Here is a 57671-nt window from a genome sequence, read left to right as displayed (position 1 = left end):
TCATATCCGTTTCCGGGTATATTGAAACACAGAACAGTGTATTGATCAGTATCAACAACCTGATTATCTCCTACCAATTGTTTCCACCAGCCTTTTTCTCCGGATACATTTGAGTTTCCGGTAAGAGCATGGTTGATTAAAATGATAGGGGCTGTAAACAGATCTTTCCCAAAAAGCTGATAGCTTAATGAGATATTGTATTCCTTTTGAGAATAAGTTTGATACGAAAGATTAATATAGTTTAGTTCTGTTTTCAATTCTATTAAATTTTAATACAATTGAAAATGCCACAGGAAATGGCTGAAAAGAACTTCAGTAAGTTATCTGTCCAAAATAATTTTGGTAGAACGTAGCACCTTCTTTGCTTGCACAAAGGGTTGCTAAGGTTTCATAGGGTCTAATCCCTCAACCTTTCTTGATAACATTTTCAATATTTGAATGAACGAATGATGCAAAGGTAGTTCTTTTCTTTTAATTTCAAAAAAAAATTATTTTAATATTTTTAAAAGCCCTTAAACACAAGTATTTCAAGACTATATTAATAATTATTCAGATGAAAAAAATTGGAATTACTTCTCAAAAAAACTAACTTCGTATGGAAAAATGATGAGATATGACCGCTGAAAAAGAAAGATTACAAGATACCAAATGGAAAAACTGGGGACCTTATGTAAGCAACCGGCAGTGGGGAAATGTACGGGAAGATTATAGCCCAAACGGAAACGCCTGGAATTTTACCAATCATAATAATGCTGAAAGCTACACTTACCGCTGGGGAGAGGAAGGCATCGCCGGAATTTCTGATGTAAAGCAGCTGTTCTGTTTTGCTTTTTCGTTTTGGAATAAGAAAGATAAAATGGTAAAAGAACGATTCTTCGGATTGAGTAACCCTCAGGGGAATCATGGAGAAGACATCAAAGAAATCTTTTATTATCTGGATAATACACCTACTCATAGCTATATGAAGATGGTATATAAATATCCTATCAATGCGTTTCCTTATGATGAGCTTGTTGCAGAAAACGGAAAACGCAGTAAGAAAGAACCGGAGTATGAAATTTTCGATACCGGAATTTTCGATAATGATGAATATTTTGATATTTTCATCGAATATTGTAAAGCTGATCACAATGATATTCTGGCCAGAGTAACAGTCTGCAACCGAAGTCAGCATGCTGCTCCTATTCTTGTGGCTCCTACTCTATGGTTTAGAAACAACTGGAAATGGGGATATAATACTTATAAAGGAGAACTCAATACTTCTCATGACGGAAGTATCAATATTGGACACGACAGTATTTCAATCAGGAAACTGTATTCCCGAAATTCAAATGCCCAAAGTGTATTTTGTGACAATGAAACCAATACTCCAAAGCTTTATGGAGCTCCCCCATCTGAAAATACCTATTTTAAGGATGGAATTAATGATTTTATTATTCATCAGGGAAACACTGTAAATCCTGAAAAAAGAGGAAGCAAAGCTGCTTTTCTTATTGATGAGAGTATTGATGCCGGGGAATCGAAAGTTTTTGAGTTCAGGCTATGTCCTGATGAGGCAGACAAGCCTTTTGAAAACTTTGACTCTATTTTTGAAACCCGTCAAGCTGAAGCCGAAGAGTTTTATAAAGGAATTCAGAATGATACTGTTAATGAAGATGAAAGAAATGTTCAGCGACAGGCTTTTGCAGGACTTCTCTGGAATAAGCAGTTCTATCATTACAATATCGGAAAATGGCTGAAAGGAGATCCTAATTTTGAAGCTCCAAGAAATTTCAATGAATATGTAAGAAATACTGAATGGAATCATCTTCATAATAAAGATATTATTTCCATGCCTGATAAATGGGAATATCCGTGGTATGCTACATGGGATCTGGCATTTCACTGTGTACCTTTCTCCATTATAGATGCGGAGTTTGCCAAGGGACAGCTTTTGCTCCTTACCAAAGAATGGTATATGCATCCTAACGGACAGCTTCCTGCTTATGAATGGAATATGAGTGACGTAAACCCGCCTGTACATGCGTGGTCGTGCTTCCGTGTTTTTAAAATTGATGAAAAAAATAATGGAAAACCAGATTTACTATTCTTAGAAAAAGTATTCCAGAAACTGCTTCTTAATTTCACCTGGTGGGTAAACCGAAAGGATAAGAACGGTAAAAATATCTTTGGTGGAGGATTCCTTGGTCTTGATAATATCGGTGCCTTTGACCGTAATATGGAATTAAAGGATGGCCAGCATCTTGAACAGGCAGACGGCACAAGCTGGATGGCGATGTATGCATTGAATATGATGCGTATTGCCATGGAACTGGCCCAGTATTATCAGGTATATGAAGATATGGCAATTAAATTTTTTGAGCATTATCTTTATATCGCTGAAGCCATGGAAAATCTGGGTGAAAGCACGAAAGGCCTGTGGAATGAAGAAGACGGATTTTTCTATGATGTGCTGCAGCTGGGAAATGGAGAAAGCGTTTCTTTAAGATTAAGAAGTATTGTAGGTTTGATTCCTATGTTTGCTGTTGAAATTGTAGATCATCATTTGTTGGAAAAGATGCCGAATTTCAAAACCAGAATGGAATGGATTCTAAAAAATAAACCGGAACTCACCAAACTGGTTTCTCATTGGGATGAGGAAGGACATGGAAGAAAACACCTGATGAGTATTCTTCGAAAAAACAGACTGACAAAGGTATTGACCAGAATGCTGGATGAAAATGAGTTTCTAAGTTCTTACGGAATTCGGGCAATGTCTAAAGTATATGAAGAAAATCCTTTTGTATTCTCTGTACACGGATCAGAAAATATGGTGTACTATACTCCTGCAGAAAGTGACAGCCGGATGTTTGGCGGAAACAGTAACTGGCGAGGGCCTATCTGGTTTCCGATCAACTTCCTGATTGTAGAAAGTCTGCAACGCTTCCATTTTTATTATGGAAATAGTTTAAAAGTAGAATTTCCAACCGGAAGTGGTGATAAAAGAAATCTTGATGAAGTGGCCCAAAACATCAGCAAAAGGCTCTGCTCCATATTTTTAAAGGATGAATACGGCCAAAGGGCTTTCAATGGAGGTAATCCAAAGTTCAATTATGATGAACATTTCAGAGATTATATCACCTTCTTTGAATATTTCCATGGAGACAACGGCCGCGGTGTAGGAGCTTCTCATCAAACAGGCTGGACTGCCACTGTGGCGAAATTGATAAAACCAAGACTTACCTTTTAATGAGTAATAGGTAATGAGTAATAAAAAAGCCGGATGAATCATCCGGCTTTTTCTATTTTTAAATAAGAGATTATATTTTTTCTCCGTTTACATAGACTTCGTAACCGATTTCTACATTGGGTTCTAACGTTTTTGATACAGAACAGTATTTCTCAAAAGAAAGTTCTGCTGCCTTTAATGCTTTTTTAGGATCAATTTCTCCTTCTAACAGGAACTTCACTTTAATAGATTTAAAAGGTTTCGCATCATCTACCTGCACTCTTTCTCCTTCTACTTCTGCCTGAAAACTTTTGATATCCTGACGCTGTTTCTTTAAAATAGAAACCACATCAATTCCGCTGCAGCCTGCTACTGCCATCAGTACACTTTCCATTGGAGAAACTCCTTTTGCTCCCGGCTGAGAAGTATTATCCAAAAGAATGGAATTCCCTTGTGCATTTGTACATTCAAATAAAAAGTCGTCGTTTATTCTGTTAAGTGTAATTTTCATTGCTTATTGCTTATTGCTTATTGCTTCTACAAAGTTATAAAATTCCTCTCGCTTTTATCTCCAGATATTTATTGATAACATCAATATTCAAATTTTCCGGAAGAGTATAAACGGTATAGATTCCGTATTTGCGGAGTTCCTGAATGATCAGTTTCTTTTCAAATTCGAATTTTTCAGCAATGATCTCATCATAAATTTCCTGCATATTTTCAGGATTTTTGTTGATCAGTGTCTGCAGCTCTGAGTTTTTGAAAAATACAACGACCAGCAAATGGTTTTTAGCAATTCCCCGAAGATATTTCAATTGTCGGTTCAGTCCGTCCAATGTTTCAAAATTGGTAAAAAGCAGAATTAAACTTCTTTGATTGATAGAATATTTTACATCCTGATACAAACGGTTGAAATCACTTTCAAAGAAATCTGTTTTAATATTATAAAGAGCTTCGGAGATTTTTTTCAGTTGTCCGGATTTATTATCAGCAGCAATTTTATTTTCGGCTTTTTTAGAAAAAGTCATCATACCGGCTCTGTCTCCTTTTCTCAAAATAATATGAGATAAGGCCATCGTTGCATTGATCGAATAATCCAGTAAGCTTAATCCGTTGAAAGGCATTTTCATGGTTCGTCCTTTATCAATCAACATAAAAATACGCTGTGATTTTTCATCCTGAAACTGGTTGACCATTAGACGATTTGTTTTGGAGGTCGCTTTCCAGTTGATCGTTCTGATATCATCTCCGGGTACATATTCTTTGATCTGCTCAAATTCCATAGTGTGTCCAAGCTTTCTGACTCTTTTGATTCCACCTAACAAAAATTCACTTTGAATGGCCATAAGTTCATATTTTCTGAGATGGATAAACGATGGATAAGATGGCAACATCGCATCCTTCTGAAAAATAAATCTTTTTGAGATCAGTCCTAATGGGGAAGATGCATAGATATTCAAGCCTCCAAAATTATATTCTCCCCTTTCCTTGGGCTCCAGTGAGTATTGAAAGAATGTATTTGCTCCGGAAGCAATCTGCTTTTCAATCAAAAAATCTCTTTTCTGAAACTGGAAAGGAATTTCATCAATAATCTTGGTGCTTATGGTAAAGCTGTAGTTATTTTTAATATCAATTTTTACAAAATTCTCATCTCCGTTGGACAGCTTTTCCGGCAGAATCCTTTGAGCCTGCAATGCATTCTTTTGATTAAAAAGTAACAGAAAATCTACCATTGCAGCCAGAAAACAGATCAATAGTACGATATGGGCTGCCCACATCAGCACCGGAAAGAAAAATGCCAGAACATACAGTATCCCCACTCCGATGAGTGTAAAAAAGAAATGTGTATTGATGTATAAGTTTTTCATTGGTTAGGTTGCAGGTTGCAGATAAAAGGTTTTAGGTGGACGTTTATTAGCTCTATCTCTTTCATTATTATTGTTGGAGAGCGTTTGTTAAGCCATTCAACATTTTAGATATTTCTATAATCCTTTCATTTAATTTTAAATACTCATTTTCATTTAAAAATTTGAGATTTTTTGAAATAATTAATTGTGTTTCTACTTCTGCACAACTGCCTCTTGATATTTTTAAAAATTGTAGATAATCAGGTTTGCTTCTTCTTGAGTTTCCTTCAGCGATATTGGATGGTATAGAAACTGAAGCCTTTCTGATTTGTGATATCAATCCGTAGATCTCATCTTTAAGAAAAGCCTCTGTAGTTTTATAAATTTCAGTAACAAAATCTATAGACTTCTGCCAGACTAAAAGTTCTTTAAAGTTTGCCATATATAATAATTTTGTAACTATTTAATCATTCACCCGCTATCACCTATTACCTGCGACCTAATATCTATTACCTACCTAGGAATTTCTATTCCTTCCAAAATCTGGCGGATAATTTCATCGGCAGTAAGCCCTTCCATTTCTCTTTCCGGAGATACAATGACTCTGTGTCTTAAAACAGCGTAGCTTGCTTCTTTAATATCTTCAGGCGTTACAAAGTCTCTTCCTTTTATAGCAGCAAAGGCTTTCGATGCCGTAAGAAGTGCCAGTGAAGCTCTCGGAGAAGCACCCAGATATAAGAATTGATTTTCTCTGGTATTGATAATTATTTTAGCAATATATTCCATCAGCTGATTTTCCACAATGATTTCTTTTACCAGATTCTGGTAATTTTTCAACTGTTCAGCGGTGATAACACGGTTGATTCCTTCTGTCTTATCTTCTTTTTTACTTTCGTGCTGATTTTTAATGATGGCAATTTCCTGCTCAAGATTAGGATATCCTACATTGATTTTGAATAAAAAACGGTCTAACTGAGCTTCCGGAAGTCTGTATGTTCCTTCATGCTCAATAGGGTTTTGAGTCGCTATAACCAGGAAAGGTTCTTCCAGAATATAGCGTGTACCATCCATCGTGATCTGCCTTTCTTCCATTACTTCAAATAATGCTGACTGTGTTTTTGCAGGCGATCTGTTGATCTCATCAATCAGGATGAAGTTGGAAAAAATAGGTCCTTTCTTAAATTCAAACTCTGAGTTTTTCACATTAAATACAGATGTTCCCAGAATATCGGAAGGCATCAGATCCGGTGTAAACTGAATTCTGCTGAAACCTACATCAATTGTTTTGGCCAGTAATTTTGCGGTGATCGTTTTGGCGACTCCCGGAACACCTTCAATAAGGACGTGCCCGTTTGAAAGCAATGCCGCTAAAAGATGCTCAATCATCTTCTCCTGTCCTACAATTACTTTCCCGATCTCAGATTTTACTTTCTCCAGACTTGCACGAAGTTCAATCATATCAATTCTCGACTGAAACTGCTCTTCCTTTTTATCAAGATTGATAGAGCTTTGGTTTTCTATATTGGGGTTATCAAAGTTTTCCATAATAAAATTTATTTACCGATCTAACGATTATCAATGCAATAATTACAATCCCTTCCTGGGAATACTCATGATTGTCATTATCATTTACTGCATCGTTATATTATTATCTAATTATTATATTATTTAAGTATTTCATCAAGGAGTTTATTAATCCTTGTAAGGTCTTCTTTCATTACACTGGCGTAAGGATCTTGCGCTTTTTTGATAAGCACTATAGCTTCATTGATCATCTCCATGGTTTTTCCGGTTTTCAGATGCAGCTTTTTGGCAAATTCTTCATCTATATTCTGGGTGTCTATCAACAAATCCATTCTCACTTTGTTCAGAAAATACTGAGCTTTCTTCGCCATCATATCATGAAAATCACCTTCCTGAAGATACAGATTTCCAATACTTTTCACAAAATCCAGGGAAGTATTTCTTAATGGCTCTGTGACAGGTACTATTCTCTGTTTTCTTTTGGCATTAAAGAAAATAAACAAGACAAGTCCTCCTAAAAGCACCCACCAGGCATATTTTAAAGCCGGATTTGACAATACAAATCTCATAAAGAAACGTGATGTTGAACTTTTGTTGGATACAAACCAAAGGGTTTCTCTATCCTGAAGATAGGAAAATACATCCTGTGCATATTTCGTATTCCCAGGTTTCAGAAGATAATAATTGGTCAGAAAAAGAGGTTCAGTGTGAGCATAAATAGTTCCTTTTCCAAACTTTACTTTAATAAAGTTGGCCTGATCTGTATTCTTTTTCTCCACTGTTTTTCCCAAAACTTCCACTTTAGGTTTTATAAATGAAAATCCTCTACCCGATGGAAATTTGTCCAGCTTAATAAAATCATTCTGAAATTTTTTATCAGTCAGTTTCAATACATTTTCTTCTTCAAAAGAGATCTCAGAATCGTAATATCCGATACTGTCTGAAATTTCTTTAGGCATACGGGTTACCATCAAAAAAGCATCTGAACCTTCAGACACCTGAGTCAGTATCTTTTTCCATGATTCTCCATCGAGGTTGTTTTCAATAACAACAATATTGTGGGCTTGTTTTTTATGCTGGTTGTAGTATTCGTAAGGAACCTGCTCAATTTTCTTCAGGTTATTTTTAAAAAGAGCTTTCGCTTCATTATTAAAAACAAACAGCCCGAACGGAGATTTTTCATTGATATCAAAATTCTTGCGCCAGTCTGTCGTTTCTTTTTTGTTAACTTCAAGCAATGCCAGAATAACCATCACAATGATGAAAATTGCAGCATATGTTTTGAAAGTTTTATTCATGGTTGTTATTGTTATGGTTTAAATGCCTGATACTGATTTTTAAATTTCTGATAGCTCTGTTCTTCAATACTGAATTCTCCATACCATACATAATCAAAAATATAAGACAGATTAGAGAAATCGTTTTTCAGATGGGGAGCCTTTATCTCTGTGGCATAATCCTTATTGGTTTTTTCCGGATTCCAGTTGATCAGTTTTTTGTCACTCAGTTTTTTAAGAATAAACAGAAACTGATAACGGACTGCTGAACGGTAATCTCCTGCATGTTCAAATTTTGCAATACTTTCAGGGAAATTGATTTCATGGATGTTCTCATGGAGTTCCTGAACGTTAAGATCCAGTTTTTTATTCTTTTTACCAAAAATAAAATTTCCATCTCTTCCCATAATGTATTTAATAATGAAGTAAAGCAGAAAACCTACAAGAATAATGGCAAACAGACGAATAAGAACCGTTGTAAATTCTGCAGACTTAGTCAATGTGGTTTCACCAAAAATTCCCTGTATAATCTGATTAAGCTTTCGCATCAACTTTTGAAAGAAAGATTCTCTAGGTTTTGATACTGAATAATCAAACTCCTTTCCTTTATATCTTGATGGAATATTTTCTTTGAATGTTTTCGGATACACCTCATTCTCTGATACCGGATATTTCATCAGTACAGAATCTGCACGCAGCATGTTTCTATAATGCCCGGTTGTATATAATGAATCTACCAGATCATCAGCAGTAGGATTATCGTCCTGAGCGCGAACCAACCCAAGAGAGAAAAAAAACAGTAATAAAAAAAGAATTTTATTCATTGATTCCAATCGTGTCTATTTCTGCAAGTTCTACTTTCTGATGAAGATCTGTTCTACTGTCGTAATACATTAATCCTGCATTCACATACATCAGGTTTGAAAGGAAAAATGAAAGCAGCATTGAAATTCCGTAGAAAACAAAAAACAAAATTCCGACAGTCCCGGTAAAAGGATTTTGTTCAAAGTTTCCATCCGGTGTTGTTGTAAGAAGCGATCCGTAAAAGAATATCATCGGAATAAATGTGAATATAGAGGTTACAATGTAAATAATAATAAACATTACAAATGCAGCACCCCAATATTTCCAGTATGGTGATTTTTCACTGCCATTCGGGTAAGAAAACTGTGATCTTAAAGCATAGCTCAGGCTTTCCCAGAAACCTCTGTCCGAATTAAAATAATCATACATCAGAAATGTAGTGAAATTAAATATGGTCGGATAAAGAAGCAATATCAGAAAGAATCCGATAATAATAAAAATAAGGATGTAAGAAAACCCTACGACAAACAATATGATCGGAGTAACGATAAAGATCATTCCCAGACACAGCTTCGCAATTCTTCCTGCATTATTCTTAAAGTCACCCAGAATTTCATCAGCTTTTATCTTTTCTGCACCTTGTGCAATTCTTTTTAAGTAAAAGACCGGATACAGATAATTGACGATCATCAGAACCATGAAAAGCAGGAAGGTAAGCAGCCCTACGGTAATCAGCATACCGGAGTTTTCTGAAAAATATTGTTCAAAATAATAGCTCTCACCGCCTAGATTGGATCCGAATATCTGAGAAAAGAATTCTTTATACCCAAATACTACAACGGTTACCATTAAAATCAAAAGTAAGCCATTGATCAGGATATAATTTTTAAAGTAATTCTTTCCGTATAATTTGAAAAAATTGAAACTGTCACTGATAAAAGTTCCAAAATCTCTTTTTTTATAAAATTGTATCATTGATGTGCTTATTAGTTTTTTTATAGACAACAGACGGATATACAAAATAGTAGAATCCTATTATTGCCAGTGAACCAAAAATAATGATTATGTTCAGAAACAAAGGCATTTTCAGTGCATGTCTTGTGACATAACCTTCTATGATCCCCGCACAAATAGTGAAAGGAACTGTACTTAAAAATATTTTAAATGAATCTTTAAATCCTTTTTTAAAAGAGTTGAATCTTGAAAACGTTCTCGGAAATAAAATAGAGGCTCCCAGAATCAATCCGCACATCGCTTCTACCACCATGGCAAAAATCTCAAAAACTCCGTGAAGCCATATTCCTCTGGCACTGTCTTTCAATGCTCCATAATCATAGAAAAAATATTGAAAAGCACCTAGCATCACACTGTTGGAAAGCAGGGCAAACAATGTTCCCACTCCTCCTGCAATTCCGTAAATATATAATTTTGCTCCTACCTGAATATTATTGAAAATAATCCCGATCGTACTTCCCCAGGTGCTTCCACTCTGATAAACTCCTACAGCATTATTATTTTTAATATTTTCAATGGTTTCGTTCACATATCCTTCCCCTAAAATAATATTCACAAAGTCTTTATCATAAATAGCAGAAAGTACTCCGATTGAAGTAAATAATATGAAAAAAAGAAACGCATACATCAGATATCTCCGGTACTGATACATCAGCAATGGGACCTCAGTTTTGAAAAAATAAATGAATCTGTTCTCCTCTACCCTTTTTGTTTTATAGATCTTCTGGAAAATCTGGGCAGATAAATGATTCAGATAAACTGTAGTATTGCTTTTAGGATAATAAGTCTGGGCAAAAGAAAGATCATTGATCAGGTTTATATACAATGAAGACAGGTCATCAGGATTTTTTTTAATTTTCCCTTGAATAACCTGTTCTATTCCCAACCATTTTTCTTTATTTTGTTTAATGAAATAAACTTCTCTCATAATTGTTAAGGCTAAAATAATAAAAAATATGTCTCAAATTGCGATAAATACCTCACAAAATGTAAATATTAATTTTAATATTGCAGGCGTAGGAGAAAGGATGCTTGCCTTCATTATTGATCTTCTGATCAGGATTGCTTATGTGGTGATTATCCTGTATTTATTCTTCAATATTTTCGATTTGGGATATTTGTTAGATGGCCTTGATGACTGGTCCATACGAGCGGTATATCTCATTCTTACCTTCCCTATTTATATTTATCCGCTTGTACTGGAAAGCCTTATGGAAGGGCAGACTCCTGGTAAAAAACTCATGAAAATCAAAGTGGTAAAGATTGACGGTTACCAGGCCAGTTTCGCAGATTATATGATCCGCTGGGTTTTCAGGATTGTAGATGTTTCATTTGCCGGAGTGGTAGGACTTATTTCTATGATTGTTTCTAAAAACAACCAGCGTTTGGGTGACATTGCTTCCGGAACAGCTGTTATTTCTCTAAAAAACAATATCAATATCTCCCATACCATCCTAGAGAATATCCATGAAAATTATATTCCTTCATTCCCACAGGTAATTGCTTTGAGTGATAATGATATGAGGATCATCAAAGATAACTATACAAAAGCCTTAAAAGTTGATGACCGCCAGATCATCAGTAAACTGTCTGATAAAATCAAAAGCATTTTGAAACTGGAAATAGATGCCACTAAAATGACGGAAAGACAGTTTATTAATGTTATTATTAAGGATTATAACTACTATACGGGGAAAGACAATTAGTGCAGTCAATGGTCAATTTTGCTTTGCAAGTGAATTGTTAATCTAGAATTCATTCCCTATTGCTTGTTGCTTGTTGCTTGTTGCTTGTTGCTTGTTGCTTGTTGCTTGTTGCTTATGCAAAGGTCGGTTCAATTTTTGTATCTTTATCATTAAAGTCCTGAATCATGAAATTTGAAAACAATAAATCCGGAAACGGCGGAGTTCTTACTTTAAACAACGAAATAAAAGAAGTTGGAAGGCTTACCTATACCATTTTCCCTGAAGACCATAAATTCATTATTTCTTTTGTACTGGTACACCCGGAATTTGAAGGGAGAGGAATGGGAAAATTTTTAGTAGAAGAAGCCATCAGATTTGCCAGAGAAAACAACTGGAAAGTATATCCACACTGTTCCTATGCAAGATCCGTAATGATGAGAATGAGTGATGTAGACGATATATTTTTAAAGAATTAAAACTTCATTGAGCAGGATATCTTCAATATCATCCGGATAATCCACCTTTAGATGATGGTCAGAAGCTACCCACTCCATAATTTCCTGAAGATTTAAAACCTTGGAATTGGGAATTCCCATTTTGTCCAGAGCGCATGCATTGCATTCCTGTTCATATTGATTGTGGATAGGAATCACAAATAGTTTTTTATCCATAAACAGTGCTTCTGCCGGAGTTTCAAAACCTGCGTTACATAATATTCCCTCACATCCTTCGAAATATTTCAGATACTGGCTTTCATCTATAGGAAATACTTCTACATTTTTTACTTTTACCTGTACTTTGCTGTATTTTGAAAATACTTTCCATTCCACAGGAATTTTTCTTAAAACCTTAATGATATTTTCATCTGCAAAACTGGGAAGGTAAACAAGATAATATCCCTGTTTATAAGGATTAAGATTTCTTATTTTTCTTCTGATTACAGGTTTTTTAATCTGTGGATGATAGTTTTCAAAATGAAACCCGATTTTCCTTTCACTGGGAACGTAGTATTTTAAGATCATTTCACCCAGAAAATCCTTTTTCTTTGGCTTGGGTGTTTCCGCAAAACTCATAGAAGCCTGATGACTAAGCTCTATCATCGGGAGCTTTTTCAACTTGGAAGCCCAGCCTGTCAAAGGCTCATAATCATTAATTATTAAATCATATTGGGAGAGTTCCAGTTCTCTGATTGTTTTGGCAGCTTCAAGGAATTTATTTTCCGTGAACGTTTTTCGATAGGATAAACCGCCTGTTTTGTTATAAAGAAGGGAAATACCCCTGTATTGGTAATTAATGTCGAAATCAGCTTTTAATTGCGACTGGTGTCCGCTGATCAGGGTATCAACAGATGCATATTTTTTGAGAAGAGGAATAATTTCCTGTGCTCTGGCAACATGTCCGTTTCCAGTACCCTGGAATGCATACAAAATCTTCATTTAGGAAAAGTTGGTTACAATTTTTAAAAGCGCAGAATTATCCATTTCAGGAATGTCTTCTACTTCATCATCTTTCAGTAAATGTTTATGCTCATCATAATAAAAAATCTTCCATTCTTTATCATGGTATTCTAAAGCGGAGAGATTTTCAATCCAGTCACCTGAATTCAGATAAGTGCAGGATCCTTTTTTATTAACAACCTCACGAATCTGTGGCTGGTGGATATGGCCACAAACAACATAATCATAATGGTTGTCAATTGCCAGCTCAGAAGCGGTCAGTTCAAAATCACCTATATATTTTACAGCTTTTTTCACATTGTTTTTGATCTTTTTCGAAAACGAGTATTTCTCTTTACCCATTTTTTCTAAGAACCAATTTACAACATTATTGATAACAATTAAAAGGTCATACCCTTTTCCGCCAAGTTTGGCGATCCATTTTGAATGCTGGACGGATGCATCGAAAACATCTCCATGAAATATCCAGGTCTTTTTCTGATCAATATTCAGACAGATCTTATTACAGACTTTCAGCTTTCCCAATTCAAAATCTGTGAACTTACGGAACATTTCATCGTGATTGCCTGTAATGTAATAGACATCTGTGTTCTTGGTAGCCAATGAAAGAATCTTTCTGATTACTTTCAAATGAGGTTTAGGGAAGTAAGACTTTTTAAACTGCCAGATATCAATAATATCACCGTTTAAAACTAAAGTTTTAGGCTGGATAGAATTGAGATATCTCAACAATTCTTTAGCCTTACATCCATAAGTTCCCAAATGAACATCCGATATAACAACTAATTCAACGTTTCTTTTCATAGTTTTGTACAAAGAAACTAATTGAAAATTAACTGTATATGAATGCTATATTATTTTTTATAAAGAGTTCATCAGCTCTTCTGTGATTTCCATGTTGTGGTAAACGTTTTGTACGTCGTCATCCTCTTCGAAACGCTCAAGCATTTTCATATTAGCTTTGAACTGTTCTGCATTTACTTCTTTTGTATTGTTTGGAATTCTTTGAAGTTCTGCACTTTTTGCTTCAATTCCCAGATCATCTAACTTGTGAGATAGCAAACCGAAATCTTCAAAAGCAGTTGTAATCATTACTTCCTCTTCATCTTTTTCTACATCTTCAGCACCGCCATCAATCATTTCCATTTCAAAATCATCCCAATCCATTTTGATCTGAGCCAAATCAATGGTAAAAATCCCCTTTCTGTCGAAGATAAATGCTAATTCACCATTTTTCCCAAGGTTACCATCAAACTTGTTGAAAACAGCTCTTACGTTGGCAACCGTTCTTGTTGTATTGTTTGTAGTACATTCTACAAAAAAAGCAACACCACCTTGTCCGTAACCTTCATATGTAATTTCTTCATAGTTCTCAGCATCAGCACCGCTAGCTTTCTTAATTGCACGTTCTACATTATCCTTAGGCATGTTTGCCCCTTTCGCATTCTGGATACATCTTCTCAACGCAGGATTAGATTCCGGATCTGTTCCACCCGCTTTTACAGCCAATGCAATATCCTTTCCTATTTTAGAGAATGTTTTGGCCATTTTATCCCATCTGGCCATTTTAGACGCTTTTCTATATTCAAATGCTCTTCCCATTTTAATTTTTAAATTTCCAACAAAATTACTCAAAAGTCAACAAAAAAAAAATACCTCCAATCAAATTGGAGGTATTCATTATTTAGAAAAATTAATTATTTTTTCTTTTTAGCTGGAGCTTTTTTAGCCGGAGCTTTTTTAGCACCTTTCTTAACAGCTTTTTTAGCTGGTTTAGCTACAGTTAAGTCATTTTTCTTGTAAGTATCCCACTCAGCACCTGAGATCGCTCTTACGATAACTTTTCTGTCTTGTTGTCTTTCAGCATCACTTGCAGTTGCAGGAACAGTAGCTTCCTGAGAACCGATACCGATAGATTTCAATGTTGCAGGGTTTACACCTCTAGCTTCTAAAGCACCTACTACAGCAGCAGCTCTTTGTTTAGAAAGTTTCAAGTTGTAAGCAGCAGCACCTTTAGCATCTGTCATACCTACTACTACGAAGTTTTCAGCTGGAGCATCTTTGATGATCTTAGCAGCACTGTCTAATTTATCGTTAGACTGAGGTCTGATTGTAGCTTTGTTGAAATCAAATAAGATATCTTTAAGAGCTTCAGTAGCTACAACAGCAGTTGGCTTCTTAGGAGCTGGACATCCGTTGTATTCAGGAAGACCTGGAACAGTAGGACAAGCATCATCTTTATCTAGGATACCGTCGCCGTCTGTATCTGGCCAAGGACAACCGTTGTTTTCAGCAGGACCTGCTACTGTAGGACAAGCGTCATCTTTGTCGATTACACCATCACCGTCAGTATCTGGCCAAGGGCATCCGTTGTTTTCAACTGGACCTGCCACTTCTGGACATTGATCGTCTTTATCTGGAACTCCGTCACCGTCAGTATCAGGACATCCTTGGAATTCTGGTAAACCTGGAGTATCTGGACAAAGGTCATCTTTATCTAGGATACCATCCTTATCTCTGTCTCTGTTTCCAAATCTGAATAAGATAGAAGCAGAAGCTTGCCAAAAGTTAGCAACTGTAGATTTGTCACCTGGAGTGGATACGTAATCTCCCTGAACACCAAGACCGAAGTTTTTAGTTACCCAGAAGTTAGCACCAGCACCTGTAGCTACAGTAAAGTGGTTAGCTTTACCGTTTTCATTACCATCCTTACCGTTTGAAACATTTTCGATTGCGTTACCGTTAGCATCAACAGATGTTCTAGGGAAAGTAAGAGCTGTATAGTCATGTCTTAAGTAGTTAGCACCAACTCTTAAATATGGATCAAACCAAGATTCTTCGTTCCATAAAAGACCTGCAGCGTGAGCCTGGAAACCAAGACCTGTCATTAGGAAAAATTCTTTCCCCATGTTGAATCTTTTGTTTTCAACATTTCCAACAGAAGTTTGCCAGTCAATTACTAAACCTTTACCAACGTTTCTAGCAACTGTTAACTTAGATAGTGGAGGTGTAATAGAAAAGTTGTTCACATTGAACATACTTTTTGTCAAATTGTTAGCAGAGAACGTATTACTGAAGTTACCTCTTGCTGCTACATGGTTTTCAGCATGAGCACCAACTCCGATTAACCACGGATTGTTGGTAGTCTGTGCGAAAACAGTAGAGGCAACAGTAAGCGCCAATGCTGAAATTCCTAATTTTAGATTTTTCATAGAATTAAATGATTAAATAATTGATAATGCAAAATAAATATAATTTTTCTTTATATACAAAGTTTTTCAAATGATTTTTAACTTTTCTTTAATATTCTGTCGAGGTTCCGTTTATTTTCTCTATCTTTTATCGCCTCCCTTTTATCGAAAAGCTTTTTCCCTCTACCAAGTGCTATCAGCACCTTCGCTTTCCCTCTTTCAGTGATATATAATTTTAAAGGTACTATGGTGTTCCCAGCATCCTTTAACTTTTTTTCAAGTTTTTGCAATTCTTTTTTGTGCAAGAGCAATTTCCGTTCCCTTTTTGTTTTATGATTGTAAAAAGTTCCTAATTTATACTCATCAATCATCATGTTGATGATATATAACTCCCCATCAATAAACTGACAGAACGATTCTGTGATAGATGCTTTGGATGAACGTAAAGATTTTATTTCTGTACCCGTCAAAACCATTCCTGCTTCGTATTCTTCAAGAATTTCATACTCAAAGCGGGCTCTTTTGTTTAATATGTTAACTGTTTTCTCAATCTTCATCATTTTAAAATTTCGTTAATGAAATATATAAAAAATACCATACATTTAAAAACTTGACTATTATAATATTACAAAATACCCAAATTCTTTTCGTATTTTTGCGCCAAATTTACAAAACTATATGTTAACAGTATCTAACTTATCTTTACAATTCGGGAAAAGAATTCTTTTTGACGAGGTAAATATTATGTTTACCAAAGGAAACTGCTACGGAATCATCGGAGCAAACGGTGCGGGAAAGTCTACATTCCTGAAAATATTAACAGGAAAGCAGGATCCTACAACAGGACATGTATCTCTGGAACCAGGGAAAAGAATGTCAGTTTTGGAGCAGGATCACTTTGCTTATGATCAGTTTACTGTTCTTGAAGCGGTCTTAAGAGGTAATAAGAAATTATTTGAGATAAAAGAGGAAATGGATGCGTTATACGCAAAAGAAGATTTCTCTGACGAAGACGGTATTAAAGCCGGTGAACTAGGTGTAGTTTATGATGAAATGGGAGGATGGACAGCAGAATCTGATGCTCAGACGATGCTTTCTAACGTTGGAATCACTGATGATATGCACTGGCAGCTGATGGGTGAACTTGAGAACAAAGACAAAGTAAAGGTTCTTTTGGCTCAGGCACTTTTCGGAAATCCTGATGTATTGATTCTGGATGAGCCTACCAATGACCTTGACATTGATACCATCTCATGGCTGGAGGATTTCCTTGCAGACTATGAAAATACTGTCATTGTTGTATCTCACGACCGTCACTTCTTAGATACGGTTTGTACACACATTGGTGACCTTGATTATTCTAAGCTTAACCTTTATACAGGAAACTACTCTTTCTGGTATCAGGCATCTCAGCTGGCAACAAGACAAAGAGCTCAGGCAAACAAGAAAGCTGAAGAGAAGAAAAAAGAACTTCAGGATTTCATCGCCAGATTCAGTTCTAACGTTGCTAAGGCAAAACAGGCTACTGCAAGAAAGAAAATGATCGACAAATTAAATATTGACGATATCAAACCATCTTCAAGAAGATATCCTGCCATTATTTTCGAAATGGAAAGAGAGGCCGGAGATCAGATTTTAGATGTAAAAGGTCTTGAGAAAACAAAAGACGGAGAATTACTATTCTCTAATATTGATTTAAATCTTAAAAAAGGAGATAAAGTAGCTGTACTTTCTAAAAACTCTTTAGCCATTACAGAATTTTTTGAGATTCTAGCTGGAAATGTTCAGGCTGACAAAGGAACTGTTGCTTGGGGAGTTACTACCAATCAGTCTCACATGCCTTTGGACAACACCAACTTCTTCCAGGAAGACCTAAGTTTAGTGGACTGGTTAAGACAGTTTACAAAAAATGACGAAGAGCGTCACGAAGAATTCGTAAGAGGATTTTTGGGAAGAATGCTTTTCTCAGGTGATGAGGCTTTAAAATCATGTAAAGTACTTTCAGGAGGTGAAAAAATGAGATGTATGTTCAGTAGAATGATGCTTCAGAAAGCTAACGTTCTTTTACTGGATGAACCAACCAACCACTTAGACCTTGAAAGTATCACCACTTTGAACAACTCTTTATCCAACTTCAAAGGAAATCTTTTACTGGCATCTCATGACCACGAAATGCTTTCAACAGTCTGTAACAGAATCATTGAACTGACTCCTACCGGAATCATCGACAGAGAAATGACGTATGACGAATACCTTGCTGATAAAAAGGTAAAAGAATTAAGAGAAAAAATGTATTCTTAATCCGAACAACATTAAAATCTATATAAAAATACCTCAAAGCGTGCTTTGAGGTATTTTTGTTTAAACAATAAATAAAATAATTATTTCGTCAATTTTGCTGTTGGTAAAGAAACCGTTCCCGGATCTTTCCATAACCCTTCTTTTTCAGCTTTCTTTTTAACAGCCTCTGCCCTTTTATTACTATCCGGGTGAGAATTGAACATTTTCTCAAAATTCGTTTGTGTACTTCCTTCTGAAAGTAAAGCTAGCTTTTTGAAGGCCGTATAAGCTCCTACTACATCATATTTATTCGCTTTCATAAAATCATAGGAGTAAGTATCTGCTTCCGACTCCTGTTTTTTACTGTGGGAAGCATCTAAAAATGCATTCGCCATCTTTCCTACCTGAGTTTCATTAAGAGTAGCTACAGCAGAAGAAGCTGATGATGCGGCATCTAATGCAGCAGCCTTCAGGTAAGCCGATTTCATCGCATCTTTAGTATCCTGATTTTTTACATGCCCGATTTCGTGTCCGATTACGGCAAGCAATTCATTGTCAGTCATGATATCCATTAATGAAGAGAATACGCGTACACTTCCGTCTGCACAGGCAAACGCATTGATATCTTTCACTTTATAGACTTTATAGTTTAAGTTCAGACCGTCCTGAGATTTGTGTTTTCCAAACAATTTGTTCAGTCTCACAGTATATGGATCTTTTGGTCCTGCTACAGGGTTATTTTTATCCATCCAATCTACAGATTCTTTGGATAATTTGATAGCATCTTCGTTGGTAAATGTTAAGGATTTTGCACTATTTGAAACCATTCCGGCAGCTTTTCCGAGGTTAATTTTCTGTGCGTTGATCGAATACGCAGCCCCCAGCAAAAGAAGGCTTAGAGTAATTTTTTTCATGGTCATTTAAAATTTGGAGCACGAAGGTAGCTTTTTTTTAACAATTATTAAGTCAAAACTTCGTTTCAGTTCTTCACAGAATGCTATTTTTTTTCCTTATTTTTGTGAAATGAGTCAAAAATGGATTTACAAGCCTGAACCCGATGAGGAAGTTGTGGACAGACTAAGTTCGTCACTTGGTTTTGGTACTTTTGAATCTAAAGTCCTCGTTCTTAGGGGAATTGACAATTATCAAAAGGCCAGAGAATTCTTCAAACCTAATCTTAACGATATACACAATCCGTTTTTAATGGCAGACATGCAAAAAGCTGTAGAGCGTATTGCCACTGCAATTGAAAATGGTGAAAAAATATTGGTATATGGTGACTATGATGTGGACGGAACCACAGCAGTTGCCTTGATGTACCTTTATCTCAGCAAAATTGTTGAGAAAAAATATCTGGACTATTATATTCCGGACAGAAATTCTGAAGGATATGGAATTTCCACGGAAGGAATTGATTTCGCCAAAGAAAATGGTTTTTCATTAATCATTGCTCTCGACTGTGGAATTAAGGCAATTGATATGATCAACTATGCCAGTAATCTGGATATTGATTTTATTATTTGTGACCATCACCTTCCGGGTGAAGAAATTCCCAATGCAGCCGCTGTACTTGACCCTAAAAGAAGTGACTGCCGATATCCTTTCAAGGAACTTTCAGGATGTGGTGTTGGTTTTAAACTTTGCCAGGGACTTAATACAATCTATAAATTACCGGAGGCAGAGTTATTTGAACTAACAGACCTGTTGGCCATCTCAATTGCCGCAGATATTGTTTCCATGACAGGAGAAAACAGAGTCTTGGCTAAAATGGGATTAAAAACCCTCAGAAAAACCAGAAATCTTGGTTTAAGATTATTGATCCCTGAGGATAAGCTTTCTCATTTTGAAATTTCCAATATTGTTTTTGAAATAGCTCCTAAAATAAATGCTGCAGGACGAATTTCTCATGGTAAAGCAGCCGTAGAACTTATGGTTTCCGACAATCTGAAACATGCGAATCAGATTGTAAATGATATCATGAACCTTAACGATGAAAGGCGTGAACTGGATATGAATTCCACACTTTCGGCCCTAAATCAGATTATAGAATCCCAGCAAGAGACCAAACATACCACCATCGTTTATCATCCTGAATGGAATAAGGGAGTAATTGGTATTGTAGCCTCTAGACTTATTGAAACGTATTACAAACCAACCCTTGTATTTACCGATGGTAATAATGGGGAAATGGTAGCTTCCGCAAGATCTGTTTCTGATTTTGATGTACATGAAGCGCTGGATATGTGTTCTGAATATTTTCTTAAATTCGGAGGTCATCATGCTGCCGCTGGACTTTCGATGGAGAAAGATAAGTTTGATGCTTTCAAGGAAAAATTTGAAAGAATTGTTTCTGAAAAAATCAAAGAGCATCAGAAAGAACCATCTATAACTATTGATACGGAAATTAAAGTTGATGAGATCAACAGAGAGTTTATCAATTTCCACAGAAAGCTGGCTCCCTTTGGTCCTCATAATATGAAACCTATTTTTACATTAACGGATCAGAGGCTTTCCGGGTATGTAAAAACAATGGGAAAAGATAATAATCACCTGAAGTTTTATATCAGACAGGAATCTACGGGACGAAATATTGAATGTGTAGGATTCAAACTGGGACAGTTTGTTGAGGATTTTAAAAATAAAAATTTCGATCTTGCTTTTACCCTGGAAGAAAATCACTGGAAAGGCAATGTGACCCATTATCTCAATATCAAAGATGTAAAATTCAGAGAGTAACTGAGGTTGCAGGATTTAGGTTGCAGGTAAAATCAGAATCAACAGGAAATTCTGTCAACCTAAAAACTTGATTTCCTTGTTTATATTTTAAAGCACTATCACCTATTATCAGCTACCTACTCCCTAACAAAAAATGAAAAAAATCGGTTTATTTTTCGGATCATTCAATCCTATTCATATCGGGCATCTTATTCTGGCCAATTATATTCTGGAAAATTCTGATATGGATGAGCTTTGGTTTGTGGTAAGTCCGCAAAATCCGTTTAAAGACAAAAAATCTTTACTGAATGACCATAACAGACTTGATATGGTACAGCTTGCCGTAAAGAATTATCCCAATATGAGAGCTTCGAATGTTGAGTTCTCCCTTCCCAAGCCAAGTTATACTATTGATACCCTTACTTATCTTCATGAAAAATATCCTGATTATTCTTTCAGTCTGATTATGGGAGAAGATAATCTGAAAGGCCTTCACAAATGGAAAAATTCTGATACGCTGATCAAAAATCATCATATCATTGTTTATCCAAGAGTATTTGAAGGAGAGAAAAAAGATTCTGAATATTTACAGCATGAAAATATCTCTCTCATCAAGGCACCTGTCATAGAACTTTCAGCTACAGAAATCCGTAATATGGTCAGGGATGGTAAAAATGTAAGACCTATGCTTCCACCTGAAGTTTTTGAATATTTGGATGGTAGCAGTTTTTATAAGTAATTTTGCAAATCAGAAATGAGAGGCTAAAAACTAAAAGCCGGAGAAAGACTCTTACCTTTTAACTCTCACCTCATAACTCAAGAAATGGACTTCATCGAAAAACTTTTTTCAAAATATTCTCAGGAAAAAATTATCAAATGGTTTAAACAGATTTGCCTTGCAGAAGCCATTTCATGTCTTTTACTGTACGGTGTTGCGATGATCTGGATCCGATATGATGAAAATTTATATTCTATTATATTCATCAGCGTTATTGGCAGTTTACACGGATTATTTTTCACCCTTTATCTTTTGCTCTGCCTTCCGGCAAGAAAAATTTATAATTGGGATGATGAAGATTTTGTTTTTGCTTTATTATCTGCATTCTTCCCTTTTGCAACGGTTTGGGTAGATAAAAAGCTAGCCCGATTCGACAGAGAATAAATAATGATATATTACATAAAAAAAGGACCTTTTCGGTCCTTTTTATTTTTACTGCGGTGATTACAAATCACGTTTCACATGTCCTGTTGCTGTGAAGGTATGATTTCCTGAATTATCGGTGTATGTACCATTAACGGTAAAATCAATGTAGTCTCCTAAAGCTCCAAAAGAAGTTATATCGACAACCAGATTTCCATTATTTGATGTAATAGAACCTCCAGAAAATTCAAACCCATAATATGAAGTAAAACTTGCAGCAACTCCCAACATATTGTTCTGATTCATAAAGAAAAAGGGACCTGCGGAATTCATTGAGTTTATTCTCAATTGCTTGGCCGATATAATTGGTGATGTGGTTGTAAGTCCTCCCCATTGTACATTGAACAGTCCCACTATATTAACGGTTGGTTGATTATCAATTTTATAACTGATCAATTCATTCAAAGAATTACAAACCATGATATTCCCCAAATTTACTGTAGTAGATGGAGCTGTGAAGGTTACTTCATTGGTGCTTTGTAAATTAATGGCATCAAAACCTTCATAAGTAAACTGAGGATTTGCAGTACATGCATACGTGTTGAATGTAAAACCTCCGGTACTATTTACAGGCAATGATACATACTGAAAATAGCTAGTACTCGTGCCTGGTTTTAATATTACATAGCCATCGGTAACATCAGTATTTGCACAAGTTTTCAGACTTCCCTGAATTGTATAATTCAAAGATATAGAAGAGCTTATGGTAATTTCAGGAATTGTTGTTATGATTCCAACCGGAAGAGGACCAACATTAGAGCTATATAGTACATTATTGCAAACATCATAAACTTTTAAAACAAGAACTTCCCCTGCAGGAACAATTCCGGAGATCGTTCCTGTATTATCAGTCATTCCAAAAATCTCATAGGGTTGAGGGTTTCTCTTTAAAGCTACCTTAACATTGGGTAACACCTGTCCTGCTGCATTTTTTACAGTTACTTTCAGGGTTGCCTGTGGAAACTGTGCATCATAATTCCACCAGGAAAAATGACTTACTGTTCCTACATAGGTATTTCCCATCTTTGTTGCAGAGCCTTCTTCTTTCCACATTCCGGTATCTTCATTATAAGACCATAGGGGTATTGTGGCTGGTGAGCTGGACGTTTGTGCAGCATCTACCGGAACAGTAATTTCTGCGGTATGGCCGTTTGCAATCTGAAGATTCTGTCCGGAACTTCCTGTTAATTGAACATGGAGCATCCCAAAAGTTTCCATCACTCTGGCATTTCCTGCTGAGTTGGTTGCCAAAAAAGATCCTGGCATTAATTCATTAAGATATGGGTTGGATGGTGCCAAGTGAAAAACTCCCACGCTCACATTTCCTGAATAGGCATTTCCGTTGGCATCTTTAAAACTTCCATCGAATTTTACTTTAGTTCCGTTAGGTAATGAAACCGTAGAGATAGACCCCGTGGCAATTGTAGCTGTAATTGTTACAGGAATCATCATGATATTCACTCTATTTATTCCGTTGGTAGGAACTAAAACCCGTGATGCATTTACAAAACCTGCTTTTGTTACTTTTACATGGGCAAAATTTTCTTTTACCGAAGCATTCTTCAATGTAAAAAGGCCTTTAAGGTTAGTTGTTGCCGTATTAGCTCCAATGGTAACTGTTGCTCCGGAAACCGGATTTCCGTTTGTATCAAGAACAAGACCCTGAAAATTCTTTTGTGCTGTATTCCCAAAATTATAATTAGAGGGAGAATCTGATGGGTTTCCATCTATTTCTACGAAAGATTCACTTTTACATGAAAATAATAAGATAAAGAATAAAAATAAAGGGTAAAATTTTCTCATATGGTATTAATTTTTAGTTTTCACTAAATTAATAATAAAATACCATCACCGATCTATTTTATTATTTTTCTTCATTTTTAAAAAAAATCTTCATTAATTTTTTGGTTCGATGTAACAATTAACATCAGTTATTTGTCTTATTATACAGAAAGGTCAAGCAATCAATATTTTTAATGTAATTTTTATTAACTGATAATCAATCAATTATAATTATTCAAAAATATTTTTAAGTACTTTGTATTGCATGATACTAAATTTATTATATATCTTTGCAATGTTAAATAACTAACCATACAAGCTATTAATTAAAAAAGAATAATCATGAAGACTCAAATTCTTATTGCAGCACTATTTTTCGGTGGACTTATCACTGCCCAGCAGAAAAAAGACAGTATGAAAGTAAATGCTATTGATGCAGTGAATATCAAGAAGCAGGTTTTCAAAAAACAAGGAGACCGTTTGGTATATGATGTAGCTTCTTCATCTATTGCCAAAGGAACAAACACCTTTACTCTTTTAAAACAAACTCCGATGATTTCCAGTATTGATGGAAAAACGTTGAAGATCCTGGGAAAAAATGATGCGATCATCTATATCAACAATAAGAAAACCAATATGGACGCTGAGGCATTGATTGAAATGCTGAAGTCTACTCCATCTGAGGATATCCAAAAAATTGAGGTGATTACAGTTCCGGGAAGTGAATTCCAGGTTGAGTCTAAAGAAGGAGTAATCAATATTGTAATGAAAAAAAGCAAAAATAACGGCTACAACGGAACGCTGAAAATGCAGAATGAGCAAGGTTATTACAATAATCCCAATGCTGGAGCTTCATTTAATTTCAGACAAGGAAAGTGGTCTGGGAATTCTAATTTCAGAATGGGAAGCTGGACAGACAGACAAAGATATACGCTGTCTAACGGAGATCCTACTTTCAAAAATGAATCTTTTGGATTTAATGATGATCCTAATAAAAATTTTGGAGGAGGTTTCAATGTTGATTATGAGATCAATAAAAAACACAGTTTTGGATTCTCTTACAACATGAGATATAATAAAAGCTTCAATTCTGTACTGGATATTACGAACTGGCAAAACGGCGTATTAAATAACAGAACAGTCAATAACGAGGATGCGCAAACCAGAAATCATTCTTTCAATTTGAATTATGAGATGAAAACAGATTCTCTGGGAAGTAAGCTTACCTCAAACGTTTCTTACCTGTGGTTCAACAGGGATAAAGTAAGTTTCAATGAAAGTTTTCCTTTAACAAACGATACGATCAACAAGTATTCAGCGCTTCATCAATCAGTCCCTCAGATCATTAACAATTATGCCGCTAATATCGATTACCTGAAAAAAACGGCTAAAGGCGCAACATGGTTAATGGGAATCAGCTACAATCATACGAACACGGATAATGATACCAAACAAGACAAATTAGTAGGTGGTGATTTTGTGATAGATCCTAAACAAACCAATCACTTCATTTATAAAGAAAATATATTGGGTATTTACCTGAACTATGAACGTAAACTGACTGAAAAAATATCCGGAAAAATAGGAGCCCGCTACGAGATGACCAGAAGTACCGGAGAGATTCTGGAAAAAACAGGATTCGAAAGAAACTACAATAACCTTTTACCTTACCTGAATTTAAATTATGCCATCAATTCTGATCACAATCTGAGTTATACTTTCTCAAGCAGAATCAGAAGACCAAGATTTTGGGAACTCAATCCGTCCAGAACCTATTTCACTCCTACGAATTATACACAGAACAATCCATTTGTTCTTGCTTCAAAATTTTATAATCAGGAGCTGAACTATATGTACAAAAATGCATTCTATGCCAATCTTAGCTTTAATATGGTGGAAGATGCATCTGCTTCTGACATGCTTCCGTTACAGGGAACTTTAACCACTCCAGAAAGGGATAAAAATGGAAATATAGTCTATGGCCCAGGCGGAAATATGATCATGAAAACAACAAGATTTTTAAGATATATAAGAACCAATTACGGTAAAAACAGAGAGCTCGCACTTACGCTGGGAATGAACAAATCATGGTTCAAAGACATATGGACAACCAACTATTCTGTTAATTTAGGCTATGTTACCTACAAAGGAGGAGTATGGGAAGATCCAACTTCTCAACTGGGTCAGTACGAATCCGAGTCACTGGATCCATATATCATTGATGTAAAAAACTACAATATGTCCGCAACGATCAATAACGTCATCAGACTTTCATCTAAAAAAGACTGGTTCTTAGGAGTTAATTACTTCTTTGCAAGCCAGACCGCTATGGAAGGAGGTATGATAGGCGCCAGACAAAGCTTTGATTTCAGTCTGAAAAAAATTGCAGGGGACTGGACGATTGTAGCGGAAGTGAGTGACTTATTTAATCAAAGCTTCTACAGAGTCAGAGGAGTACAGCCTAACGGAAAGTTTAATAATATCACCAACTTCAATTATCCAAGGCTCATGAGCATCGGTGTTACCTACAATTTCGGAAACCAGAAACTGAAAAAAGCAAGGGAAATGAAATCAGCGAATGATGCTGTAAAATCAAGAACCTAATCTATACAACCTATACCACTAAATCCACTCTTAAATAAAAACAACATGAAACGTATAATTTTGTCAATGGCCATCGTATTCGGTACTTGTGCATTTGCTCAGGAAAAGAAATCTGATACGGCAAAAACAAAAAATATAGAAGGAGTTACCATCACAAAACAGGTTTTCAAAAAGCAAAGTGACCGTTTTGTATATGATGTAGCAGCATCTCCTGTAGCCAAAGGAAATACCACTTTTGATCTCCTTAAACAGACTCCATTATTATCTTCCACAGATGATAAAACATTGAAAATTGCAGGGAAAAATAATGCGCTGATCTATATCAACGGAAGAAAAAGCAATATGGATTCTGAGTCTCTGGCTCAGTTCCTGAAGAATACTCCCGCTGAAAACATCCAGAAAATTGAAGTGATTACAGTACCCGGAAGTGAGTATCAGGTAGAATCATCAGATGGGATCATTAATATTGTTTTAAAGAAAAAAATGAGTGACGGTCTCAATGGAAACATGAGAATGTCTAATACCACTAATAAATATAACGGAAGCCAGGCAAGCTTCTCTGCCAATTACAGAAAAAACAAACTGGGAGTAAGCGCCAGCCTTAGTGGTGGTGAAAATATTGAGGCACAAACTTACACGTTAAGAAACGGAACAGCCAAGACCTCTAACGAATCTACTGGAGATATTGATGATCCGAATAAAAACATCGGAGGTTATCTGAATATTGATTACCAGCTGAACGACAAAAGCAATCTGGCCTTATCATGGAATACCTGGGCTAATAAAAGTTACAATTCAACAGTAGCTTTGTTTAATACGATAAAAAAAGAAAACGCAAAAGAACCAGAATATACCTGGTCCAAAAACAAAGAAGATGCACGATCTTATAATAATTCTGTGAATTTAAATTATGAATTAAAAACAGATTCATTAGGCAGTAAACTTAATGTAAATGCAGCTTATCTTAACTACAGAAGATTTCAGTTCACAGATAACCAAACCTTCGCTTCGGATATTGACAGAGTTGTAGGAAAAAGAACAAGACAAGTTATGCAGGATCTTCCACAGATCATTAATAACTTCTCCGGAATGGTGGATTATAATCAAAAGTTTAAAAATGATCTGACTGTATCTATAGGCGGAAATTACAACAAAACCAAAACCGATAACGATTCTAAAAACATTACTTATTCTTTTAATCCCGTAAAAGCTCCGGATTCAAGACCTAACCATTTTATCTATGATGAAAACATCTACGGAATGTATATTACCGTTGAGAAAAAAATTTCCGACAAACTTTCTGGAAAAGTAGGAGCCCGATACGAGATTACCAACAGTTTGGGAACTTCTGACAACGCTCCCACAGAGGCTCTTAGAAGAATTGAAAGAAATTACAAAAACCTTCTTCCCTATCTAAGCCTAAATTATGCAATTAATGATAAAAACAATATTTCTTATTCCTTCTCTAGCAGAATGAGAAGACCAAGTTTCTGGGAACTTAATCCGGTAAGAAACATCCTGACAGATGATAATTATACTCAGAATGACCCATTTGTAAAGGCCTCTTCCACCTATAATCAGGAGCTTACTTATATGTACAAAAATTCATATTTCCTGATTTTAAACCATTCTTATATTCAGGATGCGATCACACAGGTTCCGCTGCAGGGTTATCCTGTATCACCTGAAGGTAAAATAGGAGAAAATCCTGCTTTAAGGTATATAAGAACCAACTTTGGAAATAAGCAGGAAATGTCCGCGATGGTAGGTATTCAGAAATCGTTTTTTAAACAATACTGGACGACCAACTTTAATATTGGGGTGCAGCATAATATTAACAATGGGAGTCTTGATACTGATCCAACTACCGGAGACCGCTTCAAAGATGACAAAGGACCTGAAGGGAAATTTATTACCTATACCAATAAAACCAATTCTACCAGTCTTCTGATCCAGACCAACAATACCATCCGCCTTGATAAAAAGAAAACATGGTTCTTTGGACTTAATTACTTCTTCGTAGACAAGCAGCAGATTGAGCTTGGTTCTTTGAAAAATTTAATGAGTTTAGACCTCAGCCTTAAGAAAATGTGGAACGACTGGACTTTTGCAGTGAATGTAAATGATATTCTTAATACCAACATTGTTAAAATTGAAGACTTTCAAGAAAACGGAAATTATAATTACATCCATCAAAACCGTTACAACAGAAGTTTAACAGTAAGCCTTACCTACAATTTCGGAAATCAGAAAGTGAAAAAGGTAAGAGACATCGAAGGGGCTTCAGATGCTATTAAAAGCAGAACAAGATAAAAAGAAATTTCTTTCTTCATATTCAATTATTCTTACAGTATCCGCTGATTCTTTTCAGCGGATTTTTTATATTTAATAGTTATGAAAAAAGATGTACCTATTATTTTGATTTGCCTGATCTTACTTTTTATATGGAATGGCTGTAAAGAAAAGAAGATAGAGCTGGGCAAAGATATCCACTTTGATAAAGAGGAAAATATTCATTATGGAAACAGCCCGGAACAGATTATGGACCTCTATATTCCCACCAAAAAATCTCAGGGTGAAAAAGATGTGTTCATTATTATTCACGGTGGAGGCTGGCGTAGTGGAAATAAATCACAGCTCACCTTCTTCACCCTTTCTCTAATGCAGAAGTTTCCTGATCATGTTTTTGTTAATATGAACTACAGACTGGTTTCAGAAACAAATTATGGACTGCCTAATCAAATGAATGATATTAAAGAGGTTTCTGCTTTCTTAGAAAAGAAACTCAGGTACAATCCTAAATTCATATTATTAGGAAACAGTGCCGGAGGGCATTTATCCATGCTATATGCTTATAAATTCGACACAGATAAAAGGATAAAAGCAGTTATTAATATTGTTGGCCCTGCTGACCTTTCAGATCCAGGTTTCAAAAATTATCAGGAATATTCTTTTGTGGAAAGAAGATTGGTAGATCCTCGTGCATCAGGACTTGGAATATCCAGAATAGATTTTGCCAGTCCTGTTAAATGGATAAATGAAAATTCTCCTCCTACTCTATCTTATTATGGAAGTTCGGATCGTGTGATTCCTTCTACTCAAGGAAAAATCTTAGATTCAACTTTAAATAAAAATCAAGTTATCCATGAATCCTATCAATTCAATGGCGGACATCTGGATTGGGATAAACAACCCAATGATCAATTTCTTATAGATAAAATTGAAACTTTTCTTAAAAAAGCAGACAAAAAATAACACGTTCTGATTATTCAAAACGTGCTATTTTTTATTTTAAATTGATTTATTCAGATTTTGCGACAGCTGTTCTTTCTGAAACACCATTGGCATTGAAAGCTTCAATCTGGAAATAGTAAGCATCTGTTCTGTCTGCTCCGGTAAAGAAATATTCATTCTTTCCATACACCATGATGCTTCCGTACAATTTATCCAGAGTCTTTCCAAAATAAATTACATAGCCGTCTGCTTCAGGATTCTGCTGCCATTTCATCCAGATACTTCTTCTTTCCCCATATTTTTTAGGATCGGCTCTTAAAGGTACGAAACCTTCTACTTTGGCAGGCTGTTTTCCGGCTCCTTTTCCAAATACTCTGAAACCACTTAATGCAAATTTACCGGTAGGCATTTTCAGGTTTTCCATTTTAAGGAAACGGGCTTTTGCGGGTTGCTCCAATTCAACATAGTCGTGAGGAACATCTTTCGTATTCTTGCTTTTATCCACAATCACATTCCATTTCTTCCCGTCATTAGATCCATAGATTTTATACTGATGCATTTTTCCCAAAGTTTTCCCCATAAACTCTGCATCCTGATCTGCATAATTGATCTGAATGGCATTAATAGTAGAAACTTCACCAAGATCAGTCTGGAACCATTCTCCTGAATTTCCTGTTTTAGCACTCCAATAGGTCTTGATATCTTCATCCACAGCATAATTGGACTGATATCCTCCTAAAGTAGATGAAACCTGCACCGGTTTATTATAATTCAGCAACATCCATCCTGCAAAAAGACCTTTTGTAAAATCTTTTCCCTGTGCATACTGTGGAAGATAAGTTGGATAATCTCCATAAGCCGTATTACAGTACATTACATCGTCTTTATCAAAACCTGCCGGCCAGATTCCCAGCCTTCTTTCAAAATTATTTTTGGTGGAAATAAAGATGGTTGAAATATGCCACCAGTTTTTATAATTGTCTTCAAAAGTAGCTCCGTGGCCTGCTCCTCTGGCAAAACCACCCGGTTTATAGGAAAATGGATTATGCTGTTGGTATTCAAAACCTTCTAGCGGACCTTTGCTCACATATACTCCATCAGAATATCCACTGAATTCTGTTGCAGGAGCACCATATTGCATATAGTATTTCCCATTATGTTTAGTCATCCAGGCGCCTTCTACAAAAGGCTGAAGAAAGACATTGTCATTGTATTCCCCGAAACGTTCCCAGCCATGGTCTTCAGGTTTTAGTTTAAGAATAGGTTTTACAAAACCTTCAGACTGAAGATTTTTTACTTTTACCTCTGTTCCCAATAATGGCCATTCGTTGCTTGAGCCCCAGTAGAGGTATAATTTATTTTTATCTTCATCATAATGGAATGCCGGATCCCACGCTCCTACTTTTAGCGTATCCACTGCAATTTTCCAGTCATCTTTGGTTGGGTTTGTACTTTTCCAGATGGGAAAGTCCTGTTCCCACGTTGAACCGTAGACATATAAAGTATCTTTCATTGCCCAGACAGCCGGAGCATTAAGATCATGGGTATATTTATTATCTCTGAGGAATTTCCTTTTTACAAATTTCCAGTCCAGCATATCATCGCTATACCAGTATCCTTCCTGGTTTGTAGAAAAAAGAAACAGTTTATTCTTAAAATTAACAATTACCGGATCTGCTGTAGCACGGTGTTTTCCCTGTTTTGAAAAAACTTCGAAAGGAGTATAACCATAATCAATATTAATAGGATTACAGAACGTTTTCTGCTGGGCTCCTACAATAATTCCAAGAAAAATTGCTAATGCCAGAAAATATTGTCTCATTTTTAGATTTTAAAGATTATCGCAAAGTTAGCTAACTTTTTTGGGTTTTCTCCAAATAAAGCCATCCAGAAGATAATGAGTAAGTTGTGGAACGACCAGCAACGGAATGAGAAACTGAAATAATTTTTCTGACACCATTATATTGAGGGAAAAATGTTCATTCCAAACTAAAGTTTCCCATAAAAGTTCTTCCAAAAAGGCAAAACCTAAAATAACGCCTACAAACAAAAATATTCCTGAAGCGGATTTAAAAATAGACATCCAGCTCAGCTGGGGATTTTCTTTTTGTTTGATTTCCCGGATATAGATCAGTGCAACATAGGGAATTCCGTGGGAGATGACATTGAGAAAAGTAAAAAGTAGATCATTATTAAAGTAAACAATCCCAAAATACCAGGAAAGGAAAGTTCCGCTAATCAATGCTGCTTTAGGAATATTAATATTCTTTGTTTTAAAAGCTTCAAAAACAGTTTTGATCACCCAAATGGTAAGAATGGCGAAATATACTATGGTCATCAAAGGGACATAATCCGGGAGATTTTTAAGCCAGTCAAACTCATTGCTGACAAACCATGTAAAGGCACGCGGTGTTTTAAACCAATACAGCATGGGATAAATGGTAGCAGAATAAACAGCCACCTCATCTATTTTCTTACTCCAGTTATTCGGTTCAAAACGGGCGTAGATTCTCATAAAACCATATTGCTGGCGTATAAAATGAAAAACAGCTACCAATGCCAGTACCGACCAGAATGTCAGATTCCCGAATTGAAACAGAATAATTCCCAATATCCAGCTCACAAAGGGAATTCCTAGATAAAGCAGTTTATTTTTCTGAATTTCGCCTTTAACAAAATATGTTTTGAACAGAGTGGAATATACGTGTGCTACATCCACAAAAACAATCAGAAAAAGCCATGTGTAAAAAGAATAATGGTTTTCCAACCACTGAATCTGTTTCTGAAAAAGAAAAATAATCAACAGCACCAGGAAAGGCGGTGATAAAATAAACCACCAGTCTGTTTTTGCGTTATGTATCCAGGGTTGTTTCATCGTATCATTTTATATCATTTGGCCCGCAGTCCGGATTCCCTGATAAAAGGCTTCTTCAAAAATAGATATTCCTGAAAGATCGGAATGCGCAAAGAAAATTTTATCTTCAATAGGTTCTTTTACTGTTCGGGTTTCTTCTCCAAAAATCTGGTTAGGAACTGGTGCTATCATAGCATGTCCTATTTTATGAAACTGCATTTCCAGAATGAAATCTTCTATCAGAGGGTGTGCTTTCTTCAGATCATTTAAAACTAAATCTTTCAGTTCAGCGTCTTTCATGGCATACAGCTTTTTCCTTGCTTTTCTACAATCTCCTGTTGAAAAACTCTTATAGTGGGTAATTACTTTTTCACCCATAATCTGGTTAAGATTCTGATGCTGATCAAAGATATAGCCCAATCCGGAAGATCCGTAGATTACGTTATCCCAGGCCAACTCTTCATCTCCTCCGAATTCATTCTTCAAAGTAATGGTTGTTAAAAGCCAGGGTACATAATTGAATGACGATGCTTTTTTATGATCTAAAATTCTTTCATTGACAAACTGAGGTGATGCAAACAGTACTTTATCAGCAATGATCTTTTGGGTTTTCTTTTGTGTATTGTCAAAACTCAGTACCTCAACTTTATCATTGAGTTTTACCTCAAAGACAAGATTACCGGACAAATGCTTTCCTTCAGTATATTTTGAGAAATGTTTTGCCAGCCTTGCATTGCCTTCCGGCCAAGTAAATACCTGATCTTTGTATTGGGTACTCCAATTGTTTTTTCTTCCGGCGAAATAATGAATTCCAGCCCATGCCGAGACATACTCTATTCCTAATCCAAAATCGTCTCTGCAGGAATAGTCTAATAGCCAGAGAAGTTCTTCAGAGTGATAGTTATTCTCTTTGAGCCAGTCTTTGAAAATGAGCTTTTCAAGGTTTACAGCCTCATCTTCTCTGCTTGAATCATGTACCGGGATCGCAAACCAATATTTCCCCTGTGCATCTTTCTTTACACGCAGTTCATCCATCAGTTTAAAAAAGCGGCTGAGCTCTTGCTGTGTTTCGGGGGAAATACCTCTTTGAGGAACAATATCGTTTTGCCAGGAGTTTTTATAAAACAGTCTTTCCTGTTGTGGAAAAGTCATTTGGTATTCATCAAGAATGGGTTCTCCGTTCTCATCACTTCCAAGACAGATTCCGCATTCTTTAAGAAATTCTATGATTTCTATGTTCTCTTTATTGGGTAAAGGTAGGTAATGCGCACCTAAAGGAAATTTAGAAAATGAATTTTGTCCGTTTGAAGAATTTCCTCCCAGATTGTTTTCCATTTCAAGGAGAAGGTAATCACTTTCGTTATTCAGATTAAAAAAGCGACATGCCGAAAGCCCGGAAATCCCGCCGCCAACGATAAGATATTTTGTGCGGATAACTTCTGAAAACGATGGAAAATCTTTTGCCCAAAGCTGATGCCCGAGAACATGATTTGTACCTGTTATCTTCAGTAATAATGACTTTACCTTCTTTCCACAATACTGGAGAAAAGGGAGCATAAGACTACCTAAAAATATAGTTTTAAGAAAATCCTTCCTACTGTACTTTCCCCCACTCTTCATCAAAATAACGAACTAATATCTGGTTGTCCAGACGGTTAACTTCTACGTCTTTCACTTTCATGTCTTTATTAAAATAGGACATTTGTGAAAAGTTGTAATCATAATATTTTAACCCAGGAATTTTTCTGTAGATCCTGTTGTTGATGGGTTCAAACGAAGCCATAGAAAATCCCCATTCCCCAAAAGACGGAACATAGGTGTGATATGCGGCTGTAAAAGGGAAAATCTGATTGATCGTTTTTTCTATACACCAGAAAGATTTCGGAGCAAAATACGGCGAGGTGGTCTGAACCACAATTTTGGTATCAAGAGTTGTCAGTCTTTCCAGTTCTTTATAAAACTGCAGGGAATAGAGTTTTCCCAAGCTGTAATTGGATGGATCGGGAAAGTCGATGATAATGACATCAAACTTTTTTTTGTTCTCTTTAACCCAAATGTAAGCGTCTTTGTTGATGACTTCCACTTTAGGATTGGAAAAAGAACTTTGGTTCAGTCTGCGCATGGTTTCATTGGTCTTGAAAAACTGAGTCATTTCACCATCCAAATCCACAAGCGTTATTTTTTTAACGTCTTTATATTTCAATACTTCTCTTGCAGCAAAACCGTCTCCTCCTCCCAAAATCAGAACATTGTCAATATTTTTTGCCATCGACATCGCAGGATGTACTAAGGCTTCATGATAACGGTATTCATCAGTGGATGAAAACTGTAAGTTATTATTTAAATAGAGACGAAACTCATGCGTATTTCTCGTCAACACAATTCTCTGATAGGGTGAGCTTTTGGTATACACTACATTTTCACCATATAATTTTTCTTCGGAATAAGACAAAATAGTATCTGAGAACATGAAAAGTCCCAGCAGAAAAACAAAGGCAGCAATAGACTTTACTTTTAAGGAGAATGGTTTCGACAATTCTTTTTTAAGGTAGTAACATAGAAATATCGCAATAGAGATATTAATCAATCCGAAAAACAAAGGCGTTTTTACAATTCCCAGTTTCGGAATTAAAACCAATGGAAAAAGAATCGAAGCCAGTAAAGCTCCGATATAATCGAATGCAAAGACATTTGAAACTAAATCTTTAAACTGCACTCTGTCTTTCAGAATGTTCATCAAAAGCGGAATTTCCACTCCGACGAGGCATCCTGTGAAAAAGACAAAAAGATAGAGTACGCTTTCAAAATGGGCAAGGGTATTGAACAAAATAAACAGTACAACAGAACTGATTCCGCCCACGATTCCTACAAGGATTTCGATTTCAACAAATTTATCAATAAGATTTCCTTTGATGAATTTCGCAAAGTAAGAACCTACTCCCATTGAAAATAGATACACCCCGATAATGAAAGAAAACTGCTTTACAGAGTCTCCTAAAAGATAGCTCGCCAGGGCTCCGGCCACCAATTCATAAATCAATCCACATGTAGCAATGACGAATACTGAAAACAATAAAAGCAGCTCAAGAGGAATCCTCTTCTTATCCATGAATTGCAGCGCTTATAATCATTGAAATTCCGATGATAAATGCTCCGAAAACAATAGCCAGTGCTATATTTTTGTTCTGAGCGATCTCATGCCATGTTTTTTCCGGGGTAAGTTTTTCAATAATGAAATAGCATACCAGCAGAATAGCGATTCCCAGAAATGAGTAAAGAACCGAGTTTAATATGGGTAAGAAATTGATGTTGTCCATAGTTTTATATTTTTATTTGTGATAGTATCTGTAGAATCCAACTCCTCCTCTGGAGTGGCTTTTTGTAGTTCCGTCGCGGTATGTTTCTGTTTTCGCACAGTCACAGACCTGACTTCCCTGGTAGGTAAGGTATACAAACAGGGTCATGAAAAACCCTCCGATCACGCAGAGCATCAGGTTTTGTCTTATGTAGTTTACAATATTGGTCATCATGATGTAGAATAAGGGGTGTTTGAACTGTTCTTCCATTTCTTCACATTAAAGGAATGTTTTCCCATAAGCATCGCCACAAACAGAATAATCATTATGAATAAAATAACTCCAAAATTCCAGAATGAAACGGGAAGCCAGGTTGCTTTAATCTTAACATCGTTGTTGGATGCAACAATATCCGTTGTAAGCTTTAGTCCTTCAGCATTGATCAGGGAATCTATTTTTGAAGTTCCAAAGGATGCTTTCACCAGTTTACCCAATTCTGTGGTATCTTTTTCCAGTGTTTTCCCGTCTATGAAAGTGGTGGATTGTGCTGTATAGAGATCAGTAACATCCAGAACCCCGGATTTATCCCTGGAGATCAATATTTTTGAATCTGGCGACTGAAGACCGGAAAATGCAGGTAATAATGATCCTTCTTTTTCAGCTGAAATTAGGAAATGATATTTTCCGGAGCTTACCCCACAAAGGTTGAATTCTTCAGACTGATTTCCTTCCGACCAGCTTTCGCCATCTTCATAACCGTGGTATTGTTCAATATCTTTTGAAGTATATACCACCTCGTTAGTATTCTCATTCACAAGACTCAGCTGAATATTCGCCCATGAATTATCAACCGCTGAAAAAGCATTGACTTTTAATGGTGCTGAACCGCCTGAAAGAGTAAAGCTTTTACTGACAAGTTCTTTATCTTTTACATCAGCGAAGTTGATAGACTGCTCAAAAACAGTTTCGTTTGTTCTTGAGATATAAACATACAACTGAAGCAGACATATCATCAATGCAGCTACACAAAAGATGTTTAAAGCCTGTTTCATATCAAAATAATAAGGCTGAACAATCCCAACTCCTGTATAATAGGGCATATTAGCTATTTTAAAAGCTCTTTTAACCTCATATTTTGAGATATGTACCCCATAAAAATACTGACTTTTTTTGCTGCTCTTCTCCTGAGAGATCATGCGTGTTCCGTTGACGTATTCTTTATAGGTAGCAATGCTGAAATCCAGATGTTCATCAAAAAAACCGGCGGCTGCCTCAATACTGCATTGAGAATTTTCGTACCAGCGATACGTTCGTCCGGCATAGGTTGGTAATTTCGAATTTTTACTTTTAAAATCGTCAGGATGCATTGGAATCAGGAAAACCCAATGCCCATCACTTTCGCTCAGGAAAGCATCATTTCCTTTGCTGTCTTTGAGATAATATTCGCGCCAGAAAATACTGGACCCATACCGCTTAACAATAATGGCAACAACAGTATATTCTTCCTCTCCTATTTTTCCTTTTTGCCCGACATCTAATGCAACGTTTTCTGTAGGGACTTTCAAATGTTTCATTTGTTTGTTTCCAGCTACATCAATGAGATGAGAACAGGTATTACAAACATATTCTTCAACAGGAAAAGTGAGGTCTAATTTATTTTCTGATTCGCATGCTGGGCAGACATAGTGCATTGGTTATCTGTAAATTTTGTGTTTCTGAATGGTATTAGCTTTAAAATACTGAACCACCTCATCTGCAATCTGCTCTACTTTTGTGGTATTGTCCTGTGAATAATTGCAAAGGAAAACATCAAAAGTAAGCTGTTTAAACTCCGGCCACGTGTGAATACAAAGGTGAGATTCTTTAAGGATTACTGCGGAAGTAAAGCTTTCATTTTCAAAAATATGATTAGTCACTCCTACAATTTCCACCTCTTTGGTTTTCAGAATTTCTTCTGTAAACTCGAGAAAACCTTTGCTGTCTAATAACAAATCTTCTGACTCTGTTTCCAAAGTCAGAAGAATATGTAAACCTTTACTTGATAATGGGTTCAATTAATTTTTTCGTAAATATATTATTTTTTTGGAAGAAAAACCTCAGCAAGCATACATCTTGCACTTCCTCCTCCATTTACTTCAATGGTATTAAGGTCTGAATAGATAATTTCGCAGTATTTTTCAATAGCCGCCACCTGATCTGCTGATAAAGATTGATAAGCCGTCTGGCTCATTACCAGAAATTTCTCTCCGTCTTTATTTTGAACCTGAAGCATATTTCCCGCAAACTGCTGCATTTGATCTTCTGAAATTTCGATAATTTCTTTTCCAGAACCTTTAATCGTTTCTGTTACTTTTTCTCTTTCCAGCTCATCATCAATACAGTCAAGGCATATTACCACAAATTGATCTGCCACACACATCATGACATTGGTGTGGTAGATTGGAAGTCTTTCTGTTCCTACCGTCTGAAATGAGTGGAAAACAACCGGAGTGAATCCGAATTTTGTACAGAATTCCCTGAACAGTTTTTCATCCAGCCTCAAAGAAACGGAACCGTAAGCAATTTTATTATCGTGATCAAAAATCATACTTCCCGTCCCCTCCAGGAAATGCCCCTGAGTTTCTGAGAAAGACCAGTCATCAATTTCAGCAACTTCAAATCCCTGATCTTTGATGCTTTCAATAATATCTTCTCTTCTTTCCACTCTTCTGTTGGAAGCGAACATCGGATATAAAACCACTTTCCCGTCTTTATGGAAACTTACCCAGTTGTTTGGGAAAATAGAATCCGGAGTATGGGGATCCAACGTATCTTTTATCGTGATTACATTGATTCCTTTTCCCCTCAGTTTTCCGACAAAGGTATTGAACTCTGCCAAAGCTTTCGACTGGATGTCAGAACCCGTTTGTTCTACCTGAAAGTAATTGTTTTTCGCTGTTTCAGCGTTATAACCGAATGCAATCGGCTCTATCATTAATACTGTATCTGTTGTTTGCATTTTTTTTGATTAAAAGATTGAAAAATTAAAAAGATTGAAAGAGTAAAAACTCTCTCACTTTCAAACACTAAAACTCTCCTACCTGATTATTCTCTCACAAGCGGCATTGTAGAGCATCTCAACAAGCCTCCCATTTTAGAGATTTCTCTGTAAGGGATTTCTTCAACAGTCATTCCCCATTCGTTTCTCAAGTGATCATTCATTCTCGTGAATGCTTTGTCTGAAACTACTACATCAGGTGAAATGGAGAAAATATTCGGGAACATTTCAAACATTTCTTCATCATTGATGTGGAAACAGTTTTCTTCTCCGAAAATATCGATGATTAAACGGTAATCGCTTTCATCTACAAACCCGTTTTTATAAATGATACATTTGTCTTCTCCTACCGGATTAAATGTGCAGTCCAAATGCAGAATACCTTCAAACGGAACTTTATCGTTTTTTTTCAGTTCCAGATCAATGATTCTTTTCTTTGGAAAATATTCTTTTAAGATTTCAATGGCATACTCGTTGGTTCTTGCCGTTTTATAGTTTCTGTAATCCTCGCTGAAGCAGGTTCCGATAAAAATAAAATCATTCCATACGATTACGTCTCCTCCTTCAATGTGTGCTGTTTCCGGAAGGTTAATGATCTTTCTCCATGCTACTTTTTCAAAAACGCTTTTGTATGCTTCCTGCTCGTCTGCTCTGTCCGCGATCACATTGGAAATGATCATCTTGTCATCAATTACAAAGGCTACGTCTCTGGAAAAAACCTGGTTGTAGTCTTTGATGATACTTGGACGCAGTACTTCAACGTCATACTTTTTTAACACTGCTTCAAAAGCATTCATTTCATTGATAATATCCTCTTCTTTAGGATAAATGTTGTGTTCGATTGAGTAATATGACTTTGCGTCATAACTTTCCTCTAGTGTGGGAACTGCTCCCAATGAATTAGGCTGGCCTAGAACTACTGACTTCAGCCTCCCCGTTTCGTTTTTAATGTTTAGTCTCATAAAGATTTATGCAATACTACAAATATAAGTAAAGGTCTCTATCTGTAAAACTTTTGCATTATTTTATGTATTAAATTTGGCTTCCAAAACCAGCACCCTTCCACAAAATTTCCTTGTCTGTTCCGCCAACTGCAGTGAATAGTTCCAAAAACATCTACAACTTACTATTTTCCATCTACATAAGAAGCAAAAAACAGATAATTATATTATTTAATTTCCTATATTAGTGATATAATTTTCGCGAAATTATAAACAGTAAAACGTAACTATTAACACCAAAAATCAAAGTCATGAACAAGAACAATCCAGTGCTGAAAAATGCACAAAAATTAGGAAGAGATCAACAAAAATCTGTAATGGGAGGTGCTCCAATCTCAACAGGCAGAAGATGCTGCGAATGGGATGATGCAGGAAACTGCTATATCTGGACATGCGACAGATGCCAATGCCCATAATAAAAACGAAGCCTGCTTTTTCAAGCAGGCTTTCTTATCTTGTTCTGTTTTCTTCTTCCGTTTTCTGGGTTTCATTTACCTGATATTTCGAACTTCCTATATTATAACTAAGCGAAAATACCAGTCGGCTGCTATCCCACCAATGGACAGTACGGTTATCCATAATTTGTTTATGGCGGAATTCTAACTGCTGTTCATAAGAATCAAAGAGATTATTAAACCCGATTTTTGTGTTCAGTTTATTATCAAGCCATAACTTTTGGACTGATACATCAACGGTATACCTTGGTTTGAAAATGTAAAGGCTATTTCCCGTTTTAGACTCATAATTGGCAAACAGATTCACCGTAAATCCTTTTGGAAGCGAAAATACCTGATTCAATCTTACTTCATAATTATAGATATTCAATGCAAAGACCTCATCCAGATAAGGTCTGAACTCATAATTGTAATATCCTGCGATCTGGCTCGTGAGATTCCACCATTTTGTAATTCTGATGGGAAAGCTGGTTTCCAGGACAGCAAAGTTACGATAGGGAAGATTTGTTCCTAAATATTCCAGTACATTCGTTTCCGGATTATAAAGAGGATAACGGGTCATCACCTCTTTTTCTTTTCCAACTGTAAAGCTTGTCACCCAGTTTTTATAACGATAGGTTGCTTTGATCTGACTGGTCAAAGAAGGTAGTAAATAGGGGTTTCCCATCGAGTAATTGAGAGGACTGAAATAAAACCTGAACGGATTAAGCTGCCAGAAACTCGGTCTTGTTATCTTCCTGCTATAGGAAAGAGAAAGTTCACTGGACTTATTAAAAGCATAGCTTGTACTTAATGACGGAAGCCATTTCAGGTAGTTTCTGGAAACAACGGAATCCAAAGTAACAGCATTGGAAATACTGCTTGTATTTTCAAATCTCAATCCGGCATTGATCTGCAAATTCCCTATCTTTTGTCTGTAAGAAAGATAGCCTGACCATATTCTCTCCTTATAGGAAAATATATTGCTTCGCGTAGGATCAAAAACAAACTGATTTCCGGCAGACAGTGTATCATACCTGATATTATTATGGGTGTCGGAATTGCTGTACTTGATGCCTGCTTCAAGATATATAGTATTTATTTTTTGGGAAGCATCTATCTGAGCAGTATAGATATTAATTTTGTTAAGTAAGTCAGATTTCCAATAAGATAAAAGATTCGCTGTAGCTTGATCTCTATTAATAAAATCATCATCCTGTTTATTTTTAACGGAAAGATAATTCCCAAGAAAAGTAAGCTTAAATCCTTTGTTTTGGAAAGAATAATCTGCTGTGAGCCCATAGTTATCCTGTGAATAATCCGTAGAGTTTTCATTTATTGTATGGAATACCAGTTGTTTTTCATTCTTATCAGTAGCATAAAGAGATCCGTTACGGATACGGTCAATGTTCCGGAAGTTTCCTCTCAGATTGATCCCGGCTCTGTTTTTATCATTCAGTCTGAAATCTGCTCCTGCCTGAATATTATACACTTTACCAAAGTCTTTCTGATAGGTATTGGTGCGCAGGACATTAGTATTCGCTAACTGTTGTAAGGCTTTATATCGATAGGTTGAAATTCCTTCATTATAACCTGCCTGCAAGTTGTACGTCACCTTTCCTGTATGGTAAGATAAGCTCACTGCATTTTCCCGATAGTTAAATTTATTCACGTAGACATTGCCGTTATAATTGGCTTTCCAGCCGAGGCTGGTATTCTTTTTTAATTTAATATCAATAATTCCCTTAAATTCCGCATCATATTTTGAAGACGGATTGGTATTTACTTCTATAGATTCTACCATTTCAGGTGATAAAGACCGTAAATACGCCTGTATTTCCTGATTACTCATCACAACAGGCTTGCCATCAATAAAAATTGCGGGAGTAATTCTTCCTCCAATAAAAATTCCGTCTTCCTGGTCTACTGTAACACCCGGTGTTTTTCTTAACACATCGAGAAGATGGGTAGAGGTTTTAAAGTCTTTGTTTCCCGCAATAGACATTACAAGATTTCCGTCACTCAGTTTTACTTTTCTTGGAGCTGACTGGATAACCACTTCTGAAATATGGGTTGTGGAAGATTTTGTTTCAGTCAGAGAATCTGGGGCTGCTTTCTGTGCTTTTCCACAAAATGAAAGAAACAGGAACAGTATCAAAAGCCATAATTTGATGATCATAAATAGTAAATTTTATGAAATCAAAAGTATCGGCTTGCTGTAATATTACGGTTTTGAAATTGAAATTCCGCAGTACTGAATTATAAATTTGAACTATGAAACCCAGGCTCAGTAAGGGTTTGAGACTGTTTATACAAAAGAGGTGTTGTATTTTTTATTTTCTTGAATGTGGAAAAGAAAGTTGACTTGGAGTTGAATCCTACTTCATACCCTATCTCTTCAATTTTCAGATAGGAACCATTTTCTATTTTCTCACAGGCTTCATTGATTCTGTATTCATTGATGCACGTCGCAAAACTTTTCCCTAAATTATCATTCAACAGCTGAGAAAGCTGGTGAGCAGATATATTCATTCTTGAAGCAAGATCGCTCAATTTCAGGTTTGGGTTTTTATAGAGTTCTTCTGTACTCATCAATCTTTCTAATCTGGATACGAAACTATCTGCCTGTTCTCCGGAAATCTTTTTATTGGAATATTTTGTCGCTTCTTTTACCGGAAGCTGCTGGTATTTCTTATTAAATAGAATTAAAAAATTGGCATACAGCACAAAAGAAAACACCAGGCTTCCTCCTGCACAATAATATATTTGTATCCAACCCGTAGAAATCAATTGATAGCTCAAAAAGATAATCACATTACTCACCAGAACCGGAAGGACAAAATTGTTGGGGCTTTTATGATTCTGTTTAATGAAAATATAATACTGATAGGCTGCAAGAAATACGAATATTGACCAAACAGTATAAATAAAGGTTCCAAAATAGTGATCCCAGGTAATAGGAAAAAATAAATATAATAACCCGACAGCTCCTAAAACAAGCGTTAATATTCCAAACGATTTCTGACAGTTCTTCCAATCAAACTGATCCTGCTGAAAGGAAGATTTCACATAGTAATATAAAGCCGGCCCGGTGAAGAACAATGCTGACATTCCCAAGTGTGGAATGATTCTGGGCAAATCCGGATAAAAATACATGAATACGGAAATCCCTACTCTTGAACTTAGCATTAAAAGAAGAAGTCCAAGGAAAAAATCCGGCAGGTATTTCTGTTTTTTAATGAACAGCAGATAGATTCCCAGCAGAAGTCCATTAAACGCTCCTACTGCACTGAAGAAAAATAACATCTGTTGTCCGAAATTCATTGGGTATTAATTTTTTACAGTAGTAAATTTAATCAAATTATTATATTCAATTTTGTAAAATATAAAAAATTGACAACTAGGTCAGATCTGCCTCACTTTGTGATGGATTTTCAAGCCTTTTCAAGATTAAAATCCGTAAACGTTCTTCATGATCGTCTCCCCATTTTCCCAATGCAGCAATCACCGGAATCAGCGTCTGCCCGAATTCTGTAAGCCTGTATTCTACTTTTGGAGGTACTACGGGATAAATCTTCTTTATTACAAGTTCATGTTCTTCAAGTTCTTTCAACTGTACATTTAGTACTCTGCGGGAAGCATCAGGAATTTTCCGCTGCAATTCGCTGGGTCTTTGGAATCCTTCATTAATAAACCATAGCAAACGGATTTTCCATTTGCCATAGAGCACCTCAGCAATCAGATCAAGTCCGCAATTCAGATTGGGTGGAATTTTTCTTTCATACATAAAACAAATGTAGCACAATGAGATGAGACCACAATAGGGGATTAATTTATCCCTATATGATTCGTAAGTCCGTACTTGTATGAATCTTACGTACTCCTGAAATTTGTACAAAAAAAGAAATAATGACAGAACTATTTAATTTCAACAATGAATTATCAGGTCAAATTGCTTTGGTAACCGGAGGTACAAAAGGAACAGGAAAAGCAATTGCTGAAAGACTGCTGGCTGCTGGTGCCACGGTAATTGTTACCGCAAGAAATCAACCTGAAGAGCTGAACAATCAATTGCATTTTATTGCGGGAGATCTGAGCCGTATAAAAGAAACTGAAAAACTGGTAGACGAAGTTCTTTCCACATTTGGGAGACTGGATATTCTGATTAATACTCTGGGTGGTTCAGATACGCCTGGTGGTGGTTTTGCGGTTCTGAGTGATGAAGATTGGGAAAGCACGATCCAGACCAATCTTTTGGTACCTGTCCGTCTAGACAGAGGATTTCTGCCACAAATGCTGGAGCGGAAAGCGGGAGTAATCATTCATATTGCTTCTATTCAGGGAAGACTACCTTTATTTGATTCTACATTGCCTTATGCTGCTGCCAAAGCCGGGTTAATCAACTATAGCAAAGGTTTATCAAAAGAAGTTTCACCAAAAGGAGTTCGTGTACTTACGGTGTCTCCGGGATGGATTATGACTTCATCTGCAACCCGAATGATGGAACGGATTGCTGAAAGCTCCAAAACTTCGGTGGAAGAAGCTACTCAAAGCGTGATGGATGCATTGGGAGGAATTCCTATCGGTAAGCCGGCACAACCCGAAGATATTGCAGAGTTTGTAGGTTTCCTTGTTTCTCCACGGGCACAATATTTAACAGGCACCGAGTATATAATAGACGGCGGAACGATTCCTACTATTTAATATTTTAAAAACGATAATATGAACTTACCTAACATTTTACAAGAGTTTTTAGAAGCACAAAAGGTTTTTGACAGCACATCTTTATCCCGTTGTTTCTCCGATCATGCAACGGTGTTTGATGAAGGAAAAATCTATAAAGGGAAAGAGGAAATCAGACAATGGAATGAGAAATCCAATAATGAGTTTCAAACCTTCTTTGAGATACAGATTTTTTCTACTCAGGAGAATACAGTTCAACTGAAAATCAATATTTCAGGATCTTTTGACGGCAGCCCGATACTTTTGAATTTTTATTTCAGAATTGAAGAAGATCTTATTGCAGCTTTAGCCATCACTGAATAAGGCATCATGATAAAAACAAAGAATCCCAAAGCAAGCTTTGGGATTCTTTTTATGGTATAAGCAAATATTATCTGCTTGCAATATCGATGTAGTTTCTTTCCTGAGCACCTTGGTAAACCTGTCTTGGTCTTCCGATTGGGTCTCCTTTCAGTCTCATTTCTTTCCACTGAGAAATCCATCCTGGAAGTCTTCCTAATGCAAACATTACAGTAAACATTTCTGTAGGAATTCCTAACGCTCTGTAGATGATTCCTGAATAGAAATCTACGTTTGGATATAGCTTTCTTTCTACGAAGTATTCGTCTTCAAGCGCTACTCTTTCTAACTGCATAGCAATGTCAAGAGCTTTATCCTGGATCCCTAATGCTGTAAGGATATCATCAGCAGCTTTCTTGATAATTTTCGCTCTTGGGTCGAAGTTTTTGTAAACTCTGTGTCCGAATCCCATTAGACGGAAGTTATCACTCTTATCTTTTGCTTTAGCAACATATTTAGATACGTCACCTCCATCTTTTTCGATCAATTCAAGCATTTCGATTACTGCTTGGTTAGCTCCACCGTGAAGTGGTCCCCAAAGTGCAGAAACCCCCGCAGAGATAGAAGCAAAAAGACCTGTATGAGCAGAACCTACCATTCTTACTGTAGAAGTAGAACAGTTTTGTTCGTGGTCTGCGTGAAGAATTAATAATTTATCTAAAGCACCTACAACTACCGGATCGATTTCGAAATCAGCATTTGGTAATCTGAATGCCATTTTGTAGAAGTTCTCTACGTAGTTTAGGTTGTTATCCCCGTGGTTTAATGGTAAACCTTGGGTTTTTCTGTAAGTCCAAGCACAAAGGTGAGAGAACTTAGCGATCATCAGCTCTGCAGCGTGATCCATTTCTTCTTTAGAGTTTACGTTAACTGCCTTTGGGTTGAAAGCTGTCAATGCAGAAGTCATAGAAGATAAAACTCCCATAGGGTGAGCAGAACGAGGAAAAACATCAATGATCTTTTTCATTTCGTCTGCGATGAAGTTATATTTTTTAATGTTGTTGTCGAATGAAGTAAACTGATCCTGAGTAGGTAATTCTCCATGTAATAAAAGATACATTACTTCAGTGAAGTTAGATTTTTCAGCAATCTGCTCAATTGGATAACCTCTGTAGAATAATTCTCCTTTATCTCCGTCTAAGTAAGTGATGTCGCTAATAGTAGCTCCTGTATTTTTGTAACCTAAATCCAGAGTGATCAAACCTGTCTGGTCTCTTAATTTTGAAATATCAATCCCTCTGTCTCCGATAGTACTATCCACGATAGGATATTCATATGAATTACCGTCGTAATTCAATATTACTTTGTTGTCTGACATTATTTATTTATTTTTTTTAAATATACCACTTTCCATAAAATACGGCAAACTAAAAATTTCGCTTGCCGTTATTTATAAATTCGATTAATTATCTTTTGATTTTAAATGCTTCCAATCCTGGGAAAATTGCAGTTTCGCCTAAAGCTTCTTCAATTCTCAATAACTGGTTGTATTTTGCCATTCTATCTGATCTTGAAGCAGAACCTGTTTTGATCTGTCCACAGTTCATTGCTACTGCTAAATCAGCGATTGTAGAATCTTCAGTTTCTCCTGATCTGTGAGACATTACTGAAGTGAACTTGTTGTTCTGAGCCATTTGTACAGCAGCCATTGTTTCAGAAAGAGAACCGATCTGGTTTACTTTTACAAGGATTGAGTTGGCAATATTTTCTTTTACTCCTCTGGATAGTCTTTCTACGTTGGTTACAAATAAATCATCACCAACAAGCTGTACTCTGTCACCGATTTTATCGGTTAACATTTTCCAACCTTCCCAGTCGTTTTCCTGCATACCATCTTCGATAGAAATGATTGGATATTTTGCAGCCAGTTCCGCTAAGTAAGAAACCTGCTCGCTGCTTGAAAACTGAGCCGCATCCGGAGTCTGGAATTTTCTGTAATCATAAATTCCGTCTTTGTAGAATTCAGAAGCTGCACAGTCTAATGCCAACATAATGTCATCACCTGGCTTATAACCTGCCTTTTCAATAGCTTGAAGTAAAGTATCCAAAGCATCTTCAGTTCCTTTGAAAGTAGGTGCAAAACCACCTTCGTCACCTACTGCAGTAGATAATCCTCTTGAATGAAGAATAGATTTTAGGTTGTGGAAGATTTCAGTTCCTTTTCTCAATGCGTGAGAGAAAGAATCTGCTTTTACCGGCATGATCATGAATTCCTGGAATGCGATAGGAGCATCTGAGTGAGATCCACCATTGATTACATTCATCATTGGAACAGGAAGTGTATTGGCATTTACTCCTCCAACATATTTATAAAGAGGCATTCCCAATTCTGCAGCAGCAGCTCTGGCTACAGCCAAAGAAACCCCAAGAATAGCATTGGCACCAAGATTTCCTTTGTTAGGCGTTCCGTCAAGATCAATCATAATCTGATCGATATAGTTTTGTTCAAAAACCGGCTGCCCCACTAAATTCTCTGCAATTACTTCTTTAACATTTTCAACAGCTTTCAGAACTCCTTTCCCCTGATATTCTGAACCACCGTCACGTAATTCTACCGCCTCGTGTTCTCCTGTAGACGCTCCTGAAGGTACAGCTGCACGGCCCATTGCCCCGCTTTCTGTAAATACATCTACTTCAATGGTAGGATTTCCTCTGGAATCTAAAATCTGTCTTGCTTCTATGTAAGAAATTGCACTCATTTTTTATTTTTTTTAGTTTAGACAAATTTAATCAAAATTTAACTTTTAGGGGTATTTCACGGGATTTTTTTGAAATAAATCGAAGTTAAATTTTAGTTAATTTATATTATGATAATTCCACATTTTCTGGATCTTAAAAATAGAGGAACACTAAAAAAGCTCACCTTAAAAAGTGAGCTTCTTTATACAATTATGATAAGCTATTTATTATTTTCTGGGTGAAGGAGACAGAAGGCCAGCCAGGGCACCTATTGCTCCTGATGAAATGGTGGCAAAGATGGTGACCAGCTGATTATCTTTGGAGGATCCGTCATTCCAGTAAGCAATGAGAATAAGTCCTGCAATAATAGCAATGACTGCCAGCCCAAGCATCAGTACAATAATCCTGTAGATCCAATAGTCTGTATCTTTAGGATTTCTTATTTCTACATTTTTAATCGCTTCTATAGGATTTGTTTTGAACTTCTCCTGAAGATCACTGTTGTTTTTTAAAGCAGCTTCTAAATCTCCAATACTGTCGTTAATAAGAGTTTTCATGGCTTTTAATTTTATATATCAAATTTCCCTCTAAAAAATGTACCTGTCAAGTACACAAAAGGGTAATTTATTTATACTATTATTTTAAAAACCAGATAAGTTCCGGAGTTGTCAGAAAGGATATTGCATTCACCAGACAATTCACTCATTCTTCTTTTCATATTCCGGAGACCATTTCCTTCTTTCTGATCCTCCGAAATCCCGGTTCCGTTATCAGAAATTTTCATTGAAAAGGTATTTTCTTCCTGCAAAAATGAAAGTTTCAAAGTACTTGCATGACTGTGTTTATAAACATTATTAACGGCTTCTTTTAAACAGAGAAAAAGATTACGCCTCATTTCAGTGGAAAGGGAGGTTTCTGCAATGATGCTTTCATATTCCGAGTACACCACGATTTTTGTTTTCTTTAGAAAATTTCCGGTATAAAGGACAGCATAATCAATAAAGCTTCCTAATGTATCATTTCCAGAGTTCAGGCTCCAGAGCATTTCCCGCATGGAGATATTCATTTCCTCGGAAGTTTTCAAGAGCTCATCAATATCACTTTGCAGATCATCATCTTCAGCTTTCTGTTTCAGAAATTCTGCCTGAAGTTTTAATGCCGAAATTCCTGCTCCAAGATCATCATGCATATCGTGGGAAATACGTTCCCGTTCCTGTTCCAGTACTTTCTGTTTTTCGAGTTCTTTTTGGAGAAGCTGGTTTTGGTGTTCGGATTCTTTGAGTTGCTGCTGTTGAATAAAAAAAAGCTGTCTTTTATTATACAGAACAACTATTAAAACAATAAATATGACAAAAGTTATTAACAAAATAACAGCAATGATATAAGCCAATCTTATTGTATCAGGAAGTTGCTTCATATCGTGTTTTTATTTTCAAATTTCCTTAAAGCAATATAGAACATTCCATACATGATAATATTAACACAATACTGCATAATTTTTAAAATTTGTAAAAGTCCTGGATCATTATCTCGAAGGAAAAACATTGGGATAGATCTGAAAATAAAGAAAATGCTCCAAAAAAGTAACCCACAGGAAACCCAAAAATGTGGATCATCCAGAATTTTTATTTCTTCAAAGGTTTTTAATCTGATATAAAACCAAACCAGCACATTAATGATAAAATAAAAACACACTAATATTCCTAATCTATTTTCATAATTATCACTGTAAAACTTTACAAACAGAATAATATAGGCAAGTATGGCCATCAGAACATACCGGAAAAATATGCTGAGTTTCTTAGGGAAAATTTTAGCATAGTAGATGCCAAAAAATATAATCAAAAAAATGCTGTAATAATTAAACAGATAAGCAAAGTCAAATTCTTTATGAAATATTTTATAATGTCCATACAGTTCCAGACAAAGTGAAAGGAATAAGAAAATAGCAAAATAGTTTTGGCTGGAAAGACCTTTCTTTCCAGCTAAAACTATAGACTTTACAGTAGCTGCCAAGAGTACTGCAATATATACTATTTGAATTAACATTTTACGGATATAATGAGCCCATATCGAAGTAGCCTTCTTTACCATTGATTTCTTCTGGTAAATACATGCCTACAACGGTTAATTGTTTTTCATGGTCAGAATAGGCTCGTCGATATTTTGGTTCATCCAAACCGTATTGAGGATTTCTTCTGAAAAAGTCAGATAAAATCTTATAAGGAGTAACCTCGCCCAAAATAAATTGTACTTGTCTATACTTTTCTCTAGAAGAATTGGTTTCATTCATAATTTCTTTTAGATTATCCCAAGTATATCTCAATAGTACAGACCCATCTTTAGGACTGCTATAAGTAGAAGTAGCCTCATATAAATTATTCCTTAGGAAATTATTGCGGAGAGTAATGAAATCTGATTCGCTTACAATAATACTATTGATGTCAAATGCATAATTCAGATTAAAAATAACAAAATGTCTATTGAATGGGTTATTATGATTATCTAATGGGGTAACCACCAAATACAAAAATTCATTTGAAAGCTCAGAAATATCTAATACTGAACTATCTCCAGTAAGCTTAACGTACTCATCTCTTGTCAAGAAAATAAAATTAAATTGCAATCCATTTCCTATTGAACTATATTCATTATATAATGTTTCAATTGTACTGATATCTAAAATGTAACCATCTAAATAATGTCGCTTATTGTCTGTATTAAGTATTTCAAGAACCCCGGAACTAGCCTGGTACATGAACATTACACCAACATCATGATGTACGCTTTCTAACGCTCCTTCAGTTTTACTGTAGACCAAATTTTTAAGCTTATCTCCAACATGTTGTTTCACATTTTTGATAACTTCTTGATTGTAATTGTTGTTTTCCATGATTTCTTAGTTTTTTGATTGATTAAATTTATTAACGGCCTCCACTTTATTGTTTACGTGGAGTTTTCTGTAAATATTTCCTACGTGTTTTTTTACGGTATCAATGCTGATGAATTTCTGATCTGCAATCTCTTTGTAGAGCAGCCCCTGTGAAAGAAGTTCAAGAATTTCCTTTTCGCGTTCCGTAAGTTCATCAAAGCCTTTTATTTCCGGAAGTTTTTTTTCGAAATGCATCAATACCCTTCTTGCAATAGAGAAACTCATAGGAGCACCTCCATGGTACACATCCCGTATAGACGAAAGAATCTTATCCATGCTTTCTCCTTTTACCAGGTATCCCATTGCGCCAGCTTTTAAAGAATTAAAGATTTTTTCATCATCATCAAAACTGGTACACATGATAAACTGTGTATTGGGCATTTCTTTTCGGAGCTTTTCTATGATTTCGATTCCGAGCATATCCTGTAGCTGGATATCCATCATTACGACATCAGGGGAAATATCAGGGAGATTCATCATGGCATCATTCCCATCAAAGAACTGAGCAATTACTTTCATATCCTTCTGATAATTGATGACCTTCTTCAACGCATTGTTGTAGTTTTTTTCGTCTTCTACTATGGCTATGGAAATGCTCATGACTTTGTTTGTTTGAAGCAAATTTCAACAGAAAACAGTTTGAAATCAATTACACCTTTGTGTAATATTAGTGTTTGAGTTTGCCGTGATGGTTTCAGTCTTTTAGTTTTACTAAATTTAATCAATTTTCCACTCAGAAACAATATAAATCTAATTATTTCATAATAAATTAAAACAAAAACAATTAAATATTAATACATATTATGAAATAAATTGTTATTTCATAAGTTGATCAAGAATAGGATGATCAATACTGCTTATAGTAGAATGAAACTCAATCTGTTCAAAGATTTGAATGAGGTTTTTACCCTTTTTCAGCCATACTCCAGGAATGTAAAGTGTTTGTTGGGGCCCTGCAGTACTCCAGTATCTTCCTGCATTTTTTCCGTTGATGAAAACAATTCCTTTTCCAAAATTTCTCATATCAAGAAAAGTATCTCCCGTTTCATCAAGGGTAAATTCAGCTTCCTGAATCACTGGTGAATGGTCTGCAATATCTTTACTTTTAAAATGATGTTTAGGAAAAGTATCAAATGGCAGAGGAAGCATTTCCCAGTTTCCAACCATCTCAATCCCATTCATTTTCACAGGGCTTATAATTCCTTTTAGATTATGCACAATCTCTGCTCCGTAATTAACCCTACCCATATTTTCCACCAGAATCTCCAGTCGGTCTCCTGATTTTATCTCAAGATCAAGATCATACTTTTTATGTATCCTGTTCATTTCTCCTTTCCATTTTCCATTGATGTAGATATTCGCATAATCCCGCAACCCTTTTATCTCCAGTTTTCCTTTCTGATCTTTATCAAACTTTCTTCTGTAGAGCATATATCCGTTTCCAAAATTAAGATCTTCAAATGTGAGCGGCTTGTCACTTATAAGGGGTTTCTGATGATCGGTAAGATCAAAAAGACAGCTTACTTTTGAAAATTCAATTGCAGGAATCGTAATCACTTTGATGGGCTTTGGAACGTCAGGAAGTGTATGCTTGTTTATTTTTTGAAAAATTTCTCTCAAAGCATTGTATTTAGAGGTAGCCCATCCTGCTTCACTGATGGGAGCATTATAATCATAGCTGGTAAGATCCGGCTGGATGTCATGATCCTTATCGTAATTGGCTCCGCTCGTAAACCCAAAGTTAGTTCCCCCATGAATCATATAATAATTAAAAGAAATACCATTTTCTATATACAGCTTTGTTTGCTTTACGACTTCTTCTGTGGAAACCTTAACAAAAGGTTCTGCCCAATGATCCAGCCAACCCGGATAATATTCTGCCACCATGTAAGGACCTTTCCCTCCATTGTATTCATTGATACTTTTCTTTAAAACATCAATATCGCTCTCTCCATTTGCTGTGGGTAAAGCACCTTCAATAGAACCTCCTTTAAAAAGTGAACTCCCATCTGAAGTAAATAACGGTACTGAAATTCCATTTTTCAATAACATTTCTTTGATCTTATGGCTGTATTTCCTGTGCTCTTCAAGAGGAATGTCTTTTCTCTGAGCGGCATATGATCCAAATTCATTTTCTGCCTGTACCATAATCACAGGTCCTCCATTATTAATCTGCAGCGGTACGATCTGTTTTGCCAACTGATGGATGTATTTATTACATTCTTCTAAAAAGGATTTATTATCTCTTCTTATTTCAAGGTCTTTATTCTTTTGCAGCCACCATGGATATCCGCCAAATTCCCACTCTGCACAAACATAAGGTCCCGGACGGATGATCACATATAAACCTACTTCCTGGGCTGTTTTTATAAACTTCTGCAAGTTTTTCTCGCCTGAAAAATTCCATTTCCCCGGAGCTTCTTCATGATAATTCCAAAAAACATAAGTGGTCACTGTATTCAAACCCATTGCTTTCATCATCTGCATACGATGCTTCCAGTATTCTGACGGAATTCTTGGATAATGCATCTCTCCGGAATAAATTGTGAAAGGTTTTCCATTTAAGAAGAAATGTCCATCTTTGATTTCAAAATTCCCCTTTTGTGAAAACATAGTATTCAAGGAGAAAAATAAAAGAAATATGCATAAATAACGGTTAAAATTTCTCATATTGTAAGGCATGATTTTTGTAAAATTAAAGTATAAAAATCATATTGAATATCAAATAATATAATCATGAAAAAAAGTCTTTTAGCATTAGGTGCTGTACTTGCATTGGCTGTAGTGAGCTGTAAAAAAAGTGAAAGCGGAAACAAAAGCATTATCAAAACAGACAGTTCAGAAACTGTAATCACAGATAGCAACGGAAAAATAGATTCTGTGACTCAAAGTTCATCAACAGTAGATATAAATGGTAAAAAAATCGAAAAAACAGATTTTGTTTATAAAGCTACAGATGGTACTCTGGTAAAGGTTGTTTTCAAAAACGATCCGAAAGAAAGTACAGTAGCTATTACCAGCAATAAGAAAACATTCACCCTGCCAAAAACAGAAACAAAGGGTGATGAAACCATTTACAAGAAAGATGATATGACTGCACGCGTAAAAGGAGACAGCCTTCACCTTGAACAGGGTAATAATATTATTGAGTTGAAAAGAACGAAAATATAATAAGATCTTGTTCTTTGATTATAAAACAAAAAAAAACCATCCGGATTCCGGATGGTTTTTCATTTATATCTGAATGAATATTATTCTTCAGTTTTTTCTTCAGTAGTATCAGCTTTAGCTTCTTCTACTTTCTCTTCTACTGCAGGAGCTTCAGCAACTACTGCTTCAGCTTTTTTAGGTGCAGCAGTTGATCTTCTGCTTCTTCTTGTAGCTTTTTTCTCTTCAGCATTAGGGTTGTAAAGCTCGTTGAAATCTACTAATTCGATAAGAGCCATATCAGCAGCATCACCTGGTCTGAAACCTGTCTTAATGATTCTTGTATAACCACCGTTTCTTTCAGCGATTTTAGGAGCTACAGTTCTGAATAATTCAGCAACCGCAAATTTATTTTGAAGGTAAGAGAATACTACTCTTCTGTTATGTGTAGTATCTTCTTTTGCTTTTGTTAATAGAGGCTCAACATATACTCTTAAAGCTTTAGCTTTAGCTACAGTAGTGTTGATTCTTTTATGCTCAATTAGAGAACAAGCCATATTAGAAAGTAAAGCACTTCTGTGAGAAGCTGTTCTTCCTAAGTGATTGAATTTTTTACCGTGTCTCATTATTAATTATTTATCAGCGTCTAACTTATATTTTGCAACGTCGAAACCGAAGTTAAGACCTTTTGAATGCACTAATTCTTCTAGTTCTGTCAAAGATTTTTTACCAAAATTTCTGAATTTCATCAAATCAGACTTACTGTAAGAAACTAATTCTCCAAGAGTTTCTACTTCAGCTGCTTTTAGACAGTTAAGGGCTCTTACGGAAAGATCCATATCTGCTAATTTAGACTTAAGAAGTTGTCTTGTGTGAAGAGTTTCTTCATCGTACTGGATAGATGCTTTTACAGCTTCTGTTTCAAGCGTGATTCTCTCATCAGAGAATAACATGAAGTGATAAATTAATATCTTAGAAGCTTCAGTTAAAGCATTCTGAGGGCTGATAGACCCGTCAGTTTCTATATCTAATACAAGTTTTTCGTAGTCTGTTTTTTGCTCTACACGATAATTTTCAATGCTGTATTGTACTTTCTTGATCGGCGTGAAAATAGAGTCAATGGCAATTGTTCCTACAGGAGCATTGTTTGACTTATTTTGTTCTGAAGGAACATATCCTCTACCTTTTTCAATATTGAAAGTAATTTCGAAAGTTACATCAGTATTTAGGTTACAAATCATTAAATCCGGGTTTAATACCTCGAATCCGTTGATCGATTTTCCTAAATCACCAGCAGTAATGATCGTTTGACCTGAAACTTTAGCAACAACCTGCTCGTTAGCCTGGCCTTCTGCTGAAGCTTTTAATCTTACCTGCTTAAGGTTAAGAATAATTTCGGTAACGTCTTCGATTACTCCTGGAATAGTTGAAAATTCGTGCTCTACACCTTCTATTTTGATAGATGAAATAGCGTATCCTTCCAGAGAAGAAAGCAACACTCTTCTCAAAGCATTACCGATTGTAAGCCCGAAACCTGGTTCTAAAGGTCTGAATTCAAATTGACCTTTAAATTCATCAGAGTTAAGTAAAATTACTTTATCGGGTTTTATGAATTGTAAAATTGCCATATTATTGGGTTGAGCAAAAATTTGATTAAAAAATTATTTAGAGTAAAGTTCGACGATAAGGTTCTCCTTAATGTCCTCCGGAATTTGGATTCTTTCTGGAGCAGAAATGAAGGTACCTTCTTTCTTCTCATCGTTGAATTGTAACCACTCATAGTTTGACTTAGAAGCCAATGCATTGGTAACAACTTCAAGAGACTTAGACTTTTCTCTTACAGTGATTACATCACCAGCTTTTACCAAGTAAGAAGGGATATTAAGAATTTCTCCGTTCACAGTGATGTGTCTGTGAGAAACTAATTGTCTTGCACCAGATCTAGTTTTAGCAAACCCTAATCTGTATACAACGTTATCCAATCTTGATTCACAAAGTTGTAATAGCACTTCACCTGTTACTCCTTTGCTTCTGTGTGCTTTTTCAAATAAGTTAGCAAACTGTCTTTCTAAGATACCGTAAGTATATTTAGCTTTTTGTTTTTCAGCCAACTGAACTGCGTATTCTGATTTTTTAGCACCTCTTCTTTTGTTAGGACCGTGTTGTCCTGGCGGTTGGTTTTTTCTCTTTTCGAAGTTTTTATCATCTCCGTAGATTGCAGCACCAAACTTTCTAGCAATCTTAGTTTTAGGTCCAATATATCTTGCCATAATGGGTAAATTCTAAAAATTAAACTCTTCTTCTTTTTGGTGGTCTACATCCGTTGTGTGGCATAGGAGTCACGTCAACGATTTCTGAAACTTCAATTCCTGAATTGTGGATAGATCTGATTGCAGATTCTCTACCTGCACCTGGACCTTTCACAAACACCTTTACTCTTCTTAAACCAGCTTCGTGAGCTACAGCAGAGCAATTTTCAGCTGCCATCTGAGCAGCAAATGGAGTATTCTTTTTAGAACCTCTGAAACCCATTTTACCGGCAGAAGCCCAAGAGATAACCTCTCCGTTTTTATTTGTTAAAGAAATGATGATGTTATTGAAAGAAGCCTGAATATGTGCTTCACCAATAGCTTCAACTTTTACTTTTCTTTTCTTAACTACTTTAGTTTGTTTTGCCATAATTCCTAACGATTATTTACTAGCTTTTTTCTTGTTAGCAACAGTTTTTCTCTTTCCTTTTCGGGTTCTAGAGTTGTTTTTCGTTCTCTGGCCTCTTAAAGGTAATCCAAGTCTGTGACGTATTCCTCGTTGGCATCCTATGTCCATCAATCTCTTGATGTTCAATTGCACTTCAGATCTTAATTCTCCTTCAACTTTTACGTTTTCTAGGATATAAGTTCTGATTGCAGCCAATTCATCGTCATTCCATTCGTTGACTTTTTTGTCTTCGCTGATACCGGCAGCTTTAAGGATTTCAGAAGAAGTACTTCTTCCAACTCCGTAGATGTAAGTTAAACCGATAACTCCTCTTTTGTTTTTTGGTAAATCAATACCTGCAATTCTCGCCATAATTTAATTAACCTTGTCTTTGTTTAAATTTTGGGTTCTTCTTGTTGATTACGAACAGTACACCTTTTCTGCGTACGATTTTGCAATCAGCGCTTCTTTTTTTAATTGATGCTCTTACTTTCATTTTGATAGTATTTATTTTTTACAAATGCCAAATGGAATGAGAATTCCATTTGGCTAAATGTTTTTAATATCTAAATGTGATCCTCCCTTTCGTTAAATCATAGGGAGACATTTCTAGTTTTACCTTATCACCAGGTAAAAGTTTAATATAGTGCATTCGCATTTTACCAGAAATATGAGCAATAAGAATATGC

General features: G+C 35.9%; 58 protein-coding genes and 1 riboswitch (2 of these 59 running past the window's edge). Of the genes, 14 read left to right on the top strand and 44 right to left on the bottom strand.

All coding sequences use genetic code 11. The features are described 5' to 3' along the window. Positions 1–257, bottom strand: the 5' portion of a protein-coding gene (locus CQ022_RS16495; protein WP_105683381.1) for an alpha/beta fold hydrolase. It extends 688 nt beyond the left edge of the window; 257 of the gene's 945 nt are visible here — the first part of the coding sequence; it begins with the start codon at positions 255–257; the stop codon falls past the left edge of the window. A 60-nt stretch (positions 258–317) separates the two neighbouring features. Next, positions 318–425, bottom strand: a riboswitch (SAM riboswitch). 188 nt (positions 426–613) lie between these two features. Here CQ022_RS16495 and CQ022_RS16490 point away from each other — a divergent pair. After that, complete coding sequence (locus CQ022_RS16490; protein ID WP_105683380.1) at positions 614–3229, top strand: MGH1-like glycoside hydrolase domain-containing protein; 2616 nt, start codon at positions 614–616, stop codon at positions 3227–3229. A gap of 70 nt (positions 3230–3299) precedes the next feature. Here the strand turns inward: CQ022_RS16490 and CQ022_RS16485 are convergent, their stop codons facing one another. From CQ022_RS16485 to CQ022_RS16450, 8 genes are all read right to left on the bottom strand, one after another. Next, entirely contained in the window at positions 3300–3719 is a 420-nt protein-coding gene (locus tag CQ022_RS16485; RefSeq protein WP_105683379.1) for an OsmC family protein, read from the bottom strand. A gap of 34 nt (positions 3720–3753) precedes the next feature. Continuing rightward, positions 3754–5076 (bottom strand): DUF58 domain-containing protein, encoded by a 1323-nt coding sequence (locus CQ022_RS16480; protein ID WP_105683378.1) that lies wholly within the window; start codon positions 5074–5076, stop codon positions 3754–3756. Between the two features lie 67 nt (positions 5077–5143). Continuing rightward, positions 5144–5497 (bottom strand): four helix bundle protein, encoded by a 354-nt coding sequence (locus CQ022_RS16475; protein ID WP_105683377.1) that lies wholly within the window; start codon positions 5495–5497, stop codon positions 5144–5146. A 71-nt stretch (positions 5498–5568) separates the two neighbouring features. Further along, positions 5569–6600: an AAA family ATPase gene (locus tag CQ022_RS16470; RefSeq protein WP_185126818.1), complete on the bottom strand. Its 1032-nt coding sequence runs from the start codon at positions 6598–6600 to the stop codon at positions 5569–5571. 119 nt (positions 6601–6719) lie between these two features. Beyond that, entirely contained in the window at positions 6720–7877 is a 1158-nt protein-coding gene (locus tag CQ022_RS16465) for a hypothetical protein (protein WP_105683376.1), read from the bottom strand. An 11-nt stretch (positions 7878–7888) separates the two neighbouring features. Next, positions 7889–8680 (bottom strand): DUF4129 domain-containing protein, encoded by a 792-nt coding sequence (locus tag CQ022_RS16460; protein ID WP_105683375.1) that lies wholly within the window; start codon positions 8678–8680, stop codon positions 7889–7891. After that, positions 8673–9635, bottom strand: coding sequence for a DUF4013 domain-containing protein (locus CQ022_RS16455; RefSeq protein WP_105683374.1), 963 nt, complete (start codon positions 9633–9635; stop codon positions 8673–8675). The genes CQ022_RS16460 and CQ022_RS16455 overlap by 8 nt, the downstream gene beginning before the upstream one ends. Next, positions 9619–10602 carry a stage II sporulation protein M gene (locus tag CQ022_RS16450; RefSeq protein ID WP_105683373.1) on the bottom strand — a complete coding sequence of 328 codons (984 nt, stop codon included), beginning with the start codon at positions 10600–10602 and terminating at the stop codon, positions 9619–9621. The genes CQ022_RS16455 and CQ022_RS16450 overlap by 17 nt, the downstream gene beginning before the upstream one ends. A 28-nt stretch (positions 10603–10630) precedes the next feature. On the opposite strand from CQ022_RS16450, the gene CQ022_RS16445 reads away from it, so the two are divergent. Further along, complete coding sequence (locus CQ022_RS16445; RefSeq protein WP_105683372.1) at positions 10631–11380, top strand: RDD family protein; 750 nt, start codon at positions 10631–10633, stop codon at positions 11378–11380. Between the two features lie 164 nt (positions 11381–11544). After that, positions 11545–11835: a GNAT family N-acetyltransferase gene (locus tag CQ022_RS16440; RefSeq protein WP_105683371.1), complete on the top strand. Its 291-nt coding sequence runs from the start codon at positions 11545–11547 to the stop codon at positions 11833–11835. Here CQ022_RS16440 and CQ022_RS16435 read toward each other — a convergent pair. From CQ022_RS16435 to smpB, 5 genes are all read right to left on the bottom strand, one after another. Then, positions 11824–12795 (bottom strand): glycosyltransferase family protein, encoded by a 972-nt coding sequence (locus CQ022_RS16435; protein WP_105683370.1) that lies wholly within the window; start codon positions 12793–12795, stop codon positions 11824–11826. The genes CQ022_RS16440 and CQ022_RS16435 overlap by 12 nt on opposite strands. Further along, positions 12796–13620, bottom strand: a complete 825-nt coding sequence (locus tag CQ022_RS16430) for a UDP-2,3-diacylglucosamine diphosphatase (RefSeq protein ID WP_105683369.1) — start codon at positions 13618–13620, stop codon at positions 12796–12798. 57 nt (positions 13621–13677) lie between these two features. Then, entirely contained in the window at positions 13678–14418 is a 741-nt protein-coding gene (locus tag CQ022_RS16425; RefSeq protein WP_105683368.1) for a YebC/PmpR family DNA-binding transcriptional regulator, read from the bottom strand. A 95-nt stretch (positions 14419–14513) separates the two neighbouring features. Then, positions 14514–16028, bottom strand: a complete 1515-nt coding sequence (locus CQ022_RS16420; RefSeq protein ID WP_105683367.1) for an OmpA family protein — start codon at positions 16026–16028, stop codon at positions 14514–14516. A 77-nt stretch (positions 16029–16105) separates the two neighbouring features. Then, positions 16106–16564, bottom strand: coding sequence for an SsrA-binding protein SmpB (gene smpB, locus CQ022_RS16415; protein WP_105683426.1), 459 nt, complete (start codon positions 16562–16564; stop codon positions 16106–16108). A 121-nt stretch (positions 16565–16685) separates the two neighbouring features. Between smpB and CQ022_RS16410 the strand changes: the two genes are divergently transcribed. Next, positions 16686–18308, top strand: coding sequence for an ABC-F family ATP-binding cassette domain-containing protein (locus CQ022_RS16410; RefSeq protein WP_105683366.1), 1623 nt, complete (start codon positions 16686–16688; stop codon positions 18306–18308). Positions 18309–18388: 80 nt separating this feature from the next. Here CQ022_RS16410 and CQ022_RS16405 read toward each other — a convergent pair whose 3' ends face one another. Continuing rightward, the gene (locus CQ022_RS16405) at positions 18389–19201 is read right to left on the bottom strand and encodes a M48 family metalloprotease (protein WP_105683425.1); all 813 of its coding nucleotides are present in this window, start codon (positions 19199–19201) and stop codon (positions 18389–18391) included. 109 nt (positions 19202–19310) lie between these two features. Here CQ022_RS16405 and recJ point away from each other — a divergent pair, with 109 nt between their 5' ends. From recJ to CQ022_RS16390, 3 genes are all read left to right on the top strand, one after another. Then, positions 19311–21023, top strand: coding sequence for a single-stranded-DNA-specific exonuclease RecJ (recJ, locus tag CQ022_RS16400; protein WP_105683365.1), 1713 nt, complete (start codon positions 19311–19313; stop codon positions 21021–21023). A 133-nt stretch (positions 21024–21156) separates the two neighbouring features. Beyond that, positions 21157–21741 (top strand): nicotinate (nicotinamide) nucleotide adenylyltransferase, encoded by a 585-nt coding sequence (gene nadD / locus CQ022_RS16395; RefSeq protein ID WP_105683364.1) that lies wholly within the window; start codon positions 21157–21159, stop codon positions 21739–21741. Between the two features lie 84 nt (positions 21742–21825). Further along, entirely contained in the window at positions 21826–22164 is a 339-nt protein-coding gene (locus CQ022_RS16390; protein WP_079240268.1) for a DUF3817 domain-containing protein, read from the top strand. Between the two features lie 60 nt (positions 22165–22224). On the opposite strand, the gene CQ022_RS16385 is transcribed toward CQ022_RS16390, so the two are convergent. After that, entirely contained in the window at positions 22225–24006 is a 1782-nt protein-coding gene (locus CQ022_RS16385; protein ID WP_105683363.1) for a carboxypeptidase-like regulatory domain-containing protein, read from the bottom strand. A 321-nt stretch (positions 24007–24327) separates the two neighbouring features. Between CQ022_RS16385 and CQ022_RS16380 the strand changes: the two genes are divergently transcribed. The 3 genes from CQ022_RS16380 to CQ022_RS16370 all read left to right on the top strand — a co-directional run bounded on the left by CQ022_RS16380 (position 24328) and on the right by CQ022_RS16370 (position 29844). Further along, positions 24328–26589 carry an outer membrane beta-barrel family protein gene (locus CQ022_RS16380; protein ID WP_105683362.1) on the top strand — a complete coding sequence of 754 codons (2262 nt, stop codon included), beginning with the start codon at positions 24328–24330 and terminating at the stop codon, positions 26587–26589. Positions 26590–26634: 45 nt separating this feature from the next. Continuing rightward, positions 26635–28902, top strand: coding sequence for a TonB-dependent receptor domain-containing protein (locus tag CQ022_RS16375; protein WP_105683361.1), 2268 nt, complete (start codon positions 26635–26637; stop codon positions 28900–28902). Positions 28903–28983: 81 nt separating this feature from the next. Then, positions 28984–29844 (top strand): alpha/beta hydrolase, encoded by an 861-nt coding sequence (locus CQ022_RS16370; protein WP_105683360.1) that lies wholly within the window; start codon positions 28984–28986, stop codon positions 29842–29844. A 46-nt stretch (positions 29845–29890) separates the two neighbouring features. On the opposite strand, the gene CQ022_RS16365 is transcribed toward CQ022_RS16370, so the two are convergent. From CQ022_RS16365 to CQ022_RS16320, 10 genes are all read right to left on the bottom strand, one after another. After that, positions 29891–31645 (bottom strand): discoidin domain-containing protein, encoded by a 1755-nt coding sequence (locus CQ022_RS16365; RefSeq protein ID WP_105683359.1) that lies wholly within the window; start codon positions 31643–31645, stop codon positions 29891–29893. A gap of 27 nt (positions 31646–31672) precedes the next feature. After that, positions 31673–32698, bottom strand: coding sequence for a hypothetical protein (locus CQ022_RS16360; protein WP_105683358.1), 1026 nt, complete (start codon positions 32696–32698; stop codon positions 31673–31675). A 9-nt stretch (positions 32699–32707) separates the two neighbouring features. Then, entirely contained in the window at positions 32708–34234 is a 1527-nt protein-coding gene (locus CQ022_RS16355; RefSeq protein ID WP_228421752.1) for an NAD(P)/FAD-dependent oxidoreductase, read from the bottom strand. Positions 34235–34271: 37 nt separating this feature from the next. Beyond that, positions 34272–35786, bottom strand: coding sequence for a polyamine aminopropyltransferase (locus tag CQ022_RS16350; protein WP_105683356.1), 1515 nt, complete (start codon positions 35784–35786; stop codon positions 34272–34274). Next, a complete protein-coding gene (locus CQ022_RS16345; protein WP_045491052.1) occupies positions 35779–35994 on the bottom strand; it encodes a DUF350 domain-containing protein in 216 nt (71 codons plus the stop codon). The genes CQ022_RS16350 and CQ022_RS16345 overlap by 8 nt, the downstream gene beginning before the upstream one ends. 12 nt (positions 35995–36006) lie before the next feature. Further along, positions 36007–36243 carry a hypothetical protein gene (locus tag CQ022_RS16340; protein WP_228421874.1) on the bottom strand — a complete coding sequence of 79 codons (237 nt, stop codon included), beginning with the start codon at positions 36241–36243 and terminating at the stop codon, positions 36007–36009. Then, positions 36204–37547 carry a DUF4178 domain-containing protein gene (locus CQ022_RS16335; RefSeq protein WP_228421748.1) on the bottom strand — a complete coding sequence of 448 codons (1344 nt, stop codon included), beginning with the start codon at positions 37545–37547 and terminating at the stop codon, positions 36204–36206. The genes CQ022_RS16340 and CQ022_RS16335 overlap by 40 nt, the downstream gene beginning before the upstream one ends. Before the next feature lie 120 nt (positions 37548–37667). After that, the gene (locus tag CQ022_RS16330; RefSeq protein WP_105683354.1) at positions 37668–38027 is read right to left on the bottom strand and encodes an S-adenosylmethionine decarboxylase family protein; all 360 of its coding nucleotides are present in this window, start codon (positions 38025–38027) and stop codon (positions 37668–37670) included. A 20-nt stretch (positions 38028–38047) separates the two neighbouring features. After that, entirely contained in the window at positions 38048–38971 is a 924-nt protein-coding gene (gene ctlX, locus CQ022_RS16325) for a citrulline utilization hydrolase CtlX (protein ID WP_105683353.1), read from the bottom strand. Positions 38972–39057: 86 nt separating this feature from the next. After that, complete coding sequence (locus tag CQ022_RS16320; RefSeq protein ID WP_034694718.1) at positions 39058–39972, bottom strand: dimethylarginine dimethylaminohydrolase family protein; 915 nt, start codon at positions 39970–39972, stop codon at positions 39058–39060. 290 nt (positions 39973–40262) lie between these two features. Between CQ022_RS16320 and CQ022_RS23000 the strand changes: the two genes are divergently transcribed. Continuing rightward, entirely contained in the window at positions 40263–40427 is a 165-nt protein-coding gene (locus tag CQ022_RS23000; protein ID WP_156121335.1) for a hypothetical protein, read from the top strand. A 34-nt stretch (positions 40428–40461) separates the two neighbouring features. Here the strand turns inward: CQ022_RS23000 and CQ022_RS16315 are convergent, their stop codons facing one another. From CQ022_RS16315 to CQ022_RS16305, 3 genes are all read right to left on the bottom strand, one after another. Further along, on the bottom strand, positions 40462–42624 hold the full coding sequence (locus tag CQ022_RS16315; RefSeq protein ID WP_105683352.1) for a TonB-dependent receptor domain-containing protein: 2163 nt from the start codon (positions 42622–42624) through the stop codon (positions 40462–40464). A gap of 80 nt (positions 42625–42704) precedes the next feature. Further along, positions 42705–43769 (bottom strand): helix-turn-helix domain-containing protein, encoded by a 1065-nt coding sequence (locus CQ022_RS16310; protein WP_105683351.1) that lies wholly within the window; start codon positions 43767–43769, stop codon positions 42705–42707. Positions 43770–43845: 76 nt separating this feature from the next. Further along, on the bottom strand, positions 43846–44232 hold the full coding sequence (locus CQ022_RS16305) for a winged helix-turn-helix transcriptional regulator (protein ID WP_105683350.1): 387 nt from the start codon (positions 44230–44232) through the stop codon (positions 43846–43848). Positions 44233–44354: 122 nt separating this feature from the next. Between CQ022_RS16305 and CQ022_RS16300 the strand changes: the two genes are divergently transcribed. Both CQ022_RS16300 and CQ022_RS16295 read left to right on the top strand, forming a co-directional pair. Beyond that, positions 44355–45149 (top strand): SDR family oxidoreductase, encoded by a 795-nt coding sequence (locus CQ022_RS16300; protein WP_105683349.1) that lies wholly within the window; start codon positions 44355–44357, stop codon positions 45147–45149. An 18-nt stretch (positions 45150–45167) separates the two neighbouring features. Beyond that, a complete protein-coding gene (locus tag CQ022_RS16295) occupies positions 45168–45491 on the top strand; it encodes a nuclear transport factor 2 family protein (protein ID WP_105683348.1) in 324 nt (107 codons plus the stop codon). Positions 45492–45558: 67 nt separating this feature from the next. On the opposite strand, the gene CQ022_RS16290 is transcribed toward CQ022_RS16295, so the two are convergent. The 8 genes from CQ022_RS16290 to CQ022_RS16255 all read right to left on the bottom strand — a co-directional run bounded on the left by CQ022_RS16290 (position 45559) and on the right by CQ022_RS16255 (position 53751). Next, entirely contained in the window at positions 45559–46845 is a 1287-nt protein-coding gene (locus tag CQ022_RS16290; protein ID WP_105683347.1) for a citrate synthase, read from the bottom strand. A gap of 88 nt (positions 46846–46933) precedes the next feature. Beyond that, positions 46934–48226 (bottom strand): phosphopyruvate hydratase, encoded by a 1293-nt coding sequence (eno, locus tag CQ022_RS16285; protein WP_105683346.1) that lies wholly within the window; start codon positions 48224–48226, stop codon positions 46934–46936. A 207-nt stretch (positions 48227–48433) separates the two neighbouring features. After that, entirely contained in the window at positions 48434–48763 is a 330-nt protein-coding gene (locus CQ022_RS16280; RefSeq protein WP_105683345.1) for a hypothetical protein, read from the bottom strand. 71 nt (positions 48764–48834) lie between these two features. Then, positions 48835–49623, bottom strand: a complete 789-nt coding sequence (locus CQ022_RS16275) for a sensor histidine kinase (RefSeq protein ID WP_105683344.1) — start codon at positions 49621–49623, stop codon at positions 48835–48837. Further along, positions 49620–50255, bottom strand: coding sequence for a hypothetical protein (locus tag CQ022_RS16270; protein WP_105683343.1), 636 nt, complete (start codon positions 50253–50255; stop codon positions 49620–49622). Before CQ022_RS16270 ends, CQ022_RS16275 begins: the two co-directional genes overlap by 4 nt. 1 nt (position 50256) lies before the next feature. Further along, a complete protein-coding gene (locus CQ022_RS16265; RefSeq protein WP_105683342.1) occupies positions 50257–51099 on the bottom strand; it encodes a hypothetical protein in 843 nt (280 codons plus the stop codon). A gap of 6 nt (positions 51100–51105) precedes the next feature. Continuing rightward, positions 51106–51738, bottom strand: coding sequence for a response regulator transcription factor (locus CQ022_RS16260; protein ID WP_105683341.1), 633 nt, complete (start codon positions 51736–51738; stop codon positions 51106–51108). Positions 51739–51954: 216 nt separating this feature from the next. Further along, complete coding sequence (locus tag CQ022_RS16255; protein WP_317046948.1) at positions 51955–53751, bottom strand: beta-galactosidase; 1797 nt, start codon at positions 53749–53751, stop codon at positions 51955–51957. 123 nt (positions 53752–53874) lie between these two features. On the opposite strand from CQ022_RS16255, the gene CQ022_RS16250 reads away from it, so the two are divergent. Further along, positions 53875–54309: a hypothetical protein gene (locus CQ022_RS16250; RefSeq protein WP_105683340.1), complete on the top strand. Its 435-nt coding sequence runs from the start codon at positions 53875–53877 to the stop codon at positions 54307–54309. 80 nt (positions 54310–54389) lie between these two features. Here CQ022_RS16250 and rplQ read toward each other — a convergent pair whose 3' ends face one another. The 7 genes from rplQ to infA form a co-directional block, all read right to left on the bottom strand. Then, the gene (rplQ, locus tag CQ022_RS16245) at positions 54390–54911 is read right to left on the bottom strand and encodes a 50S ribosomal protein L17 (protein ID WP_047422412.1); all 522 of its coding nucleotides are present in this window, start codon (positions 54909–54911) and stop codon (positions 54390–54392) included. A gap of 6 nt (positions 54912–54917) precedes the next feature. Next, on the bottom strand, positions 54918–55913 hold the full coding sequence (locus tag CQ022_RS16240) for a DNA-directed RNA polymerase subunit alpha (RefSeq protein WP_089734595.1): 996 nt from the start codon (positions 55911–55913) through the stop codon (positions 54918–54920). Between the two features lie 33 nt (positions 55914–55946). Next, positions 55947–56555, bottom strand: coding sequence for a 30S ribosomal protein S4 (gene rpsD, locus CQ022_RS16235; protein WP_047096812.1), 609 nt, complete (start codon positions 56553–56555; stop codon positions 55947–55949). A 19-nt stretch (positions 56556–56574) separates the two neighbouring features. Next, positions 56575–56964, bottom strand: a complete 390-nt coding sequence (gene rpsK, locus CQ022_RS16230; protein ID WP_034694697.1) for a 30S ribosomal protein S11 — start codon at positions 56962–56964, stop codon at positions 56575–56577. 12 nt (positions 56965–56976) lie between these two features. Next, positions 56977–57354, bottom strand: coding sequence for a 30S ribosomal protein S13 (gene rpsM / locus CQ022_RS16225; RefSeq protein WP_034694696.1), 378 nt, complete (start codon positions 57352–57354; stop codon positions 56977–56979). A gap of 7 nt (positions 57355–57361) precedes the next feature. After that, the gene (gene rpmJ, locus CQ022_RS16220; RefSeq protein WP_007839480.1) at positions 57362–57478 is read right to left on the bottom strand and encodes a 50S ribosomal protein L36; all 117 of its coding nucleotides are present in this window, start codon (positions 57476–57478) and stop codon (positions 57362–57364) included. Positions 57479–57541: 63 nt separating this feature from the next. After that, positions 57542–57671, bottom strand: the 3' portion of a protein-coding gene (gene infA / locus CQ022_RS16215; RefSeq protein WP_034684855.1) for a translation initiation factor IF-1. The gene runs 86 nt beyond the window's last position; 130 of the gene's 216 nt are visible here — the last part of the coding sequence; its start codon lies beyond the right edge, outside the window; it ends in the stop codon at positions 57542–57544.

The organism is Chryseobacterium culicis (assembly GCF_002979755.1).
In the GTDB taxonomy this organism is placed as follows: Bacteria; Bacteroidota; Bacteroidia; order Flavobacteriales; family Weeksellaceae; genus Chryseobacterium; species Chryseobacterium culicis_A.
The sequence above is the reverse complement of the archived record's forward strand: the minus strand, read 5'-3'. Positions and strand labels throughout refer to the sequence as shown.

What these genes read in the sequence shown, in the direction of transcription:
- CQ022_RS16490 (WP_105683380.1), top strand. Translation starts at nt 614, where the DNA reads ATGACCGCTGAAAAAGAAAGATTACAAGATACCAAATGGAAAAACTGG.
- CQ022_RS16485 (WP_105683379.1), bottom strand. Translation starts at nt 3,719, where the DNA reads ATGAAAATTACACTTAACAGAATAAACGACGACTTTTTATTTGAATGT.
- CQ022_RS16480 (WP_105683378.1), bottom strand. Translation starts at nt 5,076, where the DNA reads ATGAAAAACTTATACATCAATACACATTTCTTTTTTACACTCATCGGA.
- CQ022_RS16475 (WP_105683377.1), bottom strand. Translation starts at nt 5,497, where the DNA reads ATGGCAAACTTTAAAGAACTTTTAGTCTGGCAGAAGTCTATAGATTTT.
- CQ022_RS16470 (WP_185126818.1), bottom strand. Translation starts at nt 6,600, where the DNA reads ATGGAAAACTTTGATAACCCCAATATAGAAAACCAAAGCTCTATCAAT.
- CQ022_RS16465 (WP_105683376.1), bottom strand. Translation starts at nt 7,877, where the DNA reads ATGAATAAAACTTTCAAAACATATGCTGCAATTTTCATCATTGTGATG.
- CQ022_RS16460 (WP_105683375.1), bottom strand. Translation starts at nt 8,680, where the DNA reads ATGAATAAAATTCTTTTTTTATTACTGTTTTTTTTCTCTCTTGGGTTG.
- CQ022_RS16455 (WP_105683374.1), bottom strand. Translation starts at nt 9,635, where the DNA reads ATGATACAATTTTATAAAAAAAGAGATTTTGGAACTTTTATCAGTGAC.
- CQ022_RS16450 (WP_105683373.1), bottom strand. Translation starts at nt 10,602, where the DNA reads ATGAGAGAAGTTTATTTCATTAAACAAAATAAAGAAAAATGGTTGGGA.
- CQ022_RS16445 (WP_105683372.1), top strand. Translation starts at nt 10,631, where the DNA reads ATGTCTCAAATTGCGATAAATACCTCACAAAATGTAAATATTAATTTT.
- CQ022_RS16440 (WP_105683371.1), top strand. Translation starts at nt 11,545, where the DNA reads ATGAAATTTGAAAACAATAAATCCGGAAACGGCGGAGTTCTTACTTTA.
- CQ022_RS16435 (WP_105683370.1), bottom strand. Translation starts at nt 12,795, where the DNA reads ATGAAGATTTTGTATGCATTCCAGGGTACTGGAAACGGACATGTTGCC.
- CQ022_RS16430 (WP_105683369.1), bottom strand. Translation starts at nt 13,620, where the DNA reads ATGAAAAGAAACGTTGAATTAGTTGTTATATCGGATGTTCATTTGGGA.
- CQ022_RS16425 (WP_105683368.1), bottom strand. Translation starts at nt 14,418, where the DNA reads ATGGGAAGAGCATTTGAATATAGAAAAGCGTCTAAAATGGCCAGATGG.
- CQ022_RS16420 (WP_105683367.1), bottom strand. Translation starts at nt 16,028, where the DNA reads ATGAAAAATCTAAAATTAGGAATTTCAGCATTGGCGCTTACTGTTGCC.
- smpB (WP_105683426.1), bottom strand. Translation starts at nt 16,564, where the DNA reads ATGAAGATTGAGAAAACAGTTAACATATTAAACAAAAGAGCCCGCTTT.
- CQ022_RS16410 (WP_105683366.1), top strand. Translation starts at nt 16,686, where the DNA reads ATGTTAACAGTATCTAACTTATCTTTACAATTCGGGAAAAGAATTCTT.
- CQ022_RS16405 (WP_105683425.1), bottom strand. Translation starts at nt 19,201, where the DNA reads ATGAAAAAAATTACTCTAAGCCTTCTTTTGCTGGGGGCTGCGTATTCG.
- recJ (WP_105683365.1), top strand. Translation starts at nt 19,311, where the DNA reads ATGAGTCAAAAATGGATTTACAAGCCTGAACCCGATGAGGAAGTTGTG.
- nadD (WP_105683364.1), top strand. Translation starts at nt 21,157, where the DNA reads ATGAAAAAAATCGGTTTATTTTTCGGATCATTCAATCCTATTCATATC.
- CQ022_RS16390 (WP_079240268.1), top strand. Translation starts at nt 21,826, where the DNA reads ATGGACTTCATCGAAAAACTTTTTTCAAAATATTCTCAGGAAAAAATT.
- CQ022_RS16385 (WP_105683363.1), bottom strand. Translation starts at nt 24,006, where the DNA reads ATGAGAAAATTTTACCCTTTATTTTTATTCTTTATCTTATTATTTTCA.
- CQ022_RS16380 (WP_105683362.1), top strand. Translation starts at nt 24,328, where the DNA reads ATGAAGACTCAAATTCTTATTGCAGCACTATTTTTCGGTGGACTTATC.
- CQ022_RS16375 (WP_105683361.1), top strand. Translation starts at nt 26,635, where the DNA reads ATGAAACGTATAATTTTGTCAATGGCCATCGTATTCGGTACTTGTGCA.
- CQ022_RS16370 (WP_105683360.1), top strand. Translation starts at nt 28,984, where the DNA reads ATGAAAAAAGATGTACCTATTATTTTGATTTGCCTGATCTTACTTTTT.
- CQ022_RS16365 (WP_105683359.1), bottom strand. Translation starts at nt 31,645, where the DNA reads ATGAGACAATATTTTCTGGCATTAGCAATTTTTCTTGGAATTATTGTA.
- CQ022_RS16360 (WP_105683358.1), bottom strand. Translation starts at nt 32,698, where the DNA reads ATGAAACAACCCTGGATACATAACGCAAAAACAGACTGGTGGTTTATT.
- CQ022_RS16355 (WP_228421752.1), bottom strand. Translation starts at nt 34,234, where the DNA reads ATGCTCCCTTTTCTCCAGTATTGTGGAAAGAAGGTAAAGTCATTATTA.
- CQ022_RS16350 (WP_105683356.1), bottom strand. Translation starts at nt 35,786, where the DNA reads ATGGATAAGAAGAGGATTCCTCTTGAGCTGCTTTTATTGTTTTCAGTA.
- CQ022_RS16345 (WP_045491052.1), bottom strand. Translation starts at nt 35,994, where the DNA reads ATGGACAACATCAATTTCTTACCCATATTAAACTCGGTTCTTTACTCA.
- CQ022_RS16340 (WP_228421874.1), bottom strand. Translation starts at nt 36,243, where the DNA reads ATGGAAGAACAGTTCAAACACCCCTTATTCTACATCATGATGACCAAT.
- CQ022_RS16335 (WP_228421748.1), bottom strand. Translation starts at nt 37,547, where the DNA reads ATGAAACATTTGAAAGTCCCTACAGAAAACGTTGCATTAGATGTCGGG.
- ctlX (WP_105683353.1), bottom strand. Translation starts at nt 38,971, where the DNA reads ATGCAAACAACAGATACAGTATTAATGATAGAGCCGATTGCATTCGGT.
- CQ022_RS16320 (WP_034694718.1), bottom strand. Translation starts at nt 39,972, where the DNA reads ATGAGACTAAACATTAAAAACGAAACGGGGAGGCTGAAGTCAGTAGTT.
- CQ022_RS23000 (WP_156121335.1), top strand. Translation starts at nt 40,263, where the DNA reads ATGAACAAGAACAATCCAGTGCTGAAAAATGCACAAAAATTAGGAAGA.
- CQ022_RS16315 (WP_105683352.1), bottom strand. Translation starts at nt 42,624, where the DNA reads ATGATCATCAAATTATGGCTTTTGATACTGTTCCTGTTTCTTTCATTT.
- CQ022_RS16310 (WP_105683351.1), bottom strand. Translation starts at nt 43,769, where the DNA reads ATGAATTTCGGACAACAGATGTTATTTTTCTTCAGTGCAGTAGGAGCG.
- CQ022_RS16305 (WP_105683350.1), bottom strand. Translation starts at nt 44,232, where the DNA reads ATGTATGAAAGAAAAATTCCACCCAATCTGAATTGCGGACTTGATCTG.
- CQ022_RS16300 (WP_105683349.1), top strand. Translation starts at nt 44,355, where the DNA reads ATGACAGAACTATTTAATTTCAACAATGAATTATCAGGTCAAATTGCT.
- CQ022_RS16295 (WP_105683348.1), top strand. Translation starts at nt 45,168, where the DNA reads ATGAACTTACCTAACATTTTACAAGAGTTTTTAGAAGCACAAAAGGTT.
- CQ022_RS16290 (WP_105683347.1), bottom strand. Translation starts at nt 46,845, where the DNA reads ATGTCAGACAACAAAGTAATATTGAATTACGACGGTAATTCATATGAA.
- eno (WP_105683346.1), bottom strand. Translation starts at nt 48,226, where the DNA reads ATGAGTGCAATTTCTTACATAGAAGCAAGACAGATTTTAGATTCCAGA.
- CQ022_RS16280 (WP_105683345.1), bottom strand. Translation starts at nt 48,763, where the DNA reads ATGAAAACTCTTATTAACGACAGTATTGGAGATTTAGAAGCTGCTTTA.
- CQ022_RS16275 (WP_105683344.1), bottom strand. Translation starts at nt 49,623, where the DNA reads ATGAAGCAACTTCCTGATACAATAAGATTGGCTTATATCATTGCTGTT.
- CQ022_RS16270 (WP_105683343.1), bottom strand. Translation starts at nt 50,255, where the DNA reads ATGTTAATTCAAATAGTATATATTGCAGTACTCTTGGCAGCTACTGTA.
- CQ022_RS16265 (WP_105683342.1), bottom strand. Translation starts at nt 51,099, where the DNA reads ATGGAAAACAACAATTACAATCAAGAAGTTATCAAAAATGTGAAACAA.
- CQ022_RS16260 (WP_105683341.1), bottom strand. Translation starts at nt 51,738, where the DNA reads ATGAGCATTTCCATAGCCATAGTAGAAGACGAAAAAAACTACAACAAT.
- CQ022_RS16255 (WP_317046948.1), bottom strand. Translation starts at nt 53,751, where the DNA reads ATGTTTTCACAAAAGGGGAATTTTGAAATCAAAGATGGACATTTCTTC.
- CQ022_RS16250 (WP_105683340.1), top strand. Translation starts at nt 53,875, where the DNA reads ATGAAAAAAAGTCTTTTAGCATTAGGTGCTGTACTTGCATTGGCTGTA.
- rplQ (WP_047422412.1), bottom strand. Translation starts at nt 54,911, where the DNA reads ATGAGACACGGTAAAAAATTCAATCACTTAGGAAGAACAGCTTCTCAC.
- CQ022_RS16240 (WP_089734595.1), bottom strand. Translation starts at nt 55,913, where the DNA reads ATGGCAATTTTACAATTCATAAAACCCGATAAAGTAATTTTACTTAAC.
- rpsD (WP_047096812.1), bottom strand. Translation starts at nt 56,555, where the DNA reads ATGGCAAGATATATTGGACCTAAAACTAAGATTGCTAGAAAGTTTGGT.
- rpsK (WP_034694697.1), bottom strand. Translation starts at nt 56,964, where the DNA reads ATGGCAAAACAAACTAAAGTAGTTAAGAAAAGAAAAGTAAAAGTTGAA.
- rpsM (WP_034694696.1), bottom strand. Translation starts at nt 57,354, where the DNA reads ATGGCGAGAATTGCAGGTATTGATTTACCAAAAAACAAAAGAGGAGTT.
- rpmJ (WP_007839480.1), bottom strand. Translation starts at nt 57,478, where the DNA reads ATGAAAGTAAGAGCATCAATTAAAAAAAGAAGCGCTGATTGCAAAATC.